Genomic DNA, 57671 nt, shown 5'->3' with positions numbered 1-57671 from the left:
ACCTGGAGGCGCGCACCAAGCTGTTCCGCGCCTTCGAGCCGGGCATCCTGGTCGGCCTGCTGCAGACGGCCGAGTACGCGCGCCACGTGTTCAGCAAGGTCAAGCGCCTCTACAGCGCGCCCGACCAGATCGACGCGGCGGTGCGGGTGCGCATGCAGCGCCAGGAGATCCTCTACGACCGCTCACGCACGTTCCGCTTCGTCATGCTGGAGGCCGCCCTGCACACCCGGCTCGCCCCGGCCGACGTCATGCGCGGCCAGCTCGACCGGCTGCTCGCCGTCAGCACGCTGCCCAACGTCGAGTTCGGCGTCGTCCCGTTCACCCGGGAGCTGCCGGCCAATCCGGTGCACGGTTTCTGGATCTTCAACGAGGCCCTGGTCACCGTCGGCACCCTGACGAAGGACCTGCTCTTCCGCGATCCGGACGACGTCGCCTTCTACACCAACGCCTTCGAGGACTTCGCCGAGGCGGCGCAATTCGACGAACCTGGCCGTGACATCATCATCAAGGTTCTTGACCAGTATCGAAAACATTCATCACATTAACCGGCGCAATTGCTTGCCCTCCTATCAAGATCGTGCAATTCTTTGCCCGAGACGTTGCGGAGGTGATGCATGATGCTGGATTCCGCGCTCTGCCTCGAGCAATTCGCTTGGCATGCGGGTCGTCACGCTGACCTGTCGGTTCAGCATGTCTCGCTGGCCAGCGACCCCGCCTACGTCTCGGTGCGCAACCGCTTCTCGGCCACGCTCGCCGAGAGCGTCACCTGTTCCGAGGATGGAAGTTTCATCACCTCGTGGGGTTACCGTCTCGGCACCGCCGACGACGTGGAGGCCGCCGCTGCCCGCCTCGCCTTCCTCCTGGCCGCGCTGCCCGCCTGAGCTCACGCCCGCGCGCCGGGGGCAGGCGTGCCCGGCAGGGTCATCGTCGCGACCACGCCGCCGTCGGCCGCATTGTGGAGCCTGATCTCTCCTCCCACCTCCTTGACGGCCTGGTGGACGATGGCCAGGCCCAGCCCGGAGCCCGGCAGCGACCGGGCCGAGGGCGAGCGCCAGAACCGGTCGAACACGTGCGGCAGCTCCTCCTCAGGAATGCCCGGCCCGTGGTCCCGTACGGTCAGCTCGCCGTCCCGGAGGGTGACCTCCACCTCGCTGTCAGGGCTGAACTTGGCGGCGTTGTCGAGCAGGTTGAGCACCGCCCGCTCCAGCGAGGCGGCCCCGCCGACCACGTACCACGGCTCCAGGTCGGCGGCGATCTCGGCGCCGCGCAGCCGCGCCCGCTCCACCGCGGCGGTGACCACCTGCTGGAAGGCGAGCTCGGCGTGCGGCTCGTGGTCGGTGTCGCCGCGGGCGAGCTGTAGCAGGTCGCCGACCAGCGTGGTCAGCTCGGCGAACTGCGCCTTGACGTTGACCAGCAGCCGCTCCTTGGCGCCGGGGTCGAGGCTGCGGCCGGTCTGCTCGCTGCGCAGCAGCAGGTCGATGTTGGTGCGCAGGGTGGTGAGCGGGGTGCGCAGCTCGTGGCCGGCGTCGGCGACGAGCTGCCGCTGCCGGTCGCGGGAGCCGGCCAGCGCGGCCGTCATCGCGTTGAAGGAGGCGCTCAGGCGGGCGATCTCGTCGCCGCCCTCGACCGGGATCCGGGTGTCGAGGTCCTCGGTCTGCGCGATGTGCTCGACGGCCCTGGTCAGGCGGCCGACAGGGCGCAGCGCGGCGCGGGAGACGAGCAGCCCGACCGAGGCGGCGACCAGCACGCCGAGCGCGGCGACGCCGGCCAGCAGGACCGTCACCCTGCGCAGGGTGTCGTTGATCTCCTCCACCGGCCTGCCGACGACGAACGCGGCGTTCTCGTCCACGTTCCTGACGTAGACGCGCAGCGGGGTGCCGTCGTCGGCGCGGCCGTCGTAGAACTCCCACTGGCCGTAGTAGCCGGCCGCGATCCGCCTCTCGTGGGGGGTGACCTTGATCGCGGTGTTGCCCATGACGCAGCGCTCGCCGCCGGGGAAGACGATCTGCATCGGCTCGGTGAACGCCGGGTGCCCGTCGAGCGCGGCCGCCGGCTCGGAAGAGCAGTTGCGCACCGCCCCCTGCATGGCCTTGACCGGCACGGCGATGTCCCGCAGCGACTGGTTGAGCTGCCAGGACAGCTCCCGCCGGACGAAGTACCAGCAGCCCACGGCGGAGACCGCGACGGCTATCGCCACCGCCGCGGCGACCAGGAGCGTCAGCCGCGAGCGAAGACTGCGTTTCCTCATGGCGAGCCTCTGAGCACGTAGCCGACGCCGCGCACGGTCTGGATGACGCGCGGCTCGCCGCCGGCCTCGGTCTTGCGCCGCAGGTACATCACGTACACGTCGAGCGAGTTGGAGGTGGGCTCGAAGTCGAACCCCCACACCTCGGCCAGGATCTGGTCGCGGGTCAGGACCTGGCGCGGGTGCGTCAGGAACAGCTCCATCAGCAGGTACTCGGTCCTGGTCAGGTCGAGCCGCCGCGCGCCCCTGGTGACCTCGCGGGTCACCGGGTCCATCCGCAGGTCGGCGAAGGACAGCGCGTCCCCGGGCGCGTTCGGGCCGCTGAGCGCGCCGCGCCGGAGCAGCGCGCGCACCCGGGCCAGCAGCTCGTCCAGCTCGAACGGCTTGACCAGGTAGTCGTCGGCGCCCGCGTCCAGTCCGGACACGCGGTCGCCGACGGCGTCGCGGGCGGTGAGCATGAGCACGGGGATGTGGTTGCCGCCGGCCCGCAGCCGGCGGCAGGCGGTCAGCCCGTCGAGCCGGGGCATCATGACGTCGAGCAGCACGGCGTCGTACGGGCTGCCGGCCAGCTCGTCCAGGGCCTCCTGCCCGTCGTCGGCGGTGGTGACCTTGTAGCCCTCGAACTCCAGGCTCGACTGCAACGCCTCGCGCAAGGCGGGCTCGTCGTCCACCACCAGCAACCGGGCAGCCTCGTTCATGCGCACCACGCTAGAGGAACATTCTGAGAACCCGATGAAGGCAGGTCAGCGCCCCAGGACCGCCATGGCCGCGTTGTGGCCGGGGATGCCGCTCACCCCGCCGCCGCGCCGGGCGCCGGCCCCGCACAGCAGGATGCGCTCGTGCTCGGTCTCGACGCCCCAGCCGCCTTCCTCCCCGTACGGCCAGCTCAGGTCACGGTGGAAGATGTGACCGCCCGGCAGGCCGGCCTCGTTCTCCAGGTCGACGGGGGACTTGGCCTCGATGCACGGGGTGCCGTCGGGGGCGCGCAGCAGGCAGTCCCCGATCGGCTCGGCCAGCACCGAGTCGATCGAGGCGAGGGTGGCGCGCAGCGCGCGCTCCCTGGCCCCGTCCGGGTCCTGGCGGAACAGGCGGGCGGGCATGTGCAGGCCGAACAGCGTCATCGTCTCGGCCTTGCCGCGCAGGCCGGGGCCGAGGATGGACGGGTCGGTGAGCGAGTGGCAGTAGACCTCGGCGGGCGGCAGGTCCGGGATGTCGCCCCCGGCCGCCTGGGCGTGGGCGCGGGCGAGCTGGCCGCCGCTCTCGTTGATGTGGAACGTCCCGCTGAAGGCCGCCTTCGGGTCCACGCCGGCGTCCTTGAGCCGGGGCAGCCGGGAGAGCACCATGTTGACCTTGAGCTGCGCCCCCTCGGGCAGGCCCGGCGTGCGGCCGAGCACCCGGTCGAGCACTGTGGGCGGCAGGTTGACCAGCACGTGCCCGCCGGTGACCGTGTGCTCGCCGTCGTCCGTACGGAACGTCACCTCGCCGGACGGCGCGATGCCGACGATCTCGGCGCCGGTCCTGATCTCCGCGCCGGCCGCGCGGGCGGCGGTCTCCAGCGCGCCGGAGACGGCGCCCATGCCGCCCACCGGGACGTTCCACTCGCCGGTGCCGTCGCCGATCACGTGGTAGAGGAAGCAGCGGTTGGCCCGCAGGTCGGTGGCCGGGTCGGCGAACGTGCCGATCAGCGCGTCGGTGAGCACCACGCCGCGCACGACGTCGTCGGCGAACCGCTCGTCCACCGCCTCGCCGATGGGGCGGGCGAACAGGTCGCGCCACGCCTCGGCGCCGACCAGCTTCTCGACCTCCGCCGCCGGCCGCAGCGGCTCCAGCAGCGTCGGCGCCAGCGCCCGCGCGGCCGTCGCGGTCATGCCGTAGAACGCCTCCCAGGCGGCGTGGTCGGCCTCGCCGCCGGTGACGGCCCGGAACGAGGCCCTGGTGCGGTCCGCGTCCTCGCCGTCGACGAGCAGCCCGGTGTCGCCGACGGGCGTGTACGAGGAGTAGCGGCGGCGGCGCAGCTCCAGCTTCAGGCCCAGATCCTTGACGATCTTCGTCGGCAGCAGGCTGACCAGGTAGGAGTAGCGTGACAGCCGCACGTCCACGCCCGGGAACGGCCGGGCCGAGATCGCCAGGCCGCCCGTGTGGTCCTGCCGCTCCAGCACCAGCACCCGCCGCCCGGCCCGGGCGAGATAGGCGGCGGCGACCAGCCCGTTGTGCCCGCCTCCGGCGATGACCACGTCGAAAGTCCCCATTCTCCGCACTCTAGGACCTCCGATCCCGGCCCCGCCATCGGACCCGGGCCTCTCTTCCGTCAGGCCGGGCGGGCGGCGATGGAGAGGAGGGTGGCGGCGGAGCCGGTGAGGGGGCGGCCCCTGCGCCAGACGGCCCGCAGGGTGCGCGCCAGGTCCAGCCCGTAGAGCGGCACTTCGACCAGCCGCCCGGTGGTCAGCTCCGCCTCCACCGCGTAGGCGCTGAGCACGGCGGGGGCCACCCCCGCCTGGGCGGCGCCCTTGACCGCCGCGTTGGACCCCAGCTCCAGCCTCGGCCTGGCCCGGTGCAGCGCGCTGAACACCACGTCCAGCGTCTCCCTGGTGCCCGACCCGCGCTCCCGTACCACCAGCGGGGTGGCAGCCAGCTCGGGACCTCGCAGGAGGGTGCGGCGGCGCGCCCACGGATGGCCGGGCGCGACCACGACCACCAGCCGGTCGCCGCCCACCACCCGCTCGGCCAGCCCGTCAGGCACGGCCGGCCCTTCCACGAACCCGAGTTCCACCTCCCCGGCCAGCACCCGGGCCGCCACGTCGGCGGAGTTCATCACGTCCAGCCCGGCCTCGACGTCCGGCTCCCGGCTCTGCAGCTCGCCCAGCCAGCGCGGCAGCAGGTACTCGGCCACGGTCATGCTCGCCGCGACCCTGAGGTGCCCGGCCCCGCCGCGCCGGACGGCCTCGGCGGCGCGCACGAGCTCCTGGGCGGCGCCGACGACCTGCGCGGCCCAGCCGGCCACGATCTTCCCTTCGCCGGTGAGCGCCGACCCGCGCGGGGTGCGCTCCAGCAGGGGCAGGCCGAGGCGGCGTTCGAGCCGGGCGATGCGCTTGCTGGCCGACGGCTGCGCGATCCCGGCCGCCCTGGCCGCCTGCCCGAGGCTGCCCAGCTCGCCGACGTCGACCAGCAGCTTGAGCGAGACGAGATCGGGCAATTCACTCATAGCCCCAGGCTATGGCCTGCCATCCGGCGAGCGGCTACCGGCGTTCCCGGTCCCGCCGAAGACTGGATGCCGTGCCCCTGCCTGCTCTCCGGTCCCTGCCCGCCCTGCTGCCCGGGGTGCTCGTGTCGGCTGCCGCGCTGGGGGTCGCGCTGGCGGTGAACGCGGCGGTGCCCGCGGTGAGCGCGGCGGTGGTCGCGGTGGTGCTGGGGGCGGCGCTGGCGGGCTTCGGGGGTGCCGGCCGGCGGCTGCTGCCGGGGCTGCGGTTCGTGTCGAGGCCGGTGCTGCGGGCGGCGGTGGTGCTGCTCGGGCTGCAGGTCTCGGTGCCGCAGATCCTGGGGCTGGGCTGGCAGACGGTGGTGGTCGTGGTGGTGGCCACCGGGGTGACGTTCGCGGTGACGCCGGTGGCCGGCCGCAGGCTCGGCGTCCCGCCGGGCGCCTCGCTGCTGGTGGCGACGGGGGTGGCCGTCTGCGGGGCGGCGGCGATCGCGGCCATGCACGACAGCGCGGGCACCGAGGACGACGAGGCGGCCGCCGCGCTGGCGGTGGTGGTCCTGTACGGCACGGGCGCCCTGCTCGCGATCCCCCTCGCCGCCTCCTGGCTCGGTCTCTCCCCCTCGCAGCTCGCCGTCTGGACGGGCGCGGCGGTTCACGAGGTGGCTCAGGTGGCGGCCATCGGGGCCGCCACGGGCGTCCTGACGACGGCCGTGACGGTCAAGCTCGGCCGGGTCCTCCTCCTGGCTCCCCTGGTCGCCCTCGTCTCGTACACGGGGTCTCATGCCACGCCCGGGAGGCGGCTCCAGGACGCGCATGCCGGACGGGTGGGCCTGCCCGCGGGTCCACCGGTTCGTCCCGCACGGGCACCGCGCGGGAAGGCGGGGCGGGTGGCGGGGGTGCCGCTGTTCGTGGCCGGGTTCGTCGTCATGGCATGCGTGCGCGGCACGGGGATGGTGCCGGACGGGGTCGTCGCGGTGGCGGGGCAGGCGGCGAATATCCTGTTGGCTGCCGCGATGTTCGGCCTCGGCACCGGGATCGACGTGCGGAGACTGCTGCGCGGGGGGCGGACCGTGCTGCTCGGCGGGATCGCCACCGGGCTCGTCGGCGGGGTGTCGCTCGCGGGTGTGCTGCTGCTCGTGTGATCCCCCGGGCGGACGGCGGCGCGGGGGTGTCGCCGTCCGGGTGAGCACGGGTGGACGCGGACGCGGTCCCCCCGTACGCTGCTCGGTTCGGAACAATTTCCTCGAAACACTCCGTTCCGACAATGCGCCACAAGACCACTCAAGGAGTACGAAACACACATGCGCCGCACCACCGACTCCCTTCTCCAGCCGTCCGACGAGGTCGCCGAGGCTCTCGACTCGGGCGCACCGGTCGTCGCGCTGGAGTCCACGATCATCTCGCACGGCCTGCCCCGGCCCCGCAACCTCGAGGTCGCGCGCGAGCTGGAGGAGATCGTACGGCGCGAGGGCGCGGTCCCCGCCACGATCGCGGTGCTGGACGGAGTGGCCAGGATCGGCCTGGACGAGGCCTCGCTGGAGCGCGTCGCGATGGAGCCGGGGCTGCGCAAGCTGAGCCAGCGCGACCTCCCGCTCGCCGCCGCGCTGAAGGTGAGCGGCGCGACCACGGTGGCGGCGACGTCGTTCCTGGCGGCCCGGGCGGGCATCCGCCTGTTCGCCACCGGCGGCCTGGGCGGCGTGCACCGCGGCTGGACGGACGACCAGGACGAGTCCGCCGACCTGGACACCCTGTCCAGGACCCGCGTCACCGTGGTGTGCGCGGGCGTCAAGTCCATCCTGGACGTGCCCGCCACGCTGCAGCGCCTGGAGACGCGCGGCGTGACCGTGGCCGGCTATCGGACCGACGAGTTCCCCGGCTTCTACCTGCGTTCCTCCGGCCGTCCCGTGGAGTGGCGGATCGAGACGCCCGAGGAGGCGGCCGCGGTCATGCGCGGCCAGGACGCGTTCGGCGGCCAGGAGACGGCGCTGATCGTGGCCAACCCGATCCCGGAGGACCAGCAGCTCGACCCGGCGCTGCACGACCGCGTGCTCGCCGAGGCCCTGGCCACCGCCGAGCGCGAGGGCGTCACCGGCCAGGCGATCACCCCGTTCCTGCTGGGCTACCTGGTGCGCGGCACCGGCGGGGCCTCCCTGGAGGCCAACCTGGCCGCGGTCCGCGGCAACGTCGCGCTCGCGGCCCGTGTCGCGCTGGCCTGGTCACGATCGTGAACGGCCAGGGCCTGCTGGTCATCGGCGACGTGGTCACCGACGTGGTGGCCATGCACGGCGCCCCGGTCATGTCGGGCCCCGACATCCCTTCTGACATCGCCGCCGACATCGCGCTGCGCCCCGGCGGCTCCGGCGCGAACACCGCCGCGTGGGCGGCCTTCCTGGGCGCCGACGCGAGCCTGCTGGCCCGCTGCGGATACGACAGCAGCGAGTGGCACATCACCGAGCTGACCAAGTCCGGGGTGCGCCCGCACATCCGGATCGACGCCGCCAACCCGACCGCCGTGGTCATCTCGATGGTCGACAGCACCGGCGAGCGCTCCATGCTGACGAACCGGGGGGCCGGCGAGCTGATCTCCCCCCTCGACTGGGACGACGCGCTCCTCGACGGCGTGACGCACCTGCACGTCTCCGGTTACACCCTGTTCAGCGAGCCCGGCCTGGCCCTGAGCAGGCTGGCCATGGCGAAGGCGACCGGCGCGGGGGCCTCGATCAGCGTCGACCCGGCCTCGACGGGCCCGCTCGCCGGGTTCGGCGTGACGCGGTTCCTCGGCGAGACGGCGCTCGCCGGATTGATCTTTCCCAATCGTGACGAAGCTCTCCTTCTCAGCGGCGCCGCCACGCCCGAGCGGGCGGCCGAGACGCTCAGCGAGCATTACGGGACAGCGGTCGTGAAGCTGGGGCCCCAGGGCGGTCTCGTGGCGGTAGGCGGGCAGGTCGTGGCGAAGGCGGACGCGGTGCCCGCGGAGGCCGTGGACTCCACGGGAGCCGGTGACGCGTTCGCCGCCGGCTACCTCGCCGCCGCCCTGTCGGGGGCGGGCGAGAGGGAGGCTCTGGAGTCAGGTTGCCGTGCGGGTGCCGAGTGTGTGGCCCTCGTAGGGGGTCGTCCACGGTACGGTTTGGACATGAAGCGTCTTTACCCTATTCACACCGATTGATAGCTTGCCGCGTAGGCTGCACCATCAGTCACATGCGTATCGCGGCACACTGGGGAGGATAAGGTCCCGCCGATGGACGTCGAGTCATCGATCTGCCTGAGCGACCTGGTCCCTGCCCTGCGCTGGAGTCGGCCGCAACAGGTCGCGGAGGCGCTGTCCGATCCGCGCCTGCCGTCCGCGTGGTGGTCGTCGATGCCGCTGCAGAGGGCCTTCGCCGCGACCGGTCTCGACTGGGTGTGCGAGCGGCTCGCGCTCCTCGCCTCCTCGCGCTGGGATCATCTGCCGCTGGGCGACGTGCTGCCGGCCATGGCGCTGCATCCGATCGATCCGACGCTGCCGGGCTATCCCGAGCCCGCCCGGACGGCGATCGTGGGCCTGGGCGGCTGGCACCGCCTGCGCCGCCTGACGCCGGCCGACCTGAAGGCGCCGGGGTCCACCCCCGAGACGGTGATGGGTACGGTCTTCCGCGAGGTGCTCGGCAGGCTGGCGGCCCGGCCGGAAGCCGTGGCCGGGCATCCCGAGGTCACCAGGCCGGTCCAGCGCGGCGCGTCCGGCACCGGTTCCTTCCCCGCCGGGGGCGAGCGACCGGCGGCCGCGTTCGAGGGCACCGGCGCCTTCGCCGGCCCGAACGGCGGCCCCGCCAAGGGCGAGCCGCTGCCGCAGCGCGCCGACGAGCGCCGCAACACCGGAGCCTTCCCCGCCCCCGCCGACGAGCGCCGGAACACCGGCTCCTTCCCCAGGGTGGGCGACGACGCGCGGCCGGGCGGCGAACCCCGGCGTCCGGCGGCCTCCTTTCCGGCCGAGGAACAGCGGTCCCCCGGGTCCTTCCCCGGCGACAGCCGGCGCGCTCCCGGCTCGTTCCCCGGCGACCCCCAGCGGTCGCAGAGCTCGTCCCCGGACGAGGGCCGGCGCTCCACCGGATCCTTCCCCGCCGTCGGCCGCGACCAGCGCTCCACGGGCTCCTTTCCCGCCGTCGGCCGGGACCAGCGGTCCACCGGTTCCTTCCCCGCCGTGGGCGGGGGCCAGAGCCCGCTGCCGCAGCGCCCCGCCGCGGCCGACTCCTCCGGCCCGCACACCGGCTCCCTGCCGAGCCTCCCCGGCGGGTCCGCCTCGTACGGCTCCCAGCCCGCCCCTGTGCCGTCCGACACCGACCACGCGATGGTCAGAGTGGTCGACAGCCTGTTCCGCGGCCTGAACAAGCTGGAGCTGGCCGTGGCCGAGCACCGCCTGTTCGCCGAGGACCCGGTCAGCCTGCGCACGCTCGCGCACAAGATGCTCGTCGAGCGCGAGATCCTCTCCCAGGCGCAGCGCACCGCCGAGGAGCGGGTGCTCACCTGGCTGCGCTCGTCGGAGTCGGCCCCGATCACCGGGCACATGTTCCGGCTCACCGAGTGGCTGGGCGCCGCCGCGACCGAGGATCAGCTGATCGGCGCGGACCCCGCCCATCCCGCGACCGTGCCGTCCCTGCGCACCCCGCTGTGGCGGGTGCTGGTCACGCTGATGCCGGACCGCCGCCTCCAGGACGGCTGGCTGGTCGTCGGCGACATCCAGGGACTGCAGGCCCGTACCCGCAGGCTGCTGGCCTCGGCCCAGCCGGACGCGGACATGGTGGAGCTGATGGCGGAGCTGGGCATCCGCGCCCACTCGGCCAAGGCGTGGCTGGACGCGCTGCCGCCCGAGCAGGTCCACGACCCGGTCGCCGCGTCCGATGGCCCGCCGCAGCCGCTGCCGCGCCGCACCCCCGGCGCCAACGGGCACCACCACAGGGGCGGCCAGCCGATCCCCGCCGCCGCGGCCAACTCCATCGACCCGTCGGCCGCGCTCGCGACGCTGTCGGCCCTCTCCAACGGCCGCTCGCCGATGCTCCAGGGCCACCTGGCCGGCACCCCGGCCACTCCCCCGCCGCCGCCTCCGAGCCCGTCGTCGGATCCGCGCCGCTGGCAGCGCATCGAGGTCAAGCCCGAGCACCTGCGCGGCGGCCCCGTGCCGGTGCCGCAGAACTACGCGGCCCAGCTCGGCATGCGCCCCGGCACGCTGCTGTCGGTCACCGGCCCGGGCGACAACGCGATCGTGCTGGTGTGGCAGGGTCAGCAGCCGGTGTTCGACTCTCTCCAGCCGGTGCTGATGCGGCTCAACGCCCGCCCCGGCGACCAGGTGTACGTGACGGTCGACGGCTACCGCCTGGAGGCCCAGCTCACGGGCTGAGGCCGCTCACTCGCCGAACAGGCGCAGCGCGTGGGCCTTGGCTGCGGCCTCGCCCCGGGAGGCGACGCCGAGCTTGGCGAGGATGTTGGACACGTGCACGCTGACCGTCTTGACGGCGATGAACAGCTCGGCGGCGATCTCGCGGTTGCTCCGGCCCCTGGCGACGTGGCGCAGCACCTCCAGCTCGCGGGCGGTCAGGCCGAGCGGCGGCCCGCCGGGCGCGGACTGGTCCGCCAGGGCGATCCCGGCCCGCCTGGCCAGCGCGTCGACCCGCGCCAGCAGCGGCCGCGCGCCGAGCCGCCGCGCCAGCTCGTCCGCCGTGGCCAGCGGCGCCGCCGCGTGCTCGCGGTCGCCGCACGCCAGCGCGGCGTGCGCGGCCCCCTCGCAGACCCTGGCTCGCGCGTACGGGTTGCGCAGCGCCTCCCAGGCCGCCACGGCCGCGTCCCAGGAGATGAGCCGGGCCTCGGGGTCGTCCTCCGTCACGGTCATGGCGGTGACGGTGAGCCGCTGGGCCTGCTGCAGATCGCCGTCGGCGGGCAGCCGCTCGGCGAGGGCGCGGACCTCGGCCACCACCGGGCCGCCCAGCTCGGCCAGCGACGCCAGCAGCCCCCACGAGTAGCGCGGCTCGGCCCTCAGGTCGTGGGAGCGCAGCAGGCGCAGGCCCGCCTCCCGCGCCTCGTCGACCCGGCCGCGGGCCAGCAGGAGCTCCGCCTCGCGGCGGCCGTGGGGCAGCACGGTCTGCTCGCGGAACGAGCCGCGCACCACGATGCGCTCGATGGCCGCCAGCAGCTCCGCGGCCTGGTCGAGCCGGCCGCGGGCCAGCGCGATGTCGGTGGCGAAGCCGCGCAGCCCGGTCTGGTGGGGCGGGGGCGGCACCAGCTCCAGGGCGTGCTCGATCACCTCCAGCGCCTCGTCCCAGCGGCCGAGCGACATCAGCGGCTCGGCCAGGTTGATCGACAGGAACGTGCCGGACGTGCGGGCCAGCCCGTAGCGCTCGGCCAGCGCGATGCCGTCGCGGGCGACCTGGGCCGCCTCCTCGTGGCGTCCGGCGCCCTCCAGGCTGTCGGACTCGGAGATGGCCACGCGCATGAGCGCGTTGTAGGCGTCGGCGCGGACCGCCAGCCGGCGCGCCTCGGCGTAGCCGCCGCGGTGCTCGTCGATCTCGGCGAAGCGCAGGCATCTGGTCCAGGTGAGGCTGATCAGGGCCTGTGCCTGGACGGTGTCGTCGCCGGCCCGGCGGCCGATCTCGATGGCCTGCTCGGCGGTGGCGATCCGCTCGGCGCGCCGGTCGGGCCGGTGGAGCATGCGGGCCAGCGACTCCAGCACCTGGCCGCGCAGCCTGCTCGGCGGCTCGGGGGGGACCAGGGCGGCCGCCTCGTACAGGTCGTCGATGTGGCCGGGGCGGCTCAGGTCGTAGCGGATGAGGCCGCGCAGCCGCAGCACGCGGGCGGCCGCCACCGGGTCGGCGGCGCGGTCGATCTCACCGAGCGCGGCCGAGGCGAGCGCGGCGGCGCGGTCGTACTCGCCCGCGAGGTGGGCCACGACGGCCGTCTGGCGCAGCACGTCGGCGTGGCCGCGGCCGGTGCGCTCCGCCGCGTCGGGCACGTGGTCCCACAGCTCCAGCACCCGCGAGAGCATGCGCAGCTGCTCGTCGTAGGCGGTGGAGCGACGGGCCGCGGCGGCGGCGTGCCAGGCGCTGGTGAGCGCCCAGGTGGTGTCGCGGGCGGCGTGCCAGTGGTGGGCCAGCTCGATAGCGCCGCGCGGCGCGGGCAGGACCGACAGGTCGCGCTCCAGCGCCTCGGCGAAGCGGGTGTGGAGCCGGGTGTGCTCGCCGGGCAGCAGGTCGTCGTGGAGCGCCTCGCGGATCAGCGCGTGGCGGAAGGCGTAGCCCTCGCCGTCGACGGCGAGCACGTTGCCCGCCACGGCGGGGCGCAGCCGGGCGGCCAGCGCCGTCTCGTCGAACCCGGTGACGGCGGCCAGCAGGTCGTGCTCGATGCGCTGGCCGCCGGCGCTGGCCATGCGCAGCAGCTCCTGCGTCTCGTCGGGCAGCCGCTCCACGCTCGCCAGCAGCAGGTCGCGCAGTGACTCCGGGAGCAGGCCACCGGAGCCGTCCTCGCTCAGCAGCGCCTCCACGAACAGCGGGTTGCCCTCGCTGCGCGAGTAGACCCGCTCGATGTCGGCGGGCGACGGCTCGCGGGCGAGGATGCCCGCCGCCTGGGCGGCGACCTCGCGGCGGCTGAGCCGGCTCAGCTCCACCCGGGACACCCACGCCACCCTGGATAGCTCGGCGAGGAGCGGGCGCAGCGGGTGGGCGCGGTGGAGCTCGTCGGAACGGTAGGTGACGACGATCATCAGGCGGCCGGTGCCGCGCTGGTAGCGCACCAGGAAGGAGAGCAGGTCGCGGGTGGAGCGGTCGGCCCAGTGGGCGTCCTCCACGACCAGGATGACCGGCCGGTCCTCGGCCAGCCGCTCCAGCAGGCCGAGCAGCTGCTCGAACAGGCGCGCCCTGGCCTCGGCGCCGTCGCGGTCGGGCTCGCCGAACTCGGGCAGCAGCCGCGCCAGTCCTCGGGTCGTGCCGCCGGGCACCAGCTCCGCGACCCGGTCGCGGCCGAGCGTGCGCACCAGGGAGCGCAGCACGGCGGTGAACGGGGCGAACGGCAGGCCCTCGGTGCCGAGCTCCAGGCAGCCGCCGACGAGCACCAGCGCGTCGCCGGCCCGGTCGGTGAACTCCCCCATGAGCCGGGTCTTGCCCACCCCGGCCTCGCCGCCGACCAGCACGGTGGCCGCGGCGCCGCCGCGCGTCTCACCCAGCACGCCCAGGAGCAGGTCGAGCTCGCCGGCACGGCCGACGAACAGGGGGCTCACCTGGTGGATGGTCACGCACCAAGCATGCCATCCCCCTACGACAAGGTCAGCGCAGCACCTTACGGTAGAAAGTGGCAGAAGCCTCGTAACCGAGCGCGTGGTAGAACTCCGGCGCGCGCCGGGTCGCCATCGCCACGTAGCGGGCGCCGCGGTCGCGCGCCCACTTCTCGAACTCCACGAGCAGGCCGCGCCCGATGCCCTGCCGGCGCGACCCCGACTGCACCATCGCCTCCTCCACCCAGGCGACGGGCCCGTTGGCGAAGAGCGTCAGATGGACGTAGCCGAGCAGATAGCCGTGGACGCGCCCGTCGACGACGGCGGCGAGCAGCAGGGTGTCTTCGTCCTTCAGCAGGAGCGGCAGCGCGGCGTCGAAGGCCTCGCGCTCGGGCCGGAAGGTGAGACCGAACTCGCGCGCCAGCGCGAACACGTCGTCCGCGTCGGACTTCTCCACCCTCCGGATAAGAAGATCGTCAGCCGTCATGACGTATGACACTAGATCGCGCCCCGTTCCCGAGTCCAACACTCATGAGTCGCGGATCGCCCGGACCCGGCCTGCCGAGGGTGGCGACAGGGTGCGCGGCACAAAAACGACATTCATACCATACACGAAGAAGTGCCGCGACACCTTCGACGGAACGCGGGCGGGCCGGGGTGGCAAGGATTTACCACTCCGGTACACATAGCCCCTCCGAGGTAGAACATAAGAAAAGCTAGACTCTTTCATATTCTCTCTGCCTCGCCTAAGCTTTCATGAGAAAGGGCCTCCTGTCTGCACAATGCGACGTCGGCCGACAGGAGGCCCCTCCTCCCTCGCTACGGGAGGGATGGGTTGAAACAGACACACAACCGTACGGCTCGGAGGATCACCCCGAGACAGTTGCACTCGATGGATACGGCTGTACGGACTCATACCCTGACGCTGACGGCGGTTTCACAAGAACGACATTAGTCGCGCCTGGCGACCGTCTTCGTCAAACCCAGCGTAGAAGAAAAGCCCCAGCCACCACAAGTGGCGACTTTCGGGGTCAGTTAGAAAAAGGTACAACTCGGGTACATAAAATCACACTACGGGCATTGTTCCTACTTACCCGTAAATTCGCATATGTCGCCACTCTGACGACATTCGAGCGATATGTCCCCTATGACAAGCAGCAGAGTGACGGGTCGAACCCGCCGGCGCGACGAGAACGCCCCGGCCACCCGCCGATTGCGGGCGACCGGGGCGCGCTCAACTCCTTCTACCGTCGGAGAACAGATAGCTCCCGACGATGATCATGCCTATCTGGAAGGTCCAGAGCCTGATATCCGCGAGCTCCGGCTTGACCTGGGCCCATGCCTTCTCGTCCAGGAAAGCCCCGGCGAGCACAGTGACCATGATCAAACCGGACAGAATGATCATATAGATTTTCAGGAACCACCATCGCAGGTGATCCTGTGACGGATCCAGCATTTCATCCTCATGGTTAAGGGGAAACGAGGCAGTCCGTCATCACCGCGCCGGAGATGGACCAGTGTGCTCCTTGTGGGCTCACCCCAGAGTCCGCCCTCCGCCGATCGAGTGCGATGCGCCGAATCCTAGCGCCCTGCGGCGAAGGACATCCGCCAATTCACAGATCACCCAATCCGAGCTGGCGGGCGATGAGCATGCGCTGCACCTCGGACGTTCCTTCGCCGATCTCCAGGATCTTCGCGTCGCGGTAGAAACGGCCCACCGGAAACTCGTTCATGAATCCGTACCCGCCGAAGATCTGCGTCGCGTCGCGGGAGTTGTCCATGGCCGCGTTGGACGAGACGAGCTTGGCGATCGCCGCTTCCTTCTTGAACGGGACGCCCGCGAGCATCTTCTCGGCCGCGTGGTAATAGGCCAGGCGGGCGGTGTGGGCGCGGGCCTCCATGTCGGCGATCTTGAACTGGATGGCCTGGTAATGGCCGATCGGGTGGCCGAAGGCGCGGCGCTCGCGCACGTACTTCAGGCACTCGTCCACGCAGCCCTGCGACAGGCCGACGCTGAGTGCGGCGATCGCGATGCGGCCCTCGTCCAGCGTCTGCAGGAACTGGGCGTAGCCACGGCCGCGCTCGCCGAGCAGGTTGGCGGCGGGCACCCGGCAGTCGGAGAACGACAGCTCGCGCGTGTCCGAGGCGTTCCAGCCGACCTTGGAGTACTTCTTCGACACGGTGAAGCCCGGCGTGCCCGCGGGGACGAGGATGGTCGAGATCTCCCGCTCGCCGGTCAGCGCGGCGACGCCGACGACGCCGGTGATGTCGGTGCCGGAGTTGGTGATGAACGCCTTCGTCCCGTTGATCACCCACTCGTCGCCGTCGAGCACGGCGGTGGTGCGCATGCCGCCGGGCACGTCCGAGCCGCCGCCCGGCTCGGTCAGGCCGAACGCGCCCAGCATCTCCCCCGCGGCCAGCTTCGGCAGCCAGTGGTCGCGCTGCTCCCCGGTGCCGAACCGGAGGATGGGCATCGCGCCGAGCGACACCGCCGCCTCCAGGGTGATCGACACGCTGGAGTCGACCCTGGCCAGCTCCTCCAGCGCCAGGCAGAGGGCGAAGTAGTCGCCGCCCATGCCGCCGTACTGCTCGGGGATGGGCAGGCCGAACAGGCCCATCGCGCCCATCTGGCGGACGATGTCGTACGGGAACTCCTCGCGCTCGTAGTAGCCGCCGATGACGGGGGCGACCACCTCGCGGGCGAAGGCCTCGACGGTCTTGCGCAGCTCTTCGTGTTCGGGTGTCAGCATGGGTCAGCCTTTCGCGAGGGCCTGGACGACGCGGGAGGGGCTGGGCCGGCCCAGCCGGGCGGCCAGCCAGGTGCTGGTGGCCACGAGCTTGTCCAGGTCGAGGCCGGTCTCGATGCCGAGCCCGCGCAGCATCCAGACGAGGTCCTCGGTGGCCAGGTTGCCGGTGGCGGACTCGGCGTACGGGCAGCCGCCGATGCCTCCGGTGGAGGCGTCCACGGTGGTGACGCCCGCCCTGAGCGCGGCCAGGGTGTTGCCGAGCGCCTGCCCGTAGGTGTCGTGGAAGTGGACGGCGAGCTTGTCCGGCGAGGTGAACGCCTCGATGAGCGCGGTGACGTGGCCGGGCGTGCCGACGCCGATCGTGTCGCCCAGCGACAGCTCGTAGCAGCCCAGCCCGAGCAGCCGCTCCCCGACCGCGACCACCTGGGAGACGGGCGTGGGGCCCTCCCAGGGGTCGCCGAAGCACATCGACGCGTACGCGCGCACCCGAACGCCGTTCTCCAGCGCCCGGGCGACCACCGGCTCGAACATCTCGAACTGGCTCTCCAGGCTCCGGTTGAGGTTCTTGGCGGCGAACGTCTCGGTGGCGCTGGCGAAGACGGCGATCTCGTCGACGCCCCGCTCCAGCGCCCGGTCCAGGCCGCGCTCGTTCGGCACGAGCACCGGGTAGCGGACGCCGGGCCTGCGGTGCAGCCGGTCGAGCAGCTGCTCCGCGTCCGCGAGCTGGGGCACCCACTTCGGATGCACGAAGCTGGTCGCCTCGATCACCTTGTGCCCGGCGTCGGCGAGCCGGTCGATGAACTCGGCCTTGACCTCGACGGGCACGATCGCCGCCTCGTTCTGCAGGCCGTCGCGGGGGCCGACCTCGTAGACGGTGACCTGCTGCGGCAGGCCCTCCATCGGGTACGCGCGCGCCATCATCCCTCCTCTACCACGGCCAGCACGGCGTCCATGTCGACGGGCCGGCCGGCCTGCGCCGGCAGCTCGGCGACGCGGCCGTCCCGTGGGGCGGTGACGGTGTGCTCCATCTTCATCGCCTCCACGATCACCAGCGGCTGGCCTTCCTTGACCTGGTCGCCGACCTGGGCCTTGACCACCAGGACGGTGCCGGGCATCGGGCTCCTGACCACGCCGTCACCGCTCCCCGCGGCGCCTGCGCGGTCGCCCGGGTCGCCGATCAGGTGGCGGGTGACGGGCCAGGCGTGCCCGTCCCGGCCGAGCCAGACCGTCTCACCGTCCCGGGCGCACACGTAGCGCGTCGTACGACCGTCCACAGTGACGACGACCCCACCCCCGTACGGCCCCGGCGATCCGGGACCGTCCGCGTACGTGCGGAGGACGGCCGGAACGGGCGGGCCGTCCGCCACCCTGACCTCGGCGCCCTCCCGGGGCAGGCCGCGCACGTGGACGGCGTGCACGCCGTCACGCGTCTCCAGCCGCCACGTCGTCCACGCCCGCTCCCCGACCCGCCAGCCGTCCATGACCTCCCACGGGTCACGCCCCACCGGCTGATCGTGAAACACGAGCGCGGCGGCCGCCAGCGCGTCCAAGGGCACCCCGCGCCCCATACGAGCCACGGCGACCCCAGCCACGTCCGCGCGAGCCACATCTGTACGGCCCTGGTCCGCGCGGGCCGCATCTGTACGGTCCCCGTCCTCGCGGGCCTGATCCGCACCACCCGCGTTCGTGCGAGCCGCATCCGCACGACCCCCGTCCTCGCGGGTCTGGTCCGTGCGGGCCGCTTCTGCGCGGGTTGGGTCGGTAGTGAGGAGGTCTGGGAGGGCTCGTTCGACCAGGCCGGTGTCCAGGTCACCGGCGCGGACGGTTTCGTGGGCGAGCAGGGCTCGCAGGAACGGCACGTTGGTGGTGACCCCGAGCACCACGGTCTCGCTCAGGGCGCGGTCGAGGGCACGGAGCGCTCCCGCCCGGTCCGGGGCCCAGGCGATGACCTTGGACAGCATCGGGTCGAACTCGCTGCCGACCACTCCGCCCTCCAGCAGCCCGGAGTCGACCCGTACTCCCGGACCGGAGGGCTCGCGCAGGGCGAGGACGCGGCCGCCGGTGGGCAGGAAGCCGCGCGCCGGGTCCTCGGCGTAGACGCGCGCCTCGACCGCGTGGCCGTCGAGCCGCACCTCGTCCTGGGTGAACGGGAGAGGCTCGCCGGCCGCCACCCGGAGCTGCAGCTCCACCAGGTCGAGGCCGGTGACCAGCTCGGTGACGGGGTGCTCGACCTGGAGACGGGTGTTCATCTCCATGAAGTGGTAGGCGCCCGTGGCGCCGTCGACGATGAACTCGACGGTGCCCGCGCCGACGTAGCCGACCGCGCGGGCGGCCTCCACGGCGGCGGCGCCCATGCGGGCCCTGGTCTCCGCGTCGACGAAGGGCGACGGGGCCTCCTCGACGATCTTCTGGTGCCTGCGCTGCAGGCTGCACTCGCGCTCGCCCAGGTGGACGACGGTGCCGTGGCCGTCGGCGAGAACCTGGATCTCGATGTGCCGGGGCCGCTCCACATAGCGCTCGATCAGGAGGGTGCCGTCGCCGAAGGCGGCCGTGGCCGTGCGCCGGGCGGACTCCAGGGCGTCCGGCAGCTCCGCCGCCGACCTGACCAGCACCATGCCCTTGCCGCCGCCGCCCGCCGACGGCTTGATCAGGGCGGGGAAGCCGGACCAGGTCGAGAGCTCGTCGCCGGGTTCGGCCGCGCCCGGCACCACGGGCACTCCGGCGTCCGACACGGTGCGCTTGGCGCGGATCTTGTCGCCCATCGCCTCGATGGCGTCCGCCGGCGGCCCGACGAACACCAGCCCGGCCTCCGCGCAGCGGCGGGCGAAGGCGGCGTTCTCGGCCAGGAAGCCGTAGCCGGGGTGGACGGCCGCCGCGCCGGAGCGCCGGGCCACCTCCACGATCGCCTCGATATCCAGATATTTCGGGATCTGGTGGGCCTCGTCAGCCTCGATCACGTGGCGCGCGCCCGCGTCGGCGGCCGTGTGCACGGCGACCGCGCCGATGCCGAGCGCGCGCAGGGTGCGGACGACCCGGACGGCGATCTCGCCCCGGTTGGCGACCAGCACCCGGCCGAACAGGGAATCAGTCATGATCACATCCGGAAGACGCCGTAGCCGGCGGGTTCGAGCGGGGCATTGGCCGCCGCGGACAGGGCCAGGCCGAGCACGGTGCGGGTGTCGACGGGGTCGATCACGCCGTCGTCCCACAGCCTGGCGGTGGAGTAGTACGGGTTGCCCTGGTGTTCGTACTGGGCCCGGATCGCCTCGGGGTCGGCCCCGCCCGCAGAGGAGCCCACCGTGGTGAGCACGTTCGCCGCCTGCTCACCGCCCATGACCGAGATGCGGGCGTTCGGCCACATCCACAGGAAGCGCGGCGCGTACGCCCGCCCGGCCATCGCGTAGTTGCCCGCTCCGAACGAGCCGCCGATGACCACCGTGAACTTGGGCACCCGGGCGCACGACACGGCCGTGACCATCTTGGCGCCGTGCTTGGCGATGCCGCCCGCCTCGTACGCCTTGCCGACCATGAACCCGCTGATGTTCTGCAGGAACAGCAGCGGGATCCGCCGCTGGTCGCACAGCTCGATGAAGTGCGCGCCCTTGAGCGCGGACTCGGCGAACAGGATGCCGTTGTTGGCCAGGATGCCCACCGGGTGGCCGTGGACATGGGCGAACCCGGTGACCAGCGTGGGCCCGTACTCGGCCTTGAACTCCAGGAACCGGGACCCGTCAACCAGCCGCGCGATCACCTCGCGCACCTCGTACGGCCGGCGCGTGTCGGCGGGGACGATCCCGTAGAGGTCGCGCGGATCGTGGGCGGGCGGCTCCGGCGCGGCCACCGGCCACGGGCGCGGGGCGCGCGGCGCGAGCGTGGAGACGATGTCGCGGACGATCGCCAGCGCGTGCGCGTCGTCCTCGGCGAGGTGGTCGGTGACGCCGCTGACGCGCGCGTGCAGGTCGCCGCCGCCGAGCTCCTCGGCCGTGACCTCCTCGCCGGTGGCCGCCTTCACCAGAGGCGGGCCGCCCAGGAAGATCGTGCCCTGGTTCCGTACGATGACGGCCTCGTCGCTCATGGCGGGCACGTACGCGCCGCCCGCGGTGCAGGAGCCGAGCACGGCGGCGATCTGCGGGATGCCCCGCGCGGACATCGTGGCCTGGTTGTAGAAGATGCGGCCGAAGTGCTCGCGGTCCGGGAACACCTCGTCCTGTTTCGGCAGGAACGCGCCGCCGGAGTCGACGAGGTAGACGCACGGCAGGTGGTTGTGCAGCGCCACCTCCTGCGCGCGCAGGTGCTTCTTGACGGTCATGGGGTAGTAGGTGCCGCCCTTGACGGTGGCGTCGTTGGCCACGACCACGCACTCGCGGCCGGAGACCCGGCCGACGCCGGTGATGATGCCGGCGGCGGGCGCCTGGTCGTCGTAGAGGCCGTTCGCGGCCAGCGGCGACAGCTCCAGGAACCGCGAGCCCGGGTCGAGCAGGCCGTCGACGCGCTCGCGGGGCAGCAGCTTGCCGCGCTCGACGTGGCGGCTGCGCGACCGTTCGGGCCCGCCGAGCGCGGCGGTGGCGAGGCGGTCGCGGAGCTCTGCGGCGAGCCGCTCGTTGAGCTCGGCGTTGCTCCTGTACGCCTCGCTCCCGGGGTCGGCGGCCGACTTGAGTATCGGCCAGTCGCTCATCTCTGCCCTCTCGTCATGGTCGTGATGTTAGTGGCCATTAACTCAACCGTCTAGCATGATGTGACTGTGACGACTGCCCCGACACCTACCCGCAATCGCGGCAACAGGCGTGCCGAGATCCTCGACGCCGCCGCGAGGCTGTTCGCGGCGCGCGGTTTCCACGGCGTGCCGATCGAGGACATCGGCGGCGCGGTGGGCGTCTCGGGGCCGGCGCTCTACCGCCACTTCAGCGGCAAGGAGGCGCTGCTGGCGGAGCTGCTGCTCGACATCAGCTCGCGGCTGCGCGAGTCGGCGGTCGCGGTCGTCACGGCCTCCGCCGGCCCGGCCGAGATCCTGGACGCGCTGCTCGACGCGCACATCACGTTCGCGCTCGAGCAGCCGGCGCTGATCACCGTGCACGACCGCGAGCTGGGCAACGTGCCGGAGCCGGAGCGGCGCCAGATCCGGCGGCTGCAGCGGCTCTACGTCGAGGAGTGGGTGGGGGTGCTGGCCGAGCTCCACCCGTCGTGCCCGGCGTCCCGGCTGCGGGCCGCCACGCACGCCGTCTTCGGCCTGCTGAACTCGACCCCGCACAGCGCGGGCGAGCTCCCGCCCGGGGCGATGCGCCCGCTGCTGCACGCCATGGCCGGGGCTGCGCTCCGGGCAGCTGTTAACGAGCGCTAACACAGACGAGAGTCGCCAGAAAGGGCATTGCCGCCTCAACTATCTAGATATATCGTCAGAACATCTCGATAGTTGGGAGATGTAATGATTGATCCACATGGACGACACGGATTCCCGCACCCGCCGATGCCGCCGCCCCCGCCGGGCACCCCCGGCATGGAGGCGGGGCCGCGGGTGCGGCGCGGCGACGTCCGGGCGGCGCTGCTCCTGCTGCTCGGCGAGGAGCCCAAGAACGGCTACCAGATGATCCAGGACATCGAGGCGCGCAGCCGCGGCGTGTGGCGGCCCAGCCCCGGCTCGGTCTACCCCGCGCTCCAGCAGCTGGAGGACGAGTGCCTGGTCACCGGCGGCGAGGCCGGCGGCAGCCGCACCTACCGCCTGACGGAGGAGGGCCGCGACGAGGCGGGACGCCTGAGCGCCGCCCCCGCGCCGTGGGACGAGGTGGCGAGCACCGTGCCGGAGGACCGGCACGAGCTGCGCCTGCTGTGGGGGCAGCTCGGCGAGGCGTTCGTCCACCTGACCAGGACGGCCAACGACCGCCAGGTCGCCGAGGCCAAGAAGCTGCTCAGGCAGACGCGCAAGTCCGTGTTCCAGATTCTGGCGGAGGATTGATGAGCGAGGACGCGGCCGTCGTCGTACGAGGGCTGACCAAGACGTACGGGAAGGTCGAGGCCGTCAAGGGCGTCGACTTCGAGGTGTCGCCGGGCGAGGTCTTCGGATTCCTCGGCCCCAACGGCGCCGGCAAGACCACCACGATCAGCATGCTCTGCACGCTCGCGAACCCGACGGGCGGCACCGCCTCCGTCGCCGGCCACGACGTGGTGAGGGAGCGCGACGAGGTGCGCAGGAACATCGGCCTGGTCTTCCAGGACCCCACCCTCGACGGCTACCTGACCGCCGAGCAGAACCTGCGCTTCCACGCCGAGCTGTACGGGGTGCACAAGAGCGTGGTCGACGAGCGGATCAAGCGCGTCATGGAGATGGTGGCGCTCTGGGACCGCAAGGACGCCAAGGTGATGACGTTCTCCGGCGGCATGAAGCGGCGGCTGGAGATCGCCCGCGGCCTGCTCCACTCGCCGCGGGTGCTGTTCCTGGACGAGCCGACGGTCGGGCTCGACCCGCAGACCCGGTCGGCCATCTGGGGCTACATCAACGAGCTGCGGGTCAGCGAGGACATCACGATCTTCATGACCACCCACTACATGGACGAGGCCGAGTACTGCGACCGGATCGCGATCATCGACCACGGCGAGATCGTGGTGATCGACTCTCCCGAGCGGCTCAAGGCCAGCGTCGGCAAGGACCGGGTGCAGATCCACACCCGTGACGACGAGGCCGCGATCAAGGCGCTGCGTGAGCGGTTCGGGCTGGAGGCGGCGGTGCACGAGGGGGCGGTGACGTTCGCCGTGGCCTCGGGCGAGGAGTTCGTGCCGCGGCTGTTCGCCGAGCTCGGCATGCCGATCACGTCGGTGAGCGTGTCACGGCCGTCGCTGGACGACGTGTTCATGAACTACACCGGCTCCACGATCCGCGACGCCGAGTCCGGAGACGACCAGATGGCCTTCATGCGCGCGATGGCGAGGCGGTGAACGATGACGACACAGGCGATCCGCGTGCGGGTGCCGGCCCGCAGCGCCGCGCACGACCTGCGGGCCATCAAGGTGGTCCTGCACCGTGAGATGCTGCGCTTCCTCAACGACCGCACCCGCATGCTCTCGATGCTGCTGCAGCCGGTGCTGTGGCTGTTCGTCATGGGCACCGGCCTGGGGTCGCTGGTCCAGGCGTCGATCCCGGGCGTGGACTTCCGCACCTTCATGTATCCCGGCATGATCTCCATGACGGTGATCATGACGGGCATGTTCTCGGCGGGGTCCATCGTGTGGGACCGCGAGTTCGGGTTCCTGCGCGAGATGCTGGTCGCGCCGGTGTCGCGCACGGCCATCGTGGTGGGCAAGTGTCTCGGCGGCGCGATCGTGGCCACCGGCCAGGGCATCGTCATCCTGGCCATGGCGGGGATGGTGGGGGTGCCGTACTCGCCCACGCTGATGCTCACGCTGCTGGCGGAGATGTTCCTGGCGGCCTTCACGATCACCGCCTTCGGCGTGATGCTGGCGGCGCGGATGAAGAACATGCAGTCGTTCTTCGGGCTGATGCAGATGGCGATCATGCCGATGATGTTCCTGTCGGGCGCCATGTTCCCGCTGGCCAACCTGCCGTCGTGGCTGCACGCCCTGACGGTGGTCAACCCCATGACGTACGCGGTCGACCCGATGCGCCAGGCCGTCTTCTCCCACCTGGACGTGCCGCCGGAGGTGAACGCGACCCTGAACCCGGGGGTGCAGTGGTTCGGCTGGCAGGTGCCCGTGCCGGTGGAGCTCGGGCTGGTGGCGGCGCTGGGGCTGGGGCTGCTGGCGGTGGGCATCGCCCAGTTCAAGCGGGCCGATTAGCCGGGGCGGCCCTCTCGGGTTCGAACACAAGCACCCTTCACGGAGAGTATTCTTTCCGATGCAAGGAGCGACGTCACCCCCTCGAGAGGATCACTCCATGTTGGATCTGCAGGCGAAATTCGATGACCTGGAAATCAGGGTCTCGGCTCTCGAACGGTCTACAGTGAGCGGTGTGCCCAACCTGAGCATCGAACAGCGCTTCTCCGCCCTGCACGACCGTGTCGACGACGTCGGGCGCAACGTTCTCAACAAGATCGACAAGCTGGACAAGCGCATGGACAAGTTCGACCAGCGCATGGACGGGTTCGAACGACGTATGGACGGGTTCGAGCGGCGTCTCGACGACCTCCAGCAAGACGTCAACCTGCTCAAGCAGGACGTGAGCCAGCTCAAGCAGGACGTCGGCGAGCTCAAGCTGGGCATGGTCGACATCATGTCCATGCTCGCGAGCCTGGGGGCGACCGCGCCGGAGCGACGGGTCAACTGAGGACATGGTGAGGCCCGGGGCGCTGATGCGGCGCCCCGGGCCTCGTCGATGTCAGCGACGCACGCGGACGTAGTCGGAGCGGCTGGTGTCGCCGTTCGTCCTGTCGTCGCCCTCGTAGACGAAACGCCAGCGGCCGGAGGTCCAGGCGCGGACCTCGGTGAACAGTCTGCCGCTGTCGCTGGACCAGGCGGACTTCACGAGCCTGTACTCGTCGGACCGGTTGGACTTGAAGTACAGGTCCACCTTGCCCTTGTAGCCCTTCCAGGTGCCGTCGTCGTCGACCTGGAGCTGGGCCCAGATCTTCAGATCACGGCCGCGCTTGACCGGCTCGGGGTAGGCGTTGAAGCCGAGGACCCGGGTGTCGGCCTTCTCGACCGGCTCGGTGACCCGCACGAAGTCGGGGCCGCTGACCGAGCCGTCGACCCGGCGGTCGCCCGCGTACACCGCGCGCCACCAGCCGCTCTGCTCGGCGGTGGTGGAGGCGTGGAAGCGGCCGTGCCGGCTGGTGCGGTCGCCGGTGACGTCCGTCCACTGGCGGGAGGTCACGGCCCTGAACTGGATGGTCACGCGCTCACCGCGCAGCGCCCGCCGGTCGTCGGCCTGCAGGGTGCCCTTGAAGCGCAGCTTGTCGCCCTTGACGACGGGCTCCGAGTAGGCGTCGAAGCCGACGATCCTGGTGTCGATGGTCCGGGAGCGGACGCGGACGCCGTCGCTGTCGCTGACCGACGCCTTGGCCTCGGCGTTGCCGGCGAACTCGGCCCGCCACTCGCCGCTGCGCCACGGCTTCACGCTCGCGGAGAACCAGCCGTTGCGGCTGGTCTTGTCCGTGGTGACCTTGCGGAAGTCGTCGGAGCCGCGGGAGCGGAAGCTGATCGCGACCTCCTGGCCGCCGTAGCCCTGGTCGCCGGCCCTGAGCTGGCCGGAGAGCCGGACCCGGTCGCCCTTCGTGACCCTGTCGGGGTTGGCGTCGAACCTGACGATCTTGGTCTCGAGCGCCTTCTTGACGTCGAACGTGCCCTTCAGCTGGCCCGTCTCGTCACCCTTGACGGCGGTGGCGGTGTAGTTCCACGTGCCCACCGTGCCGACGGAGTGCTCGACCTGGAAGGTGTCCGTCCCGACTTTCTTGGCCTCGATGATCGGCTGGGTGCTGACACCCGGCGGAGTGAAGACCATGGTGGCCTTTTCGGCGTCCTTCGCCTGGATCGTGAAGGTCACCTTGGCGGTGCTTTCGAAGAGCACGACCGGGGATGCCGGGTTGAGCGTCACCTTGGTGACGGCCGGCGCTGCTGCTGTGCTGACCTGCGCTGACGCGGGTGGCGTAAGGACCAGCGCACCGGCCCCCACCGCCATCGCGACGGCGATCGTACGGATGCGTTGTAACGACATTCGGGTTCCTTTCCTGGATACCCAGTTGGTTTCAACGCGGCTTTGAGGGCGCCACGTGTCAAACCAGTAGACGTGGTGGCGAATGGCGAAGTTCACCATTCTGACAAGCTGTTATAGATCTATGTCAAAAGGACCGGTCCAACACATGTCGCCCGTGACTGGCAGACGAACACGGTGCTCAGCGGCCATAATCGGCATGTGGCGCGCGACATGGTTGAGACTCATTTCGTCCAGGCAGTGGAGACCCTCCAGACGGGCCCGGCCCGCGGTCCCGGCGATCCGGTGCGGGAGGGCGCCACGCTCACCGGAGAGCAGTGCCGGACGCTCTACCAGCGCCAGCTCGACAGCCGGCTGCTCGACATCGCCGCCCGCTGGCTGCGCGAGCAGGACGAGGGCTTCTACACGATCGGCTCGGCCGGTCACGAGGGCAACGCGGCCGTGGCCGCCGCGCTGCGCCCGGACGACCCCGCGCTGCTCCACTACCGGTCCGGCGCGTTCTACCTGACCAGGTCCGAGCAGGCCGGGCGGCTGCCCGAACAGGGCATCAGGGACGTCCTGATGGGCCTGACGGCGGCCGCCGAGGAGCCGATCGCGGGCGGCAGGCACAAGGTGTTCGGCCATCCCGAGCTGGCCGTCATCCCCCAGACGTCCACGATCGCCAGCCACCTGCCGAGGGCGGTGGGCGTGGCGTTCGCCATCGAGCGGGCCCGCGCGCTCGACACGGCGGGCCTGTGGCCCGACGACGCGATCGCCGTGTGCAGTTTCGGCGACGCCTCGGTCAACCACGCCACGGCCCTGTCGGGCTTCAACACCGCCGCCTACGCCACCTACCAGGGGCAGCGGGTGCCGATCCTGTTCGTGTGCGAGGACAACGGCATCGGCATCAGCGTCAGGACCCCCAGAGGCTGGGTGGAGGCGTCCGCCAGGCGGCCCGGCATCGAGTACTTCGCGGCCGACGGCTGTGACCTGGCTTCCGCGTACGACACGGCGGTGCGGGCGGTGGAGCACGTGCGCTCCCACCGCACCCCCGCGTTCCTGCACCTGTCGACGGTGCGGCTGATGGGGCACGCCGGCTCCGACGTCGAGTCCGCGTACCGCACCCAGCGCGAGCTCCGCGCCGACCTGGCGCGCGACCCGCTGCTGCGCACCGCGCGGCTGCTCGTCGAGGCGGGCCTGACCACGCCGGAGGAACTGCTCAGACGGTACGAGCTCGCCCGCGAGCACGTGCTGCGCATCGCGCTGGAGACCACCCGGCTGCCCCGGCTCCGCTCGGCGAAGGAGGTCATGGAGCCGATCGCGCCGCACGACGCCGACCTGGTCGCCAAGATCAGCCCGGTGGCGGCGGAGAGCGCGGTGCGGGAGCGGACGTTCGCCGGGACGCTGCCGGAGTCGGAGAAGCCGCTGACGCTCTCCCAGTCGATCAACCGCACGCTCGCCGACGCGCTCGCGGTCTACCCGGAGATGATGGTCTTCGGCGAGGACGTCGCCAAGAAGGGCGGCGTCTACGGGGTGACCCGCGGGCTGCAGAAGAGGTTCGGCCCCGCCCGGGTGTTCGACACCCATCTGGACGAGCAGGCCATCCTCGGGCTGGCCCTGGGCGCGGGGGTGTCCAGGCTGCTGCCGGTGCCGGAGATCCAGTATCTGGCCTACCTGCACAACGCGATCGACCAGATCAGGGGCGAGGCCGCCACGCTGTCGTTCTTCTCACAAGGTGCCTACCCGAACCCGATGGTGGTGCGGATCGCGGGCTACGCCTACCAGAAGGGGTTCGGCGGGCACTTCCACAACGACAACGCGATCGCGGCGCTGCGCGACATCCCCGGCCTGATCATCGCCTCGCCGTCCCGGCCCGACGACGCCTCCGCCATGCTCCGCACGTGCCTGGCGGCCGCACGCACGCAGGGGTCGGTGTGCGTGTTCCTGGAGCCGATCGCGCTCTACCACACCAGAGACCTGTTCGAGGAGGGCGACGGCGGCTGGCTGGCCCCGTACGCCCCGCCGTCGCGCTGGGCGGAGACGCACGTGCCGATCGGCGGCGCCCGCTCCTACGGCGACGGGCGCGACCTGACGATCGTGACGTTCGGCAACGGGGTGCGGATGAGCCTGCGGGCGGCGGTGCGGCTCACCCAGGAGGGCTTCAGCTGCCGGGTGCTGGACCTGCGCTGGCTGGCGCCGCTGCCGGTGGCCGACCTGCTGCGCGCGGCGGAGCTGACGGGCAAGGTCCTGATCGCGGACGAGACGCGCCACTCGGGCGGCGTGTCCGAGGGCGTCATGGCCGAGCTGCTCGACGCCGGCTACCAGGGTCAGGTGGCCCGGGTGACCTCGGCCGACAGCTTCGTCCCGCTGGGCGGGGCGGCCGACCACGTGCTGCTGTCGGAGGAGGAGATCGAGCAGGCAGCCCGCAAGCTGCTCTCCTGACCTGGCCCGGCGCTACAGCCAGCCGCGCCGTTTGAAGATCACGTACAGGATGACGCACACCCCCGCCATGAGGGAGATCGCGAACGGGTAGCCCAGGGCCCAGTGATACTCGGGCATGTGGTCGAAGTTCATCCCGTAGATGCCGCCCACCACGGTCGGCGCGAAGAGGATGGCCGCCCAGGCGGAGATCTTCTTGACCTCCTCGCCCTGCTGGATGCTGACCTCGGTCATCCTGGCCATCTCGGCGTTCTGCGCCTGGGTGACCAGGGTGGAGTTGACCACCAGGATGTCCTGGAGCTGCTGGCGGAAGGAGGCCACCCGCTCGTTGACCGTGATGGCGTGGTCGGCCACGTCGCGCAGGTAGCTCTGCAGCTCCTCGTCGACGCCGTACTTGTCGGCGCCGGCGATGAACCCGTCGATCAGCCGCACCAGCGGCGCGGTGGCCCGCTGGAACTCGATCACCTCGCGCGACAGCTCGTAGACGCGGCGGGACACGGCCGGGTCGCCGCCGAACACCTGGACCTCGATCTCCTCGATGTCCTCCTGCAGCCCTTTCACGACCGGCGCGTAGTCGTCGACCACCGCGTCCAGGATCGCGTACAGCACCGCCTGCGGGCCCTTGCGCAGCAGGTCGGGCTCCGACTCCATACGCCTGCGCACCACCTGAAGGTCGGGCGCCTCGGAGTGGCGGACGGTCAGCACGAAGTCGGGGCCGACGAACACGTTCAGCTCGCCGAAGGCCACCTCCTCCACCTCGTCCCGGTAGGTGGCCGCGCGCAGCACCACGAACAGGGTCTCGCCGTAGCGGTCGGCCTTGGGGCGCTGGGAGCCGACGATGGCGTCCTCGACGGCCAGCTCGTGCAGCTGGAACTCCTCCGCGAGCTTGACCAGCTCCCACTCCTTCGGCCGGTACAGGCCGATCCAGGCGAGCGCGCCGGGTTTGTCCTTCAGGCACTGGAAGGCGTCGGCCAGCGAACCGGGGTTGTCGATGGCGCGGCCGTCCTGGTAGATCGTGTTGTTGATGACCGTCGGACGGTAGGGCTGATCCTCGCTGGGCCGGGGGTCCATCGACTTCTCGGGAGCCGGCTCGCGTGTCAGCCTGCCGCGCCGGCGCCCTCTCGCCCTGGTCATGCCACCTCCTGTGTGTCGCTCCCCGTGTCGCTCCCTGTGTCGCTCCTAGGTCGCGAAGTCGTCGAGCTGTGCCATGGCGCGCTCGCGGATCATCTGCCGCCATCTCGGCGTCCACCCGAACAGCAACCCGTGCGGGCGGCCCAGCGCCATCTTGGACCAGCGTTTGAAGTCGAACTCCTCGTGGTGCCTGATGATCAGGTCGTCCTCGAACCGGAACATCGCCTCTATCTCGTTGACCACCTGCCGCCCCGTGCTGGGCATGCGGTAGCGGGCCGTCCAGCGGGCGGTGCCGGAGAAGTCGTCGGCCGTCGCCCCGTGGAACTCGGCCTTCATGCCGACGCCCCGGCTGAGCTGGAGCCGCCACATCGCCATCACCCTGTCGCGGCCCTCCAGCTCCTGGAAGACGGGATCGCCGAAGCTGACCTCGGGGTGGTAACAGCTCTCCATGGCCGCCGCATCAGCACGGCCGAGTGCCTCGTAGAAGGCGCTTATCAGCGCCACGTGCCGATCGTTCACTCTGCTATCGAATCATGGTCAGGCCGTTGTCCCAGCACACGGCCCTGAGCCAGTCGTCGCCGAGGCCGAGCCGGTCGAGGGCGTGCAGCTGGTGTGCGTACGGGTGGGGGATCGTCGGGAAGTCACTGCCGAGGACCACCTTCCCCGCCAGCCCGAGTTCACGCAGGGCGGGGCGGAGCCGGGCGGGAAAGGGCATGCCGAGCTCGGCGAAGTCGGTGAAAGCCATCGTGGTGTCCAGTGCCACCCGCTCGTAGCGCTCGGCCAGCGCGAAGAACGGATCGTACTCCGGCATGCCGAGATGGGCGATGATCACGCGCAGCCGGGGATGCGCGCGCAGCACCTCGCCGATCGGCTCGGCGCCGACGTACCCGCCGGGCACGGGCACCGAGCTGGCGTGCACCACCACGGGGACGCCGGCCTCGGCCAGCAGCCCCCAGATGCCGTCCAGCTCGGGCAGGCGCGGGTCGAAGTCGCCCACCTGGAGGTGCACCTTGAAGATCTTGGCCCCCTGGTCGAGGGCCTGCCGGACGTAGGCGGGGGCGCCGGGCTCGGGATAGAAGGTGGCCGAGGGCAGGCAGCCGGGCGTGCGGCCGGCGAAGCCGAGTGTCCAGGCGTTGAGGTCGGCCGCCATGCCGGGCTTGTGCGCGTACGCGAGCGCGGGGAAGGCCGTCACCCCCAGCTCCCGCAGCCGGGTCACGCGCTCGGCGACCGGCCACTCGTACTCGATCTTCCAGCCGCTGCCCATGAGGGGTCCGCCGTGGTGGAAATGGTGCCAGACCCGGCGTTCCATCCGCTCGGGCAGGAAATGCACGTGCAGGTCCACCAGGCCGGGCAGTCCGAGCGCCGCCCACCAGGCGCGCACCCCTTCATCAGAATCAAGTTCTGTGGCCACGACCGTGACTTTACCCGGATAGGGTTCCTAATCGATGGACAAGCTCTGGGCTCAGCTGATCGAGGCGCAACCTGACCCCGACCCCTGGGTCGTGGTCGTCTCCGCGCTGGTCGCGCTGGCGATCGTCACCTTCACCGTGCCCTGGCAGCTCACCAGAGGGCTGATCACGATCGCCCACGAGGGCGGCCACGCCGTCATGGCGCTGCTCACCCGGCGCAAGCTGGAGGGCATCCGGCTGCACTCCGACACCTCGGGCGTGACGCTGACCAGGGGCAGGCCCACCGGGCCCGGCATGGTGCTGACCGCGCTGGCGGGCTACCTGGCGCCGTCGCTGCTCGGGCTGGCCGCCGCCTGGCTGACCGACCAGGGGCACATCACGCTGCTGATCTGGGGGATGCTGCTCTTCCTGGTGTGCATGCTCCTGCTGATCCGCAACCTGTACGGCGCGCTCATCCTGCTGGCGTCGGGCGGGGCGGTGTTCGCGCTGTCGATGTACGCGCCCGGCGAGGTGCAGCAGATCGTGGCCTTCCTGGTGGTGTGGTTCCTGCTGTTCGGCGGCGTCCGGCCGATCCTGGAGCTGCAGCGCAAGCGGCGCAGGCGCCAGGCGCGCGACTCCGACGCCGACCAGCTGGCCCGGCTGACCCTCCTGCCCGGCGGGTTCTACGTGTTCTTCTTCCTGCTGGTGGCGGGGGCGTCCGTGGTCGGGGGCGCCTACCTGATGAACCCGCTCGCGTAAGTAAGCCGGTCAGACCACGTCCCGGGTGGACAGCTCGAACGGCCCGGTGTCGATCCCCCAGCTGCGGACGCGGCGCGCACGGATACGGATCCAGGCCGGGTCGAACGGCATGTTCGCGCCGATGCGCTCGCCCAGCTCGGCGCCGCCGGCGGTGTGCGTCTCCGCCAGCCCCCGGATCTCGATGCCGCGCGGCGTCCACGGGTCGACAGAGGCCAGGTCGTCCACGATGAACGCCACGTCGGGATGCCGCCGCGCGTCGCGGAACTTCTTGCTCTCGGACATGCCGGTGCCGGCGTGCCCCCCGATCACGACGCAGCCGGACTCCGGGTCGTAGAAGACGCCCACGGTGACCAGGTGCGGCCGCCCGCCGGGGCCCACGGTGGCGAGGCGGCCCAGCAGCTGGCCGTTCAGGTAGGCGATCTCGTTGGTCGTCATGCTCATGCCCCGAGTCTCGGCCCTGCGCTCACGGGGAGGGAGACCACGTCAGGACTGGCCCTGTCAGGGCCACCCTCGTGTCCCTCAGGTCATGAAGCAGGACGGCGCCGACGTGCTCGTTCAACGTGGGCGCGAGCCGTACCACCGGTTCAGGAGACGCCGCACGACGTCGCCGGCGCTCAGCCCGGGGGGAGCACCCTCAACGCCGCACACCCGCCCATCCTGCTCAGCTGATCGACCTGTCACCGAGGTCGGCTGTCATGGCCGCCTCCCGGCCGCGCTCGAACCCGGTCTCGTCGTAGAAGGAGGACGCGCCTGGCTTGGTGTCCCAGCGCTCGAACTCGGCGCGCACCGCCGCCTCGCGCCCGGCCAGCACCAGCTCACCCGCGCCGCCGGAGACCTCGTCGGCGACCTCCCGCACCCGGGCCCGCATCTTGTCGGCCAGGCCCTTGCCGAAGCCGCGGTAGAAGCCCCGCTGGTACAGCGTCCGCTTGCGGCGCAGCAGCTGCGCGGGCAGGCCGGGGTGCCTGGCCCGCTCGGCCCGCCAGGCGAGACCGAACCGCAGCTCCATCTGGATCAGCACCGAGGGCAGCAGGATCTTCAGCGACTTCAGCACCTCCACGGGACCGACGAGCCGCACGTGCGACACCCGGTCGCGCCGGCGTCCGCCCTCGTGGCAGCCCATGCAGCCGAGCGCGCTGATCACCAGCCAGACGGCCTCGGCCCGCTCGACGTGGTGCCCGCCGCTGGTGTCGATCGGCAGCCGCCACGTGCCGACGGGGCTCGCGGCGTCGCGGCGCACGGTGTCCGCGTCCAGCCCCATCCGGTAGAGGATCTTGGCCGCCAGGGCGGCCGCGCTCTCGGCCTCCTCGCGGTCGGATCCCTTGCCCTCGGCGATGTCGAGCAGCGCCCGCACCTGGTCGACGCCCCAGCTCTTCCGTTCCCCCACGACCTCACACCCTCTCATCCCGCTCCCCCGGCGCGCGGCGGACCGGTCGCGGCGGAGAATGTCGGCCGGAGGCCGTACCTTAGTGCGCGTGCCCGAGCAGCCCTTGACCCTCGACGCCGCGCTCAGCGATGAGGCGGTGCTGTCGACCTACCGCCGGATGTTCGCGGCGCTGGCCCGCGACAGCGGCGCGGTGGTCGACGACCCCGTGCTGGTCGACATCGCCGAGACGCTGTTCGCCGCGTTCGCCGACGCGGGCGAGGAGTGGCTGACGCACGAGCAGATGCGCCTGGCCTGCGGGGCCTATCCGGCCGACCAGTTCGACAACCGGCTGCGGGTGCTCAAGGGGCTGGGCGCGATCCGCGAGGTGTTCCCCAAGCCCAACCAGCTCCGTTACCGCGCGTCGTTCACCAGCGTGGTCGGCCTGATGTTCATCCGGCGGATGATGGACGACGGCGGCCAGTCGGAGATGCACCGGCTGCTCGCCCTCGAAGATCTCAACGTCGCCGACCCGCGCACCACGATGGAGGAGGCCCGGCAGAGCGCGGCCGGTCTGGCGCGGGCGTTCCGGCTGTGGGCGCTGGAGCTGATCACGCTCACCACCGGCACCATCGAGGAGCTGCGCGAGCAGGCGCCCAAGCTGTGGGGCACCGAGGAGATCGCCCGCCGCGCCCAGAGCGTCCACGGCACGATCCTGACCCGCTGGCCCGAGCTCGACCGGGTCTGCACCGACCTGCGGGCGGCGATCTACGCCTACAGCGACGCCTCCCGCCGCGCGGCCGGGCGGCTGGCCGACTCGGCCGGCACCACCCGCAACCTGACGCTGCTGCCGACGGAGACGTGGCGCACGTTCGCCCAGACGGCGACCAAGGAGCGGCTGGCCGCGGTGCTCGACGGGTTCGTGTTCGACGCCCCGGCGCCGTGGCACGATCCGGCGGCGATCGCCCGCGCCGTCGACGAGGCGCCGCGGCCGGCGCCCGCCCAGCCCACGCCGCCGCGCTCCACGCTGCCCGACCCGGGCCCCGACGGCTCGCTCGGCGCCGCGCGGGAGGCGGCCGTCGAGCGGCTGCGCGAGCTGGTCGAGTCCCTGCTGGGCGGGGAGTCGCGGGTGGCGCTGGCCGACGTGCTCGGCCCCGACTGGGCCACGGCCCGGCGGGTGCTCGCCGACCTGACGACCGTCGACCTGCGGCCGGAGCTGCCCTACCGGCTGGCCTGGTCGGACGGGCTGACGATCGACCCGTCCCGCGAGCCGTCCTGGCTCTCCCACGGCCACCTGGAGCGTACGCCGTGACCGCCGATCAGGCCGCGCACGCGCGGGCGCGCGCGCAAGGCCCGCTGCGGCTCGGGCCCGGCGCGCCGGCCCCCGCGGGCATGACCAGGCTGAGCGGCCCGGACTCCTCGGGGGTGGCGCTGCCCGTGTGGCCCGACGGGGTGACGCCGTCGCTGCTGGAGGAGCACCAGGTGCCGCCCATGCCAGTGGAGCGGGCCGGCGAGACCCGTCGGGTGCTGGCGGCGGTGCTCAAGTGCTGCTGGGCCGACCAGTCGGCCGACCCGTGGCCGGGCGAGCCGGCGCCGCTGGAGCGGGTGCTCGACACCTACCGCGCGCTGATCGGCCGCACCGACGACCTCATGCGCAACTGGGCCATCGGGGCGCTGCGCCGGCTGCACGACTCGGCGTGGGTGGTGGTGGCCGGCGGCATCGTCTCGCTCGGCCCGCGGTGCGCGCTGTGGCCTGTGGAGTCCCACGCGGTGCTGAAAGACCTGGTGCGCCGCATCCCCGAGCCGGAGCGCCGCGCCGTGCCGGTGGTCCCCGACGCGGGCCTGGTCGCCGCCGCCCTCCCGGAGCCCGCCGCTCCCGACCAGGGCGCGGGGAGCCGGGCGGAGCCGGGCGTGGCCGAGTTCGACGACCTGCTGAGCGGCTACGACGAGCGTCGCAGGGCCGAGCTGGTGTCCGCCTTCATGGTGGTGGAGCACGCCGCCGAGCCCGTGCAGGAGGCGAGGTTCGCCGCGCTGCGCGACCCGGCGCTGCGGCGCACCCTCACCGAGATGCTCGCCCGCCGCGGGCGCACGCTCGTCCAGCAGCGCGAGCGCTGGATCTCGGGTTACGCCGACGAGCTCGTACGCGACGAGCCGCCGGGAGGGGGGCCGGGCGAGAGCGAGCGGGCGGTGCTGACCCTGGTGCTGGTCCATTCGGTGGCCATCCCCCGCGCCGAGGGCCTCCTGCCCGAAGACTCGTGGCTGTCGCCGCACCCGGCCCCGGTCGACGAGTTGCGCCGCCACACCCAGCTCCCGATCGGCGAGCTGGAGTCGGCGCTGCGCGCGCTGCGCCACGCGGGGCTGGTGACCCAGGTCAAGGCGGGCGAGGAGGCCGGGGGTTACGTCCCCGGCCCGCAGTTCCACCGCCTCACGCCGGAGGCGCGCAGGCGGCTGCAGGAGGAGCTGATCCTCGCGGCGGGTCCCGACACGCCGCTGGCGGTGGCCGTACGAGCACGCAGGGCCGCCCGATGACCGGGGCGGCCGACCGAAGGAAACGGGGGTAGTGGTGGCGCAGGTGGAGAACGTCGTGGGAGATCGGGTGCTGGTCGCCGTGCAGGCGGTCAACATCTCCCGGCTGTCCACCCATCCGGTGCCCGTCGTGCCCGGCACGCTGATCGTCGTGGCGGGAGCGGGCCCCAAGGACTCCAACGGCGCCGGCAAGTCGTCGTTCATCGCGTCGATCACCGCGCTGCTCGGCGACGAGCAGTGGCGGTTCGCCTCGGGCGCCAAGACGGTGTCGGAGCTGCTGTTCAACGCGGAGCTGGCCAGCGGGGCGGGCGCGCGCCAGTGGGCGAGCGCCGGCCACGGCTACATCGTGGGCGTGTTCGCGCCCGCCGCCGGCAGCGAGAGCCTCGACGCCTACACGGTCGATCCGGGCGACGACGACGGCGAGCTGTTCGGGGTGGCCGGGCGGCCCGACGCGCCGCTGACCGTCTGGCTGCGGGTCAACCAGGAGGCTCCGCATCTGGAGATCCGCTGGCGGGAGGGGGTCCGGCTGGCGGCGGCGCCGTCGGAGGCCGAACGCGTGGCGCGGGCCGACGAGATCTGGGCGTCGCTGCCCCGTTCGGCGGGCCGGCGCGACGTCGTGGCCCGCGACCTCACCAAGGTCCTCTACGGCGACCGGGTGCGGTGCGTGTCGTTCCTGTCGACGAGCGTGCGCAGCAAGGTGGCGACCAACCTCCTGTCCCAGCCGCTCAACGAGATCTCGCCGGAGCGGGTGTTCGAGGCGATCGCGGCGCTGACCGGGCTCGACGCGGAGCTGGAGCAGGAGCGGGAGGCGCGGCGCGACGAGCACGCCAAGCGGGTGCGGGCGGCGCAGGCGGCGGAGCGGCTGGCCGAGTTCGAGACCGAGTCGCGGGCGCTGCTGTCCACGTTCGACCGGCGCGACCAGGCGAGGGTGGGCCTGGCCGGGGCGTTGCGGTGCTGGCAGGGGCGCCAGGCGCGCAAGCTGGCCGACGCGGCGGCCAAGGACTCCGCGCTGGCCGCCGAGCTGGCCGGGCACCGCGCGGCGGGAGAGACGGCGGCCGAGGCGATCGCCGAGGTCAAGGCGGAGATCGCCACGCTCAAGGACGACACGCTCGACCGGCGCGTCACCGAGGCGCGCAAGGAGCTGGCCGCCCTCCAGGCGCGGGCGGCCAAGCTCGACGCCGACCGTGCGGTCGCGGAGAACTCCGCCGACGAGCTGCGCGGCCGGATCCCGGCGCTGGAGGAGACACGCAGGTTCGCCGACGGGCGCGACGTGCCCGCGGCGGAGGGCGAGCTGCGCGAGTCCCGGCTGCGGCTCAACGAGGCGCTCAAGGCGCTGGGCGTGGCCGACCAGGAGGTGGCCTCGGCCCGCGCGGCGCTGGACGACGCCGAGGGCGGCCCTGCCGCCGCCCAGCTCGACGCACTCGCCGGGGCGGGTGTCCCGGCGTCCGGCCTGCTGGACGCCCTTGACGTCGCCGAACAGGCCCGCGACCACGCCACGAGCGCCCCGCCTTCGACCTCCGGCCGTGCGTCCGCCGGCGGCAGGACCGGCAGCCTGGCGGATGCCGCCGGCGTCACCGGCGGCGCGGCGGGAGGCGGGCTGGCGCTGGACGAGCTGCGCAACTGGCCCGGTGAGCACGCCGTGATCGTCGACGCCGGCCGGCTGACGGAGGCGGCCGAGGCGCTGCGCGAGCTGCCCGGGTCCGTGCTGGTCAGCGCGGCCGGGGTGAGCGTGGTGGGGGCGTTCGACGGGGTGGCGACCGGCAGGGAGGCCCGCATCAAGGCCGCCGAGCAGCGCCTCAACCGCGCCGTCGACTCTCAGGACACCGCCGCCGAGGCCGTGCGCGACGCCGAGGAGACGGTGACGCTGGCCCAGCGCAGGCTCGACGGGGCCAAGGCGGGCGTGCGGCTGGAGGAGCTGGAGCGGCGGCTGACCGGGCAGCGCGCCAGGCTCGGCGAGCTGGCCGCCGCGCTGGAGGAGCTGGCCCCAAGGGTCGCGGAGGCCGAGCGGGAGACCGCCGCGCTCGACTTCCGCGCCCGCACCAGAGACCTGGAGATCGAGCGGCTGGAGAGCCGCCGCCGGCAGCTCGACGGCGAGCGGGCGCGCGCCCGCGAGCAGGAGACGCGGGTCACGGCCGAGCGGGAGGCGCTGAAGCTCGGCGCGCTGACCGCCGAATGGGGCGGCACCGCCGAGTCGGCCGCCGAATGGCTGGGCGAGCTGCCCGAGGAGGAGCGCCCGCGCACCGCCGACGAGTGGTGGCGGGTCGCCGAGCGCCGGCTCGACCAGGCGCTGCGCGACACGTTCCCCGAGGAGGACGCGGAGGTGCCGGAGGAGCTGCGGTTCCTGCTGGCCGAGCGGGGCGGCAGCGCGGCGCGGGAGCAGGCGACGTTCGCGGGCGTGTGCGGCGCGCTCGCCTCCTACCTGCGCGGCCAGGAGGAGTACGAGAAGCACCAGCGCAGGCAGATCGAGGCGCAGCTGGTGTCGAGGCAACGTGACCTCGCGGCGGCCGACAAGGGCGCGGAGGAGGCGGCGCAGTCGACCGCCGTGCACCGGGCGGCGCTCTCGGCCGCCATCAAGGCCAGGCTGGAGCGGGTGGCCGAGGAGTTCGAGAAGCTCGACGTCTCGTACGGCGGCTACGGGGCGACGCTGGAGTTCCCGGTGCCGCCCGCGCCCGCGGACCCGGAGCAGCGCTGGCAGTGGCGGGTGACGCCGAAGTGGCGCCGCGGCGAGGGCCAGGGCTTCGTGCCCTACAACCGGCGGGCCAACACTGCCCTGATGGACGAGAAGGCGGTCAAGCTGGTGTGCGCGGCGGCCATCGCCTCGTCCGGGGGCGGCCACCTGTGCCTGGTGCTCGACGAGCTGGGCCGCAACCTGGGCAAGGAGCACCGGCGGGAGGCGGTGGCGCTGTTCCGGCGGATCGGCGAGACCTACGGCATCACGGTGATCGGGGCGCTGCAGGACGACATGGAGCCGTACGCCATCGACGCCTGCGGCCAGTACGTCAAGCTGCGCCGTTCCTCCGACGCGATGCCCTACAACGAGCCTCCGGTGATCGTCGGCCACGACCAGCACGCTGACCGGGTCAAGGCCCTGGCGGCCTACGTCGACAGGTCCGGCGAACAGCCCGGCTGAGCGCCGGAGCGGCCGGGTTCAGGGTCTGGGGATCGGCGGGCCGGTGTAGGAGGCGCGCAGCCGCAGGAGGGAACCTCGGGCGTACTCCTCCATGGCGTGGGCGAGCCAGCCGGCGGTCCTGGCGACGGCGAAGATCGCCTCGCCCGCGCCGGAGGTCATGCCGGCGACGGCGGCGAGGGTGGCGAGGCCGAAGTCGACGTTGGGCTCGGGGAGCCGTCGCCGGCGCGCCTCGGCCAGGACGGCTCGGGCGGCGGCGAGCCGGTCATGGCCGGGGGCGGCCTCCGTCACCAGGTCGAGGAGCGTGGTGGCGCGGGCGTCGCCGTTCTTGTAGACGGTGTGGCCGAAGCCGGGGATGCGCTCGCCGCGGCGGATCCGGTCGGCGATCACGCGGGGCGCGTCGGAGGGGCGGGTGACCTCGGCGAGGAGGCGTTCTGCGGCGTAGGAGGCGCCACCGTGCAGGGGGCCGCCCAGCACGCCCAGACCGGTGATGACGACGGCGTACGGGTCGGCCTTGGCGGAGGCGGCGACCCGCGCGGCCAGCGTGGAGGCGGCCAGCTCATGGTCGGCGAGCAGAACGAGCGCGGCTTCCAGTGCCCGGAGCAGGGACGGGCTCGGAGGGTGCGGCGTCAGGCGGGGCCACAGCCGCTCGGCGATCGAGCGAGGCACGGGACTGCTGCTCTCCGCGGCAGTGCCTGCTTCCGGCTCTCGCTGCCCGGCCCCCCGCCCGCGTTCCGGCACGGCCTGCCCAGCGTCGTCACCGAGCCACTCGACCTCGGGTCTGAGCCGCCCGCCCTCGTCACGGCGTCCCGGTCCGAACCCGCCGGACTCATCGCCCGACCCGGGTCTGAGCCGTCCCGGCGCGTCTCCCGACCTCGGTGCGGGCCGTCCCGGCTCATCTGCCCATCCCGGTGCGGGCCGGCTGAACTCATCGTCGGGCTCTGGCCTGGATGGGTCATGGGCGTCTGGTGGGCCCAGTACCGGGAGGGCGTCGACGAGGCCGGTGATGAGGCGGCGGGCGGTGGCGGTGACCGAGGGCGGGTCTAGCTGGAAGCGGAGCAGGTCGGTGGCGCCGAGGACGGTGGTGATGACCTGGAGGCGGTCGAGCGGGAGGAGCGACTCGGGGAGGCCGCGTTGCGCGGCGACGGCGGCCTGGACGGCATCCGCGTCGGCCTGCCAGGTGGGCGCCGTCCCGGGCTCCCGGTCGGGGGGATCGTCCCTTCCGACCCCGGAACGATCCTTCGTGACCGTGCCGGGGCTGTCGGCCGAGGGGCCGGGGGGGCTTTCTGGGCCGGCCGGGGAGGCGTGCTCGGTCCAGAGCCATTCGGCCGTCGCCTCGAAGCCGGCGGTGCGGGCGAGGGTGAGGGCGTCGTGGCCGCGGTAGTAGGGGCGGTCGGCCCCCAGAGCGGTGACGGCTGACTCGATGACCAGCTCGGGCGGCTGGCCCCGGGGCCTGCCCCGCCGGGCCAGGGTCTCGATCTCGGCGGCGTCGAAGAGGCTGCGGCGGCCCTCGTGGCGCCGCTTGAGCACCCCGCGGCTCACGTACGCGTACAGGGTGGCCCGTTTGACGCCCAGCCGGTCGGCGGCCGTGGCCGCGTCGATCCACTCCACACCCATCTCCACACGTTGATGAAAATCAATATTGATACACATTGAAGGAACATGTCAACGTTGCTGCATGCCCAAAGTTCACTTCCTTGACGTGACGAACCGGGACGGCGTGCAGACCGCGCGCACCGGCCTGTCGAAGTTCGGCAAGACCATGGTCAACTTCTATCTGGCCAGGCTCGGCGTGGCGCAGTCCGAGATCGGGTTCCCTTTCCTGTTCCACGAGGTCCCGTACGTGCGGGCGCAGGTGGCGCTGGCCGAGGCGGGGGCGTTCGGCGAGCTGCGGCTGTCCGGGTGGTGCCGGGGCGTGGCGGCGGACGTGGAGAAGGCGGCGCCGCTCGGTCTCAGGCACTACAACCTGTCGATCTCCACCAGCGACTACATGATCCAGAACAAGTTCCGCGGCCGGCTCGACCGGGGCGCGATCATCCGGGAGATGACCGCCGCGGTGCGCACCGCCAAGACGGCGGGCGCGCGGACCGTGGGGGTGAACGCCGAGGACGGGTCGCGGACCGACGACGGGTTCCTGGTGGAGTTCGCGCTGGCGGCGAAGGAGGCGGGCGCGGACCGGATCCGCTACTGCGACACGATCGGCGGCGACACGCCCGACCGGATCAGGGAGCGGTTCGCCAAGCTGGCCTCGGCGGTGGGGCTGCCGGTGGAGACGCACTGCCACAACGACCTCGGCATGGCGGTGGCCAACTCGGTGTCGGGCGCGCTCGGCGACCTCGACGCGGGCCAGGACGCGTGGATCAACACCTGCGTCAACGGCATCGGCGAGCGCTCCGGCAACGCCGACCTGCTGTCGACGATCCTGGCGTTCCGGCACGGCTTCGGGCTGGCCGCGGAGATCGGCGACGCGCTGGACCTGACGTGGGCCAGGAGGTTCGGGCTGTGGGCGGCCCACGCCTTCGGCCAGCCTCTCCCGTACAACCAGGTGGGGGTGGGGCGGAACGCGTTCGCGCACGAGAGCGGCATCCACGCCGACGGGGCGCTGAAGGACCACGGCAACTACGAGCTGTACGACGAGGCGACGCTGGGCCCGTTCCCGGAGGACTGGCACGCGCGCGACGGCCGGGTGGTGCTGACGGGCGAGTACGGCGGGAAGGCCGGGTTCCGGCACGTGATGGACGGGCTCGGGGCGGAGGTGGCGGACGAGGACCTGAGCTTCAAGCTGGTGCAGCTCTGCAACGCGATGACGGGCAGGCCGCTCACGGACGACGAGCTGCGCCTGATCGCGGCCTACCCGCGCGAGCTGTCCCTGCTCTTCCCCGGCCAGTTGTGACGGTCACGACACGGGGATGTCCTTCACCTCGCCCAGGTCGGCCGCCTCCAGGGTGATGGACGTGACGTCGTCGGCGGGCGCCGGATAGTACGCGTACGAGCGGTTGACCTCACCCTTCTCCAGGGCGAGCAAGGAGTTCTCGACGAACTCGGTGCGCATCTTGAGCGGGTGGTAGCGCGCCTGGGTCTCCGGATCCACCAGGATGAACGCGCCGTAGTCGGACGCGGCCGAGAAGTTGTGGGCGAACCCCTTGAACGGGTCGGGTATCGGGATGTAGTGGTCCTTCACCGACACCACGTCGAACACCGCCACCAGATAGGCCCCGTCACGGTAGAAGGGGTGGAAGTCCACCCGCAACCGGCCCTCGGAGCGCGGCCACTCCAGCGAACCGACGACCGGCCCCGCCTCGGCCCGGTAAGGGGCGGGCTCGCGGGTGGAGCCCCTGACGTCCGTCGCCGTCCCCGTGGTGACCGCGACGTCGGGCCGATCCCGCTTGATCGTGTACGAGATCTCGACCCGCCGGTTGCGGGCCCGGCCCTCGGGGTCGTCGCCGCCGTCCCGCTTCTCGTTCCTGGCGATCGGCTCGTTCTCGCCCTTGCCTTCGGCCTTGTACGTGTAGTCACCGCCGAGCTCGGCCACCAGGTAGTCGCGGACGGCCTCGGCACGCTCGACCGACAGCCGCTGGTTGTAGGTGCCGCCGCCCTTGCTGTCCGTGTGCCCTTCGATGAGGATGGGCGGCTTGTCCGGGTCGGCGCGCTCGCGGGTCTCCGCGACGGCCTCGTCCAGGATGGCCGCGGCCTTGTCCGACAGCGTCGCCTTGTCGAAGGCGAAGAGCACGTCGGTACGGAGCGCCACGGTCTCCTGGCCGCCTTCCTGGAACGTGGTCTTCTCCGGGGTCTCGACCAGCTCGTTCAGCCCGGACACCCCGGACCAGTGGTCGCCCTCGGGGAGCACCACCGGCCACTGGTGTTCCCCGCCCTCGCCGCGCTTCCTGGCCACGGGCGGCGGGGCTCCGTCGGTGACGGGGATGCCGGTGGTGGGGGCCATCGCCAGATCGGGTACGAGCGAGACGCTCTTCACGCCGCCGGGCAGCGGCGGGAAGTACACCTCGACCGGATAGCGCACGCCCGGCTGGAAATCCTCGGGATACCCGTCGCCGTGGCGGGTGCCGAACGCCCGCTCCCCGGACTTCTCCCGCAGCGTGAGGTACATCTCCCCGCCCACGGGGTCGAGCAGCCGGAACCTGCCGAAGGTGACGCTCTGTCCGGGGAGCCCGTCGTACCCGAACCCGCCTGGCGTCTTGGTGTCCTCCGTGGTCGAGATCTCCATCCTCAGCACGGTCAGCTCCTCGTGCCGTTCGACCGCACGGACCTCGACCCGGAACGGGTTGGACGCGTGGAACCCGACCAGGCCCTCGCGCACGTAACCGGCTCCGGAAACGGAGGCCGAAGGCGCGGCGGAGGGCGACACCGCAGTGGGCGACGCGGCGGCGGGAGAGGGCGACGGCGGGCCGGCCCGCTCGGGGGCACCGCCGCATCCCGCGACCGCGGTGACCAGGAGCACGGCTGTCAACCCGGCGCCACGCATACGATCAGACCTCCCGATCGACGACGTGCGGGAGTATACGGAGCCGCCTGGGCCGTTACGTCGCATTCGGCGGTATTCGCGGGGTCCAGGCCGCCCCACCTGGCCTGCCGCGTTTCCGCACGTGCCACATCGTCGCAGATCAGCGAGTACGGTGATCCGCGGAAACGGGGCCTAACCGGTGGTCGCCGCCAGGGTGGAGCCGGTGCGGGTCTTGGTCACCTTGAGCTGGGCGGGGATGCGCGAGCGCAGCTCGGCCACGTGGCTGACGATGCCCACCGCGCGGCCGCCGTCACGCAGGCCGTCGAGGATGTCGAGCACGCCGTCGAGGGTGTCCTCGTCCAAGGTGCCGAACCCCTCGTCGACGAAGAGCGTGCCGATCTCGGCGCCGCCCGCCTCGGCCGTCACCACGTCGGCCAGGCCGAGAGCCAGCGCCAGAGAGGTGATGAAGCTCTCCCCGCCGGACAGCGTGGCCGGATCACGCTCGACCCCGGTCCACCCGTCGAACACCCGGAGACCCAGGCCGCCGCCGGAGCGCGACCGGGACCCGGCGGTCTTGGCCAGGTCGTGGCGGAGCAGGTAGCGCCCGCCGGACATGTGGTCGAGGCGGTCGTTGGCGGCGTCCACGACCTGGCGGAGGCGTTCGCCGAGCACGTAGGAGGACAGGCTCATGCTCCACTGGTTGTCGCCGGACGTGCCGGCGGCCAGCGCGGCCAGTTGCTCGGCCAGCTTGTGGCGCTCGGCGGCGGGCCGCCACCGGGCCACGCATCCGGCCAGCTCCTCGCGCAGCTCGGCCAGCCGGTCGGCCCTGGCGGCGGCCCGGTCACGGGCGGAGGCCAGGGCGGTGCGGGCCCGCTCGGCCTCGTCCCTCTCGGCAGAGAGCCGCGCCAGGTCAGGCGCCGGCTCCGCGGCCGCCGCTATCAGCTCCGGGTCCTCGAGTACGGCGGTGACGGCGGCGAGCTGGTCGTCCAGCCTGCGCAGCGTCTCGGCCTTGCTCTCCAGCTCGGCGGCGCTCCTGGCGGCGGCCGAGGCGTCGGCGGTGTCGGCGAACCCGGCCTCACGCGCCGCCTCCTGAGCGGCGTCGTGTGCCGTGACCCGCTCGCCTTCCGCGGCCACGGCCGCCCTGGTCGCCTCCAGCGCCTCCCCCAGCAGTTCGGCCTCGTCGGTGAGCCTGGTCAGCCGGGCCGTGATCGTGGGGTCGTCGCCGCGCGCCTCGTCCAGCCTGGCGCCCAGCCGGGCGGCATCGGCGCTCAGCTCCTCCTGGCGGGTCCGGCCGGCGGCCAGCCTCGTGGCCACCCGCCGCGCCTCCTCCTGGAGTGCCTCCCTCTCACGCCCGCGCCGCGTCACCTCCGCGACCAGCGCGCCTTCCTCCCCTGCGACCTCCCGCAGCCGGGCGACCTCCCGATCCAGCAGGCGCAACGCCTCACACACATCCTCCGGCCGGACCTCCTCACCGTCCGCCAACCCACGTACGTCCTCCTGATCGAGGCCTCTTGCCTCGTCGGAGGTGTCCGGGTGCTGTGTGGCGTTCTCAAGGTGACGTGGGGCGGCGTTCTCGATGACGTCGCGCAGGGTGAGGCGGGTGTGGAGGCGGGCGCGTTCGGCTCGCAGGTGGGCGGTGTGGGTGCGGTGGGCGGCCAGGGTCTCGCCCAGTTCGCGGGCGCGGTCGCGGACCTGTTCGCGCTCCGCCTCCGCCCGCTCCAGTTCGGCCGCCAGGCGCGGCTCGCGGTCGGCGACCTCGCGGAGGCGGGTCAGCTCCCGTTCGGCTTCCTCCACCCCGGCCTCGGCGTCCTCGACGGCCAGCCCCGCCGTGGCGGCCAGCGCGTCGGCGTGGCGGGAGTCCAGGGAGGCGAGCACCCGCTCGGCGGACTCGCGCTCGGCGACCGCCGCCTCGTGCTCGCGCTCGGCGTCGAGCTCGTCGTCCGGTGAGGGCGCGCTGGGCGCCGGGGACGCCGGGTGCGGGTGGTGGTCCGAGCCGCAGACCGTGCACGGCCGCCCGTCGGCGAGGTCGCGGGCCAGCTCGGCGGCCATCCCGTCGATGCGGGCCTGGCGGATGTCGAGCCAGCGCTCGCGCAGGTTCTGTGCCCGGTCGACGACCTCCTGGTGCACGGCCCGAGCGTCTTCCAGCTCGGCGGCGAGCGCGTCGCGGCGGCGGGCCTGGTCGAGCGTCGTGCGGGCCGAGTCCAGGACGGCGGCCGCCGCCGGGATGCCCGCCGCCTCGGCGCGTACCTCCGCCAGCCGGGCGGCGGCCTCGGCGACCCGCTCGGGCAGCTCCGCCTCGGCGGCCGCGACCTCCGCCTCCTGCTCCCCCAGCGCCTCCAGCTCGGTGGCCAGCCGGGCGAGCTCCCGATCGGTCTCGATCAGGCGGGCCGCGACCTCTCGTACGGCCTCGACCGCCGGGATCCGGGCGGCGGCGGCGCGCGCCCCGGCCAGCCTCCGCTCGCCCTCCTCGATGAGCGCCGGCAGGGCGGCCAGCCGCTCACCCACCTGCACGTCCTCGCGTCCGAGAGCGGTCAGCTCCTCCTCCACCCGGGCGAGGTCCCGCCGTACGACGAGCAGCCGTGCTTCCTCGGTGAGCAGCTCGGACAGGCGGGCGATCTCGCTCCGGCGTTCCCTTTCGAGGACGGCGAGCCGCTCGGGAGCCACCCACCCGGCCACGGAGACGTCCCCTTGCGACGGCTCGGCGAGGCCCCCGGGGGTACGGAGGAGGATCGGCCGCGCGCGGGCCAGGGCGTCGGCGGCGAGGGCGCGGGCCTTGGCCGCGGCTTCCGTGCGCTGGCGGGCGGCGGCGATGAGCGGGACGACGGAGCCGGCGCGGTGGGCGTCGTCGAGGATGGCCTGAAGCTCGGCGCGTTCCTCGGCCCGCTCGTCGAGGGTGCGGCGCAGGGTCAGGGCCTCGGCGTGGCGGCGCTGCCGTTCGGCGAGAGCGGACGCCCGGTCGAACCGCCCGGTCGCGGCCCGCCACGCCTCCTCGGCCTCGGCCTGGTCGTCGGCGCCGCGGGAGACGGCGGCCTCGGCGGCCTTCAGAAGGAGACCCGCCCAGGACACGGGGTCCTCCTCCGGAGCAGGCGGCTCAGGAGGGACACCGGCCTCCAGCGAAGCGGCCCTCTCCGTCGGAACGGACCTGACGCCCGGCGGAGTGGAACCGGTCGCGTTCTCCGCCGAGGTGAGGTGGAACCCGGCGGGGTCGGTCTCCGTCGGGATGGAGTGAAAGTCGGCGGAGTCAGCGACAGGAGTGGTCTCCGTCGGGACGGACGGGAGGCCGACCGGGTTTTGGGTGGAAGTGGTCCCTGTCGAGGTGGGCTGAAGGCCGGCAGGGGCGGGGGTGGGCTCCGGAGGGGTGGGGTGGAGGAGGGCGGGGCCGGCGGCTTCGGCGACTCGGTGGACGGCGTACGCCACCTGCTGGCGCAGCTCCTGCTGAGACCGGAACGCCTGCTTGCGGTGCTCGGCCAGCCACGCCTCGGCCTGGGTGAAGATCTTGACGGTGAACAGCCGTTCCAGCAGTTTGCGGCGCTCCAGCCCGTCGGCGCGCAGGAAGCGCGCGAAGTCGCCCTGCGGCAGCATCGCCACCTGGCAGAACTGGTCGGCGTTCATCCCCAGCAGCCCGCCCACCAGGTCGCCCGCCTCGTCGGCGCGGGTGGTCAGCCCGACCCAGCCGGAGCCGCGCCGCTCCTCGACGATGACCTTGGCCTTCTCCTCGGTGTAGCCGGTGCCGCGGAGCTTGGGCCGCTGCCAGGCCGGGGAGCGGTGGATGCGGAGTAAGCGGCCCCGGATGCTCACCTCGAGCGTCACGGACGGCCCCGCCCCGGGCGGGGCGTGGTCGCAGCGCAGGCTGCGGGCGCTGTTGCGCTGGCCGGGCACCTGCCCGTAGAGGGCGAAGCAGAGAGCGTCGAGGACGGTGGTCTTGCCCGCCCCCGTCGGCCCGTGCACGAGGAACAGACCAGATTCGGTCAACGCGTCGAAGTCGACCGTCTCGGGCCGGGGAAAGGACCCGAACGCCGTCAGCGAGAGCCGGTGCGGCCGCATCTACGCCATCGTCTCCTTCACCCTCGACTCCTCGATGGCCCGTCTTAGCAGCTCTTGCTCTTCGCGTGTGGCAGGCTCGCCGCGCACCTCGCGGACGAAGTCGAGCGCGACCTCCGCCTCCGGCCGCCCGTGCAGCCTGGCCGGCGCGGGCGCGGCCCGCTCGCCTTCCGGCTCGAAGGACAGGGCGAGCGTGTGGGGGAAGCGGGCGCGTAACCGGTCCATGGCGGCTCGCGGCCGTACGGGGTCGGTGAGGACGACCTGCAGCCAGTGATCCTCGACGTTCTCGTACCGGGGCGAGGTGAGCAGGTCGTCGAGCCGGCCCGAGAGGCCGCCGACCGGGCGCGGCACCGGCGCGGGCACGAACTCCGCCGCGGCCTCCTTCCCCGGGCCGAGCGTCACCAGCCAGGACCCCTTGAGCTGCCCCGCCTCGGAGAACGAGTAGGCCAGCGGGGAGCCGGAGTAGCGGACCGTCTCGGACATGCGCTGGCGGCCGTGGAGGTGGCCGAGCGCGACGTAGTCGACCCCGGCGAAGGCCGCCAGCGGGACGTGGGCGACCCCGCCGACGCTGATGTCGCGCTCGCTGTCGCTGGCCGCTCCCCCGGTCACGAACGCGTGCGCGAGCACCACCGAGCGGGGGTGGCGGGCGGCGTCGGCGCGGACGCGGTCCATGGCGTGGGTGAGCGCGGCGGTGTGGCTGCGCTCGGTCAGCTCCCAGGGGCGGCGGACCAGCTCGGGCTCCAGGTAGGGGATGCCGTAGAAGGCCACGTGGTCGATCACCACGGGCTCCCACGCCTGGGCGGGGTCGGTGCGGAGGTGGACGCCCGACGCCTCGATCAGGGCGGCGCCGAAGCCGAGCCGGCGCGCCGAGTCGTGGTTGCCGCTGATCAGGATCGTGCGCGCGCCCGCCTCCCGGAGGCGGCGCAGCGCCTCGTTGCACAGCGCGACGGCGTCGACCGGCGGCAGCGCCCGGTCGTAGACGTCGCCGGCGACGAGCACGACGTCGACCCGCTCGGCCCGCACGGTCTCCACCAGGTGGTCGACGAACGCCGCCTGCCCGTCGAGCAGGCTCTCGCGGTGGAACGAGCGGCCCAGGTGCCAGTCGGAGGTGTGCAGGATCCGCATTCGCAGGAAGCTAACAGGTCCCGCTGACAAATGCGGCCCCCTGCGCCACATGAGCTGGGAGTAAGCTGAAAGATCGACGGGCAAACCAACGCACATGGGGAGGCCGATGCGGACTGGCCGTGGCATTCTGAGCGTTGCCGCCGGTCTGTTGCTGGTGGCTCTGGCGTCCGTCGGGTACGTTCTGCCGCCCGCGTTCGACCCGCCGCCGCTCAAGGCCGATGTCGCATTACAATCGCTGCCTCCCCAGCCCCCCGCGGAGCTGCGCCCGGTGGCGAAGGTCTCCGACTTCCGGCAGGAGGAGATCTCGGTCCGGGCCGAAGGGCAGACGCTCCACGGAACGGTCCGATTTCCGGTGAAGCCGGGCCGCTACCCGGCGATGGTGTTCGTGTCGGGCTCCGGCAACGGGTCGCGGACGGAGTTCACGCCGCAGGCGGAGTTCCTGTCCCGGTCGGGCGTGGTGACGCTGGCGTTCGACAAGCGGACGGTCGGCTACAACTTCCGCGACCGCGACTTCTCGCTGCTCGCGGACGACGCGCTGCGCATGGTCGAGTATCTGCGCACCCGCTCCGACGTCGACCCGGTCCGCGTCGGCGTCTGGGGCGTCAGCGAGGGCGGCTGGGTGGTGCCGATCGCCGCGGCCAAGAGCGCGAGCGTCGGGTTCGTGGTGCTGGTCTCGTCGCCGAACGTCTCGCCGCTGCGGCAGGTCGCGTGGGCGCTGAACGAGCAGCTGCTGCGGCTGCGCGCCCCGGTGGGGGTGCGCGACCTGCTGACCAGGGCGATGGGCGCGGTCGGCTTCGACTTCCTGCGCTATGACGCGCAGCCCGCGCTGGACCGGATCGAGCAGCCGGTGCTGGCCTTCTACGGCACCACCGACCCGTCGATCCCGTTCGTGGAGTCGACGGACGCCCTGCTGCGCGGCATGAAGGCGGCCGGGAACGACCGCTACACGATCCGCTTCATGGCCGAGGGCGACCACGCGATGCGGGTGCGCGGCGGCGACTTCACCGCCGGTTACCTCGACACGCTCGCCAACTGGATCCTCGGCCTGCCGGCCACCGCCCGGCCCACGGCGCACGTCGCGGGGGCGACGCCGGTGCAGCGGTTCCAGGCGGCCGACGTGCCGGCCGCGCCGTGGTACGCGGGCGGCACGATGCTGGGACTGACGATCTGCCTGGCCGCCGTCGGCTACGTGGCGGGCCCGGTCGCGGCGATGGTGGTCCGGCTGCGCGGCCGGCATCACATCCCTGAGCTGAACGCCAGGCTGTGGCCGCCGATCAGGCGCAGGCTGGCCAAGATGGTGTGGACCGGTCTCGGCCTGCTGCTGTCGGTGGTGGCGTTCATCATGCTGCTGGTGCTGTTCAGCATCAACCAGGCGGGGGCCTGGCCGGCGGTGCTGGCGGGCTGGCTCGTGGTGCGGGTGCTGGCGGTGCTGATGCTCATCCAGGAGGTCACCGCGGTGGCCGCTGTGGTGTCGGGCCTGCGCGAGGGCATGCGGCCGAGCCGCTGGCAGCACGTGGCGATCGCGGGCGTGCTGGGCGGCACCGGCCTGCTGCTCGTCGCGGCGGCCTACTACGGACTGTTCTCGTTCCCCTGGTAGGGGCCCGCATCGGCGCGGACTACGTCAGCCCGGCCGCTGGACGCGACCCGACATAGGTGGCCATCCAGCGGTCGAGCTCGGCGAACACCTGCTTGCGCACCGGCTCGGCCGACAGCACCAGGTCGTGCACGCCGCCGTCGACGCGCACGCAGGTGACGTGCGGGCCGAGCGAGGTCGCCCAGCGGGCCATGTGTTCGGGGTCGAGCACGATGTCGGCCGAGCGTGCTTCCGGTACGAAGTCCCGTACCCGGAGGCCCTTGCCGGCGGCGAGGACGAGCACGGGCACGTCCACCTTCAGCCCGCACTGCAGGCGGCGCTGGGCGCGCCGGATGGCGGCCAGCCAGGTGGCGTGCACCGGGAACCCGCCGAGCGGCTTCAGCTCCAGGTCGTAGTGCCACTCGCCGCCGTGGTCGCGGTGGAGGCTGTGGCCGTAGGCGTGGCTGGAGCCGAGCGGGAGCGGCCTGAGCACGTACGAGAGCGGGGTCTTGAGCAGGTCGGCGGCCAGACGGAGCGGGCGGGAGACGTTGAGGTCGAAGAAGGGGCTGTTGAGCACGAGCCCCTGCACCAGGCCGCGGCCGCGGACCCGGTCGGCCCAGAGCGGGGCGATGAGCCCGCCGGTGGAGTGGGCGTTGATGGTCAGCTCGTCGTGGTCGCGCCGGATCAGGCGGACGGCCTCGTCGATCTCCGGGAAGTACTCGGTGACGCTGCGCACCAGGCCGCGGGTCTGGTGCGGCAGCAGCGATCGGCCGTACTTGCGCAGGTCGAGCGCGTAGAAGTCGATGCCGTGCCCGACGTAGTGGTCGGCCAGGTGGTCCTGGAAGAAGTAGTCGGTGAAGCCGTGGATGTAGAGCACCGCCCGGCGCGATCCGGTCCGCTTGGAGATCAGGGTCGCCACGACCTCGCCCTCGTAGTCGGGCGGCATGGCGAGCACGGTCGTCTCGTACATGTCAGCCACCATACGGATCATCGGGCCACGACGGCACTCCCGGGGGGAGGTCCTCGCCGACGGACATCGGAAAGGCGGGCGGCCGCTTCTCCAGGAACGCGGTGACGCCCTCGGCCGCGTCGGCGGCGGGGCCCAGCTCGGTCATGAGCCGGGAGTCGGCCGCGTGCGCCTCCCACGGCGAGGACGCCGACAGCCCCGACCACATCAGCCTGCGCACGGCGGCCACCGACACCGCGGAGGTGTTCTCGGCGATCTCGCGGGCGAGCGCGTACGCGGCGGGCAGCAGTTCCTCTCCCGGGTAGACGCGTGACACCAGCCGGCCCTCCAGCGCTTCGGCGGCGCCGAAGACCCTGCCGGTGGCGGCCCACTCCATGGCCTGCGCGATGCCGACGATCCTGGGCAGGAACCAGCTGGAGGCGGCCTCGGGCACGATGCCGCGGCGGGCGAAGACGAACCCGAGCTTGGCGGTGTCGGCGACCAGCCGGATGTCCATCGGCAGCGTCATCGTGAGGCCGACGCCGACGGCGGCGCCGTTGATCGCGGCGATGACGGGCTTGAGCGATCGGGCGACGCGCAGCGCGACGGTGCCGCCGCCGTCACGCGGATAGCCGTTCACCAGCTCGGCCTCGCGTCCGGACCGGCCGAACGTGCCGCCGCCGCCGCTCAGGTCGGCGCCCGCGCAGAAGGCCCGGCCCGCGCCGGTGACGACCACCGCGCGCACCTCGTCGTCGGCGTCGGCCAGGTCGAAGGCCTCGATCAGCTCGGCGCGCATGGTCAGCGTGAACGCGTTGAGCCGGTCGGGGCGATACAGGGTGATGGTCGCGACCTGGTCGGCCACGCCGTACTGGATCTCGGTGAACGCCATGGACCGAATCTTATTCGGTGACAGATGTTCATCCATTCATAAACATAGATTTCGTATTTTGTCCGTAGGCTGCCGCCTCGATTCGGGCCTATGTGATGAACTTCGGGGAAGCGGTGATCTGGTGTTCCAGGGGAGGATTCGGGTGGGTGCGCTACGGCTCGTCGGCTGGCTGGTGCTCGCTGCGCTGGCGCCCGGCGCCGCCCACCTGAAGGCGGGGTGGCGCAGGACGGGCCTGACGCTGCTCAGCGTGTACGCCGCCGCCCTGCTCGGGCTCCTCGCCCTCTGGCTGACCACCGACCTGGGCTCCCTGGCCGGGGTGCTCGTCGACGACACCTCGCTGGTGCTGGGCACCTTCGCCGCGGGCCTGCTGGGCATCGCGTGGTTCACCCTGATCGTGCACTCGTTCACGGTGCTGCGGCCCGGCCTGCTGCGCCAAGCCGAGCAGATCGTCACCGGCGCGCTCGCCGGGCTGCTCGCCGTCGCGGTGCTCACGCCGTTCGCGCTGGTCACGCAGTACGCGTGGACGGGCCGGGAGACGATCAACCACATCTTCAAGAACCCCGGGACGGACCCGCAGGCCGACGGCGACCGGCCGGTGCCGGCCGAGGACCCGTGGGCCGGCCGGGAGCGGGTGAACATCCTGCTGCTGGGCGGCGACGCCGACGACCACCGGCCGGGCGTGCGCACCGACAGCATGCACCTGGCCAGCGTGGACGTGAAGACGGGCAACACGGTCCTGTTCAGCCTGCCGCGCAACCTGGAGAACGTGCGGTTCAAGCCGGGCACGCCGATGGCCGAGCGCTTCCCCGACGGCTTCCGCCTGCCGGCCGACGCCGCCGGCGGCCGCAGCGACCTGCTCAACAGCGTCTGGGAGTACTCCGACGCGCACCCGGAGATCTTCGGCGGCAAGCGTGACCAGGGCCCCGGGGTCCTGATGGAGACCATCGGCCACACGCTGGGGCTGGAGGTCGACTGGTACGCGCTGGTCAACATGTGGGGGTTCGCCCGGCTGATCGACGCGATCGGCGGCGTCACCATCACCGTCGAGCAGGACGTGGTCTTCGGCAAGTACAACGAGGGCCTGGTGAAGGCCGGCACGCGCAGGCTGAAGGGCGCGGACGCCATGTGGTACGCCCGCTCCCGCACCAACAGCGACGACTACACCCGGATGGGCCGCCAGCGATGCGTGATCAGCGCGCTGCTCCACCAGGCGGACCCGGCGACGGTGCTGTCCCGGTTCACCGCGATCGCCGGGGCGACCGAGGATCTGGTCGAGACCGACATCCCCCGCGACATGCTGACCCATCTGGTGCCGCTCGCGCTGAAGGCACAGGACGCGAAGGCGACCAGCGTCCAGTTCGTACCGCCGCTCATCAAGACGTACGACCCCGACTGGCGGGAGATCCGCAAGCTCGTCCGCAAGGCGCTCCGCGAGTCCACCGGCGCCGCGCCGGTCGCGGCCTCGGCCACCCCCGAGGCCAGTTCCGAGGCCACCCCCGAGGCCACCCCGGACGCCACCCCCGAGGCCACCTCTGCGGCCACCCTCGCGGCCACCGCCACGCCGTCGCCCTCGAAGACGCCGAAGAAGACCGCGGACCCTGACGAGAGCTCCGCCACGGACCTCTCGGCGGGCTGCGGCAAGGCCTAGCGCCCGCTCCCCGAATCCGGCTCAGCCGGTGAAGGTGAAGTAGTCCTTCGCCAGGCGGCGCAGCCGGGTCTCGTCGACGGTGTGGCCGAGGCCGGGCTGGGTGAACGGGACGGCGATGACGCCCGCGTTCGCGCCGACGATCGGGGTGACGATCTGGTTGTTGCGCGGCGGTTGCGTCACGTCGCACGGCAGCGTGCAGCCCGGCAGGCTGCCGACGGCGACGGTGGCCGCCCTGGCCAGCCCGGCGCCCTGACCGCCCGCGCACTGGATGTCCCACCCGGCCGCGACCGCGCGGTCGTGGGCGCGGCGGGTCTCGCTGATCGACGGGAAGGCGGACGGCCGCAGCAGCAGCACCCTGGCCGCGCGCAGCGTCAGGTAGTCGTCGAGGTCGGCCGTGCGGTGGACCTCGACCGCGACCGAGGCGCTCACCTGGTCCTGCAGGTCGGCGTGCGCGTACACGTCGCCGGCCGGGAAGGGGCGCTCGATCACCTCCAGCCCGTAGGAGTCGAGCGCGACGAGCTGGCCGCCGTCGGTGTAGGCGTTGCCGCAGTCGACGGCGAGCGTGAGCGCGGGGTAGGCGGCGCGCACGGCCCGGACCGGCTCGACGTCCCAGCCGGGCCGCACGTCGAGCGTCACGTGGCCGTAGCCGGCGCACACCTGCTGGTTGACCCGCGTCACCAGGCTCTCTATCGACAGGTCGGGGGTGAGCCGCACGGTCGCCATCAGCGAGGTGCGGGTGCCGCCGATCGCGTCGGCGAGCGGCACGCCGCGCATCCGGGTCCACAGGTCCCAGCAGGCCATGTCGACGGCCGGGTCACCGCTGGGCACGCTGTCGGGGTGTTCCCAGTCGACGCCGATGAGCACCGCCCCGAGCGTCTCCTCCAGCCTGGACCAGGACTTGGGCGCGGGGCTGACGGCCTCGCCCCAGCCGGTCATGCCGCCGTAGTCGGTCAGCTTCACCAGCAGGCACTCCGTGCGCCTGCCGTAGGGCAGCACGACACGAAGCACCTCCAGCTCCCGCACTCGCGGCATGAGCCCCCCTCTTATGACGCGGCCTCCTCCAGTGTGCCTGCCCCGGCGAGGTGGACGAAACGGGGGGCCACCCACGCGGCGCCGAGAGCGAGCAGCACGGTGAAGGCGAGTCCCACGAGGTAGCCCTGCCCGGTGGCGGTGAACAGGGCGCCGCTCACGGCGACGGCGACCACGGTGAACACCGACTCGCCGACCCCGAGCGCCGCCGCGTTGCCGCCCTCCTCGCCCTTCGCCGACATCTCCAGGACCAGCACCGACACCGTGGGGTGGAGCATGCCGATGCCCAGCCCGGAGATCGCCATCGCGACGTGCGCGAGCCCGATCGGGACCGCGTCGACGAGGACGAGCGAGACCAGCGAGATGCCGGCCGCGATCATGAGGGCGCCGCCGCGCAGGGCGGTCATGTTTCCGATCGTGCCGCGGCCCTTGATCCAGGAACCGGCGGACCAGCCGAGCGCGCCGACCGTCAGCACCACGCCCGCGGCGGCCAGCGACAGGCCGCGCTCCTGGGTGAGCATGAGCGGGATCAGGACCTGGGCGGCCATGAGCGAGCCGTAGGCGAGACCGCGCAGCACGGGCCCGCTCGGCAGGCCGCGGGCGGCCCTGAGCGACCCGGCGGGCAGCAGCCGGGGCAGCGCGACGGCCAGTAGCGCGCCGCCCGCGGCCAGCAGCGGCACGCCGCCCAGCCCGAGCGCGCTGCCGTACTGGATGAGCGCGGCGGCGACGGCGGTGAGCGCGGCCCAGGCGAGCTTGCCGCCGATCGCCGGGGCGTCCGCCGCGCCGGCCCCGCCCGTGGCCCGGTCGCCGCCGCCCCGCCAGAGCAGCAGCGCCGCGGGCACCACGATCAGGGACACGCCGTAGAAGATCCACCGCCAGCCGGCGTGCTCGGCCACCAGCCCGGCGATCGTCGGCCCCACCATCGAGGGCACCACCCACGCTGCAGAGAACAGGGCGAACACCTTCGGGTGCAGCTCCGGCGGGTAGACCCGGGCCACGAACACGTACAGCGCCACCTGGATCAGCCCGGCCCCGAGCCCCTGCACGAACCGGCCCGCGACGAGGACCTCCATGGTCGGCGCCGCGCCCGCGAGCAGCAGGCCGGCGACGAAGGCGGCCACCCCCGCGGCGATGGGCGGCATCGGCCCGCTCCTGTCGCTCCACCGCCCGCCGAGCACGGTGGCGATCACGCTCGCCGCCAGCGTGGCGCTGAAGGCCAGGTTGTACAGGTGCAGGCCGCCGAGCTCGCGGGCCACGACCGGCATCGCGGTGGTCACCGCCATCGCCTCGAAGGCCACCAGCATGATCAGCGCGACCAGCCCCACGCTGAGCCCGCGGTATCGGGAGGAGAGCACGCCGGGGGCGCGCTCCGCAGTCATCGTCATGATCCGTCAAGCTACGCGAACCGGCGGGCCGGCACATCGGGCGCAGGGCGTAGGCCGTCCGCCCTAGGGACCTGCCTGGCCGGGGCCGCCGAGGTTGCGTTCGGCCCACCGGCCGATGTCGCGGCGCTCGATCGCCGCGGCCATCAGATCGGGGAAGGCGTCGGGGGTGCAGGCGAACGCGGGCACGCCCATCGCCGCCAGCGCCGCCGCGTTCTCGTGGTCGTAGAACGGCGCGCCCTCGTCGGACAGGGCCAGCAGCACGATCACCTGGACGCCGGCCTGGGTCATCGCGGCCACCCGGCGCAGCATCTCCCGCCGGATGCCGCCCTCGTACAGGTCGCTGATCAGCACGAAGATCGAGTCGGCCGGCCGGGTGATGAGGCCCTGGGAGTAGGCGATGGCCCTGTTGATGTCGGTGCCGCCGCCGAGCTGGGTGCCGAACAGCAGCTCCACCGGGTCGTGCAGCTGGTCGGTCAGGTCGGCCACGGACGTGTCGAAGACCACCAGCGACGTCTTGAGCGAGCGCATCGAGGCCAGGACGGCGCCGAACACGCTGGAGTAGACCACCGAGGCCGCCATCGACCCGCTCTGGTCGATGGCCAGCACCACCTCGCGCTGGACCGCCCGCTGCCTGCGCGCGTAGCCGACGAGCCGCGACGGGACGACGGTCTCGCGCTCCGGCAGGTAGTTCTTCAGATTGGCGCGGATCGTGCGGTCCCAGTCGATGTCGGCCGCGCGCCTGGGGCGGTGGTTCCTGGCGCTGCGGTCGAGCGCGCCGGTGACGGCCGCCCTGGTCTTCTGGGCGAGCCGTCTCTCCAGCTCGGCCACCACCGCGCGGACCACCGCCCTGGCGGACTCGCGGGCCTGGTCGGGCATCACCCTGTTGAGCGACAGCAGCGTGCCCACCAGGTGGACGTCGGGCTCGACGGCGTCCAGCATCTCCGGCTCCAGGAGCAGGCGGGTGAGGTCGAGCCGCTCGATCGCGTCCTTCTGCATCACCTGGACGACCGTGGCGGGGAAGTAGGTCCTGATGTCGCCCAGCCAGCGGGCCACCCGCGGCGCCGACGCGCCCAGCCCGCCTTCGCGCCCGCCCGCCTTGCCGCCCCCGCCGCCCTGCCCGTAGAGGGCGGCCAGCGCCGCGTCCATCCCCGCGTCGGCGCCCCGCAGGCCGTGGCCGGTGCCGTCGGCGTCGCCGCCGCCGAGCACCAGCCGCCACCGGCGCAGCCGCTCGTCCTGGTCAGCCATGCGCACTCCCCAAGATCTCCAGCACGGTGCGCGCGGCCGCTCCCGCGCGCCGCTCGTCCAGCTCCGGCTCCGCGGCCTCCGCCGCGCGCCCGCCCTGCCGCACGCGCTCCCCCACCGCTCTCCTCTCGGGTACGGCGAAGCTGCCGAAGGTACGCCGCAGCAGGGGCAGCACCTCGACGAACTGCTCGGCACCGAGCCCCGTGAGCCACTCGTCGACCAGCCCGAACAGGCGCGGATCGTGCACCAGCAGCAGGCCGCCGCCGGACAGGAACCCCTCGACCCAGGCGGCCGTCCTGGCGGGCGACTCGCCGCGCGACGCGGCCCTGGCCATCCGGTCGCCGGCGTCGTCGATCTCCCCGGCGTCGAGCAGGATCCGGGTCAGCCGTCCCTCGACCAGGCCGTGCAGATCCTGACGCCCGCACAGCCCGAGCAACGTGGCGAGCCACCGCTCACGCGGCGACGCCGCGCCGCCACCGGGCTGCTCCGGCTCCCCCGCGTTCGGGGGCTGATCCAGCCCGCCCGCACTCTCGTCCAGGGGACGATCCGGCC

The 57671-nt window shown here is 72.7% G+C and carries 46 protein-coding genes (2 of these 46 cut by a window edge); 19 read left to right on the top strand and 27 right to left on the bottom strand.

The annotated features are described in order from the left end of the window. Both ABD999_RS02485 and ABD999_RS02480 read left to right on the top strand, forming a co-directional pair. Positions 1–545, top strand: the 3' portion of a protein-coding gene (locus ABD999_RS02485; RefSeq protein WP_271278314.1) for a helix-turn-helix domain-containing protein. 307 nt of this gene lie to the left of the window's left edge; only the last 545 of its 852 coding nucleotides appear in the window; its start codon lies beyond the left edge, outside the window; it ends in the stop codon at positions 543–545. 69 nt (positions 546–614) lie between these two features. Next, entirely contained in the window at positions 615–881 is a 267-nt protein-coding gene (locus ABD999_RS02480; protein WP_148030571.1) for a hypothetical protein, read from the top strand. A 2-nt stretch (positions 882–883) separates the two neighbouring features. Here ABD999_RS02480 and ABD999_RS02475 read toward each other — a convergent pair whose 3' ends face one another. From ABD999_RS02475 to ABD999_RS02460, 4 genes are read right to left on the bottom strand one after another with little or no spacing between them, the layout of a single operon-like run. Next, complete coding sequence (locus ABD999_RS02475; protein WP_271278315.1) at positions 884–2248, bottom strand: HAMP domain-containing sensor histidine kinase; 1365 nt, start codon at positions 2246–2248, stop codon at positions 884–886. After that, positions 2245–2943: a response regulator transcription factor gene (locus ABD999_RS02470; protein WP_345482535.1), complete on the bottom strand. Its 699-nt coding sequence runs from the start codon at positions 2941–2943 to the stop codon at positions 2245–2247. Before ABD999_RS02470 ends, ABD999_RS02475 begins: the two co-directional genes overlap by 4 nt. Positions 2944–2988: 45 nt before the next feature. Further along, positions 2989–4494, bottom strand: coding sequence for a phytoene desaturase family protein (locus tag ABD999_RS02465; RefSeq protein WP_271280262.1), 1506 nt, complete (start codon positions 4492–4494; stop codon positions 2989–2991). A gap of 59 nt (positions 4495–4553) precedes the next feature. Next, a complete protein-coding gene (locus ABD999_RS02460) occupies positions 4554–5447 on the bottom strand; it encodes a LysR family transcriptional regulator (RefSeq protein ID WP_219545403.1) in 894 nt (297 codons plus the stop codon). Between the two features lie 71 nt (positions 5448–5518). On the opposite strand from ABD999_RS02460, the gene ABD999_RS02455 reads away from it, so the two are divergent. The 4 genes from ABD999_RS02455 (at position 5519) to ABD999_RS02440 (ending at position 10812) form a co-directional block, all read left to right on the top strand. Beyond that, the gene (locus tag ABD999_RS02455) at positions 5519–6583 is read left to right on the top strand and encodes a YeiH family protein (protein WP_271280261.1); all 1065 of its coding nucleotides are present in this window, start codon (positions 5519–5521) and stop codon (positions 6581–6583) included. Positions 6584–6742: 159 nt separating this feature from the next. Continuing rightward, positions 6743–7669, top strand: coding sequence for a pseudouridine-5'-phosphate glycosidase (locus ABD999_RS02450; protein WP_271280260.1), 927 nt, complete (start codon positions 6743–6745; stop codon positions 7667–7669). After that, positions 7666–8607 (top strand): carbohydrate kinase family protein, encoded by a 942-nt coding sequence (locus ABD999_RS02445; protein ID WP_271280259.1) that lies wholly within the window; start codon positions 7666–7668, stop codon positions 8605–8607. Before ABD999_RS02450 ends, ABD999_RS02445 begins: the two co-directional genes overlap by 4 nt. 72 nt (positions 8608–8679) lie before the next feature. Beyond that, positions 8680–10812 carry a hypothetical protein gene (locus tag ABD999_RS02440; RefSeq protein ID WP_271280258.1) on the top strand — a complete coding sequence of 711 codons (2133 nt, stop codon included), beginning with the start codon at positions 8680–8682 and terminating at the stop codon, positions 10810–10812. Positions 10813–10818: 6 nt separating this feature from the next. On the opposite strand, the gene ABD999_RS02435 is transcribed toward ABD999_RS02440, so the two are convergent. The 7 genes from ABD999_RS02435 to ABD999_RS02405 form a co-directional block, all read right to left on the bottom strand. After that, positions 10819–13692: a helix-turn-helix transcriptional regulator gene (locus ABD999_RS02435; protein WP_345482534.1), complete on the bottom strand. Its 2874-nt coding sequence runs from the start codon at positions 13690–13692 to the stop codon at positions 10819–10821. Positions 13693–13723: 31 nt separating this feature from the next. Continuing rightward, on the bottom strand, positions 13724–14128 hold the full coding sequence (locus tag ABD999_RS02430) for a GNAT family N-acetyltransferase (protein ID WP_261808438.1): 405 nt from the start codon (positions 14126–14128) through the stop codon (positions 13724–13726). 777 nt (positions 14129–14905) lie between these two features. Beyond that, complete coding sequence (locus ABD999_RS02425) at positions 14906–15127, bottom strand: hypothetical protein (RefSeq protein WP_148030560.1); 222 nt, start codon at positions 15125–15127, stop codon at positions 14906–14908. 157 nt (positions 15128–15284) lie between these two features. Next, positions 15285–16421 carry an acyl-CoA dehydrogenase family protein gene (locus ABD999_RS02420; RefSeq protein ID WP_271279053.1) on the bottom strand — a complete coding sequence of 379 codons (1137 nt, stop codon included), beginning with the start codon at positions 16419–16421 and terminating at the stop codon, positions 15285–15287. A 3-nt stretch (positions 16422–16424) separates the two neighbouring features. Further along, positions 16425–17339, bottom strand: a complete 915-nt coding sequence (locus tag ABD999_RS02415) for a hydroxymethylglutaryl-CoA lyase (protein WP_271279052.1) — start codon at positions 17337–17339, stop codon at positions 16425–16427. Continuing rightward, positions 17336–19510: an acetyl/propionyl/methylcrotonyl-CoA carboxylase subunit alpha gene (locus ABD999_RS02410; protein WP_271279051.1), complete on the bottom strand. Its 2175-nt coding sequence runs from the start codon at positions 19508–19510 to the stop codon at positions 17336–17338. The genes ABD999_RS02415 and ABD999_RS02410 overlap by 4 nt, the downstream gene beginning before the upstream one ends. Before the next feature lie 2 nt (positions 19511–19512). Then, a complete protein-coding gene (locus tag ABD999_RS02405) occupies positions 19513–21093 on the bottom strand; it encodes a carboxyl transferase domain-containing protein (RefSeq protein ID WP_148030557.1) in 1581 nt (526 codons plus the stop codon). A gap of 66 nt (positions 21094–21159) precedes the next feature. On the opposite strand from ABD999_RS02405, the gene ABD999_RS02400 reads away from it, so the two are divergent. The 5 genes from ABD999_RS02400 to ABD999_RS02380 all read left to right on the top strand — a co-directional run bounded on the left by ABD999_RS02400 (position 21160) and on the right by ABD999_RS02380 (position 24690). Beyond that, the gene (locus ABD999_RS02400; protein ID WP_271279050.1) at positions 21160–21756 is read left to right on the top strand and encodes an SACE_7040 family transcriptional regulator; all 597 of its coding nucleotides are present in this window, start codon (positions 21160–21162) and stop codon (positions 21754–21756) included. Between the two features lie 84 nt (positions 21757–21840). Beyond that, a complete protein-coding gene (locus tag ABD999_RS02395) occupies positions 21841–22368 on the top strand; it encodes a PadR family transcriptional regulator (RefSeq protein ID WP_148030555.1) in 528 nt (175 codons plus the stop codon). Beyond that, the gene (locus ABD999_RS02390; protein WP_148030554.1) at positions 22368–23345 is read left to right on the top strand and encodes an ATP-binding cassette domain-containing protein; all 978 of its coding nucleotides are present in this window, start codon (positions 22368–22370) and stop codon (positions 23343–23345) included. The genes ABD999_RS02395 and ABD999_RS02390 overlap by 1 nt, the downstream gene beginning before the upstream one ends. A 3-nt stretch (positions 23346–23348) precedes the next feature. Further along, a complete protein-coding gene (locus ABD999_RS02385) occupies positions 23349–24203 on the top strand; it encodes an ABC transporter permease (protein ID WP_148030553.1) in 855 nt (284 codons plus the stop codon). Between the two features lie 172 nt (positions 24204–24375). Further along, positions 24376–24690, top strand: coding sequence for a hypothetical protein (locus ABD999_RS02380; RefSeq protein WP_271279049.1), 315 nt, complete (start codon positions 24376–24378; stop codon positions 24688–24690). A 51-nt stretch (positions 24691–24741) separates the two neighbouring features. Here ABD999_RS02380 and ABD999_RS02375 read toward each other — a convergent pair whose 3' ends face one another. Then, positions 24742–26076, bottom strand: a complete 1335-nt coding sequence (locus ABD999_RS02375; protein ID WP_271279048.1) for a hypothetical protein — start codon at positions 26074–26076, stop codon at positions 24742–24744. Between the two features lie 210 nt (positions 26077–26286). Between ABD999_RS02375 and ABD999_RS02370 the strand changes: the two genes are divergently transcribed. Next, on the top strand, positions 26287–28494 hold the full coding sequence (locus tag ABD999_RS02370; protein ID WP_271279047.1) for a dehydrogenase E1 component subunit alpha/beta: 2208 nt from the start codon (positions 26287–26289) through the stop codon (positions 28492–28494). A gap of 12 nt (positions 28495–28506) precedes the next feature. Here ABD999_RS02370 and ABD999_RS02365 read toward each other — a convergent pair whose 3' ends face one another. The 3 genes from ABD999_RS02365 to ABD999_RS02355 are packed head-to-tail and all read right to left on the bottom strand — an operon-like array spanning position 28507 to position 31033. Next, positions 28507–29625 (bottom strand): magnesium and cobalt transport protein CorA, encoded by a 1119-nt coding sequence (locus ABD999_RS02365; protein WP_219545391.1) that lies wholly within the window; start codon positions 29623–29625, stop codon positions 28507–28509. Between the two features lie 45 nt (positions 29626–29670). Next, the gene (locus tag ABD999_RS02360; protein WP_261808437.1) at positions 29671–30126 is read right to left on the bottom strand and encodes a nuclear transport factor 2 family protein; all 456 of its coding nucleotides are present in this window, start codon (positions 30124–30126) and stop codon (positions 29671–29673) included. Between the two features lie 19 nt (positions 30127–30145). Further along, positions 30146–31033, bottom strand: a complete 888-nt coding sequence (locus ABD999_RS02355; protein WP_261808436.1) for an amidohydrolase family protein — start codon at positions 31031–31033, stop codon at positions 30146–30148. A 34-nt stretch (positions 31034–31067) separates the two neighbouring features. Here ABD999_RS02355 and ABD999_RS02350 point away from each other — a divergent pair, with 34 nt between their 5' ends. Then, complete coding sequence (locus ABD999_RS02350) at positions 31068–31769, top strand: M50 family metallopeptidase (RefSeq protein ID WP_148030547.1); 702 nt, start codon at positions 31068–31070, stop codon at positions 31767–31769. A gap of 9 nt (positions 31770–31778) precedes the next feature. Here ABD999_RS02350 and ABD999_RS02345 read toward each other — a convergent pair whose 3' ends face one another. Next, a complete protein-coding gene (locus tag ABD999_RS02345; RefSeq protein WP_271279046.1) occupies positions 31779–32210 on the bottom strand; it encodes a PPOX class F420-dependent oxidoreductase in 432 nt (143 codons plus the stop codon). Between the two features lie 220 nt (positions 32211–32430). Next, positions 32431–33153, bottom strand: coding sequence for a hypothetical protein (locus tag ABD999_RS02340; RefSeq protein ID WP_271279045.1), 723 nt, complete (start codon positions 33151–33153; stop codon positions 32431–32433). Between the two features lie 88 nt (positions 33154–33241). Between ABD999_RS02340 and ABD999_RS02335 the strand changes: the two genes are divergently transcribed. The 3 genes from ABD999_RS02335 to ABD999_RS02325 are packed head-to-tail and all read left to right on the top strand — an operon-like array spanning position 33242 to position 38785. Further along, positions 33242–34441, top strand: coding sequence for a hypothetical protein (locus tag ABD999_RS02335; protein ID WP_345482531.1), 1200 nt, complete (start codon positions 33242–33244; stop codon positions 34439–34441). Next, positions 34438–35658 (top strand): helix-turn-helix domain-containing protein, encoded by a 1221-nt coding sequence (locus ABD999_RS02330; RefSeq protein ID WP_261808434.1) that lies wholly within the window; start codon positions 34438–34440, stop codon positions 35656–35658. Before ABD999_RS02335 ends, ABD999_RS02330 begins: the two co-directional genes overlap by 4 nt. A 43-nt stretch (positions 35659–35701) precedes the next feature. Next, on the top strand, positions 35702–38785 hold the full coding sequence (locus tag ABD999_RS02325; protein WP_271279226.1) for a chromosome partitioning protein ParA: 3084 nt from the start codon (positions 35702–35704) through the stop codon (positions 38783–38785). 18 nt (positions 38786–38803) lie between these two features. Here the strand turns inward: ABD999_RS02325 and ABD999_RS02320 are convergent, their stop codons facing one another. Further along, entirely contained in the window at positions 38804–40399 is a 1596-nt protein-coding gene (locus ABD999_RS02320; RefSeq protein ID WP_271279227.1) for a citrate synthase, read from the bottom strand. Positions 40400–40460: 61 nt separating this feature from the next. Here ABD999_RS02320 and ABD999_RS02315 point away from each other — a divergent pair, with 61 nt between their 5' ends. Further along, positions 40461–41675, top strand: a complete 1215-nt coding sequence (locus ABD999_RS02315; protein ID WP_271279228.1) for a LeuA family protein — start codon at positions 40461–40463, stop codon at positions 41673–41675. A 3-nt stretch (positions 41676–41678) separates the two neighbouring features. Here the strand turns inward: ABD999_RS02315 and ABD999_RS02310 are convergent, their stop codons facing one another. From ABD999_RS02310 to ABD999_RS02300, 3 genes are all read right to left on the bottom strand, one after another. Beyond that, positions 41679–43238 (bottom strand): OmpA family protein, encoded by a 1560-nt coding sequence (locus ABD999_RS02310; RefSeq protein ID WP_271279234.1) that lies wholly within the window; start codon positions 43236–43238, stop codon positions 41679–41681. Between the two features lie 195 nt (positions 43239–43433). Next, positions 43434–47285 (bottom strand): AAA family ATPase, encoded by a 3852-nt coding sequence (locus tag ABD999_RS02305; protein WP_271279229.1) that lies wholly within the window; start codon positions 47283–47285, stop codon positions 43434–43436. Next, positions 47286–48407, bottom strand: a complete 1122-nt coding sequence (locus tag ABD999_RS02300; RefSeq protein WP_271279230.1) for an exonuclease SbcCD subunit D — start codon at positions 48405–48407, stop codon at positions 47286–47288. Between the two features lie 106 nt (positions 48408–48513). Between ABD999_RS02300 and ABD999_RS02295 the strand changes: the two genes are divergently transcribed. Then, positions 48514–50004 carry an alpha/beta hydrolase family protein gene (locus ABD999_RS02295; RefSeq protein ID WP_271279231.1) on the top strand — a complete coding sequence of 497 codons (1491 nt, stop codon included), beginning with the start codon at positions 48514–48516 and terminating at the stop codon, positions 50002–50004. A 19-nt stretch (positions 50005–50023) separates the two neighbouring features. Here ABD999_RS02295 and ABD999_RS02290 read toward each other — a convergent pair whose 3' ends face one another. Together ABD999_RS02290 and ABD999_RS02285 are read right to left on the bottom strand one after the other, a co-directional pair. Further along, the gene (locus ABD999_RS02290; RefSeq protein WP_148030538.1) at positions 50024–50950 is read right to left on the bottom strand and encodes an alpha/beta hydrolase; all 927 of its coding nucleotides are present in this window, start codon (positions 50948–50950) and stop codon (positions 50024–50026) included. Position 50951: 1 nt separating this feature from the next. Beyond that, the gene (locus tag ABD999_RS02285) at positions 50952–51815 is read right to left on the bottom strand and encodes an enoyl-CoA hydratase-related protein (protein ID WP_271279232.1); all 864 of its coding nucleotides are present in this window, start codon (positions 51813–51815) and stop codon (positions 50952–50954) included. A gap of 142 nt (positions 51816–51957) precedes the next feature. On the opposite strand from ABD999_RS02285, the gene ABD999_RS02280 reads away from it, so the two are divergent. Beyond that, positions 51958–53463 (top strand): LCP family protein, encoded by a 1506-nt coding sequence (locus tag ABD999_RS02280; RefSeq protein ID WP_261808431.1) that lies wholly within the window; start codon positions 51958–51960, stop codon positions 53461–53463. 21 nt (positions 53464–53484) lie between these two features. Here the strand turns inward: ABD999_RS02280 and ABD999_RS02275 are convergent, their stop codons facing one another. The 4 genes from ABD999_RS02275 to ABD999_RS02260 form a co-directional block, all read right to left on the bottom strand. Further along, positions 53485–54495, bottom strand: coding sequence for an enolase C-terminal domain-like protein (locus ABD999_RS02275; RefSeq protein ID WP_271279233.1), 1011 nt, complete (start codon positions 54493–54495; stop codon positions 53485–53487). 11 nt (positions 54496–54506) lie between these two features. Next, the gene (locus ABD999_RS02270) at positions 54507–55877 is read right to left on the bottom strand and encodes an MFS transporter (RefSeq protein ID WP_345482530.1); all 1371 of its coding nucleotides are present in this window, start codon (positions 55875–55877) and stop codon (positions 54507–54509) included. 63 nt (positions 55878–55940) lie between these two features. Beyond that, positions 55941–57122, bottom strand: a complete 1182-nt coding sequence (locus ABD999_RS02265) for a VWA domain-containing protein (protein WP_345482529.1) — start codon at positions 57120–57122, stop codon at positions 55941–55943. Then, on the bottom strand, positions 57115–57671 hold the final stretch of the coding sequence (locus ABD999_RS02260) for a DUF5682 family protein (RefSeq protein ID WP_271280465.1). The gene runs 1888 nt beyond the window's last position; the window shows 557 of its 2445 coding nt (coding positions 1889–2445); its start codon lies beyond the right edge, outside the window; it ends in the stop codon at positions 57115–57117. The genes ABD999_RS02265 and ABD999_RS02260 overlap by 8 nt, the downstream gene beginning before the upstream one ends.

Source organism: Nonomuraea ferruginea, from assembly GCF_039540635.1.
Taxonomy (GTDB): domain Bacteria; phylum Actinomycetota; class Actinomycetes; order Streptosporangiales; family Streptosporangiaceae; genus Nonomuraea; species Nonomuraea ferruginea.
The sequence above is the reverse complement of the archived record's forward strand: the minus strand, read 5'-3'. Positions and strand labels throughout refer to the sequence as shown.

Coding starts and splice junctions, on each gene's coding strand:
- ABD999_RS02480 (WP_148030571.1), top strand. CDS start 615: ATGATGCTGGATTCCGCGCTCTGCCTCGAGCAATTCGCTTGGCATGCG.
- ABD999_RS02475 (WP_271278315.1), bottom strand. CDS start 2,248: ATGAGGAAACGCAGTCTTCGCTCGCGGCTGACGCTCCTGGTCGCCGCG.
- ABD999_RS02470 (WP_345482535.1), bottom strand. CDS start 2,943: ATGAACGAGGCTGCCCGGTTGCTGGTGGTGGACGACGAGCCCGCCTTG.
- ABD999_RS02465 (WP_271280262.1), bottom strand. CDS start 4,494: ATGGGGACTTTCGACGTGGTCATCGCCGGAGGCGGGCACAACGGGCTG.
- ABD999_RS02460 (WP_219545403.1), bottom strand. CDS start 5,447: ATGAGTGAATTGCCCGATCTCGTCTCGCTCAAGCTGCTGGTCGACGTC.
- ABD999_RS02450 (WP_271280260.1), top strand. CDS start 6,743: ATGCGCCGCACCACCGACTCCCTTCTCCAGCCGTCCGACGAGGTCGCC.
- ABD999_RS02440 (WP_271280258.1), top strand. CDS start 8,680: ATGGACGTCGAGTCATCGATCTGCCTGAGCGACCTGGTCCCTGCCCTG.
- ABD999_RS02425 (WP_148030560.1), bottom strand. CDS start 15,127: ATGCTGGATCCGTCACAGGATCACCTGCGATGGTGGTTCCTGAAAATC.
- ABD999_RS02420 (WP_271279053.1), bottom strand. CDS start 16,421: ATGCTGACACCCGAACACGAAGAGCTGCGCAAGACCGTCGAGGCCTTC.
- ABD999_RS02415 (WP_271279052.1), bottom strand. CDS start 17,339: ATGATGGCGCGCGCGTACCCGATGGAGGGCCTGCCGCAGCAGGTCACC.
- ABD999_RS02410 (WP_271279051.1), bottom strand. CDS start 19,510: ATGACTGATTCCCTGTTCGGCCGGGTGCTGGTCGCCAACCGGGGCGAG.
- ABD999_RS02405 (WP_148030557.1), bottom strand. CDS start 21,093: ATGAGCGACTGGCCGATACTCAAGTCGGCCGCCGACCCCGGGAGCGAG.
- ABD999_RS02395 (WP_148030555.1), top strand. CDS start 21,841: ATGATTGATCCACATGGACGACACGGATTCCCGCACCCGCCGATGCCG.
- ABD999_RS02390 (WP_148030554.1), top strand. CDS start 22,368: ATGAGCGAGGACGCGGCCGTCGTCGTACGAGGGCTGACCAAGACGTAC.
- ABD999_RS02385 (WP_148030553.1), top strand. CDS start 23,349: ATGACGACACAGGCGATCCGCGTGCGGGTGCCGGCCCGCAGCGCCGCG.
- ABD999_RS02375 (WP_271279048.1), bottom strand. CDS start 26,076: ATGTCGTTACAACGCATCCGTACGATCGCCGTCGCGATGGCGGTGGGG.
- ABD999_RS02370 (WP_271279047.1), top strand. CDS start 26,287: ATGGTTGAGACTCATTTCGTCCAGGCAGTGGAGACCCTCCAGACGGGC.
- ABD999_RS02365 (WP_219545391.1), bottom strand. CDS start 29,625: ATGACCAGGGCGAGAGGGCGCCGGCGCGGCAGGCTGACACGCGAGCCG.
- ABD999_RS02350 (WP_148030547.1), top strand. CDS start 31,068: ATGGACAAGCTCTGGGCTCAGCTGATCGAGGCGCAACCTGACCCCGAC.
- ABD999_RS02345 (WP_271279046.1), bottom strand. CDS start 32,210: ATGAGCATGACGACCAACGAGATCGCCTACCTGAACGGCCAGCTGCTG.
- ABD999_RS02320 (WP_271279227.1), bottom strand. CDS start 40,399: ATGGGTGTGGAGTGGATCGACGCGGCCACGGCCGCCGACCGGCTGGGC.
- ABD999_RS02315 (WP_271279228.1), top strand. CDS start 40,461: ATGCCCAAAGTTCACTTCCTTGACGTGACGAACCGGGACGGCGTGCAG.
- ABD999_RS02305 (WP_271279229.1), bottom strand. CDS start 47,285: ATGCGGCCGCACCGGCTCTCGCTGACGGCGTTCGGGTCCTTTCCCCGG.
- ABD999_RS02300 (WP_271279230.1), bottom strand. CDS start 48,407: ATGCGGATCCTGCACACCTCCGACTGGCACCTGGGCCGCTCGTTCCAC.
- ABD999_RS02295 (WP_271279231.1), top strand. CDS start 48,514: ATGCGGACTGGCCGTGGCATTCTGAGCGTTGCCGCCGGTCTGTTGCTG.
- ABD999_RS02290 (WP_148030538.1), bottom strand. CDS start 50,950: ATGTACGAGACGACCGTGCTCGCCATGCCGCCCGACTACGAGGGCGAG.
- ABD999_RS02285 (WP_271279232.1), bottom strand. CDS start 51,815: ATGGCGTTCACCGAGATCCAGTACGGCGTGGCCGACCAGGTCGCGACC.
- ABD999_RS02275 (WP_271279233.1), bottom strand. CDS start 54,495: ATGCCGCGAGTGCGGGAGCTGGAGGTGCTTCGTGTCGTGCTGCCCTAC.
- ABD999_RS02270 (WP_345482530.1), bottom strand. CDS start 55,877: ATGACGATGACTGCGGAGCGCGCCCCCGGCGTGCTCTCCTCCCGATAC.
- ABD999_RS02265 (WP_345482529.1), bottom strand. CDS start 57,122: ATGGCTGACCAGGACGAGCGGCTGCGCCGGTGGCGGCTGGTGCTCGGC.